Origin of the sequence: uncultured Campylobacter sp., assembly GCF_938039245.1 — a bacterium.
Classification (GTDB): Bacteria; Campylobacterota; Campylobacteria; order Campylobacterales; family Campylobacteraceae; genus Campylobacter_A.
This window is the reverse complement of the sequence record NZ_CALHVN010000056.1, coordinates 1-54,801: the sequence shown is the minus strand read 5'-3', so window position 1 is coordinate 54,801 and position 54,801 is coordinate 1. Positions and strand designations below refer to the sequence as shown.

At 40.7% G+C, this 54,801-nt stretch carries 63 protein-coding genes and 2 tRNA genes (1 of these 65 only partly in view); 50 read left to right on the top strand and 15 right to left on the bottom strand.

The genetic code is table 11. The features are described from left to right. The 16 genes from rplF to Q0218_RS09585 form a co-directional block, all read left to right on the top strand. A protein-coding gene (rplF, locus tag Q0218_RS09660) for a 50S ribosomal protein L6 (RefSeq protein WP_009494834.1) crosses the window boundary here: on the top strand, positions 1-70 show its final stretch. It extends 467 nt beyond the left edge of the window; 70 of the gene's 537 nt are visible here — the last part of the coding sequence; its start codon lies beyond the left edge, outside the window; its stop codon occupies positions 68-70. Between the two features lie 10 nt (positions 71-80). Next, positions 81-437 carry a 50S ribosomal protein L18 gene (gene rplR / locus Q0218_RS09655; protein ID WP_295141345.1) on the top strand — a complete coding sequence of 119 codons (357 nt, stop codon included), beginning with the start codon at positions 81-83 and terminating at the stop codon, positions 435-437. 11 nt (positions 438-448) lie between these two features. Further along, positions 449-892 carry a 30S ribosomal protein S5 gene (gene rpsE / locus Q0218_RS09650; RefSeq protein WP_002943402.1) on the top strand — a complete coding sequence of 148 codons (444 nt, stop codon included), beginning with the start codon at positions 449-451 and terminating at the stop codon, positions 890-892. 9 nt (positions 893-901) lie between these two features. After that, on the top strand, positions 902-1,303 hold the full coding sequence (gene rplO, locus Q0218_RS09645) for a 50S ribosomal protein L15 (RefSeq protein ID WP_297969079.1): 402 nt from the start codon (positions 902-904) through the stop codon (positions 1,301-1,303). Then, positions 1,303-2,571: a preprotein translocase subunit SecY gene (secY, locus tag Q0218_RS09640; RefSeq protein ID WP_297969077.1), complete on the top strand. Its 1,269-nt coding sequence runs from the start codon at positions 1,303-1,305 to the stop codon at positions 2,569-2,571. Before rplO ends, secY begins: the two co-directional genes overlap by 1 nt. Further along, positions 2,571-3,329: a type I methionyl aminopeptidase gene (gene map, locus Q0218_RS09635; protein ID WP_297969074.1), complete on the top strand. Its 759-nt coding sequence runs from the start codon at positions 2,571-2,573 to the stop codon at positions 3,327-3,329. Before secY ends, map begins: the two co-directional genes overlap by 1 nt. 125 nt (positions 3,330-3,454) lie before the next feature. Then, positions 3,455-3,673 (top strand): translation initiation factor IF-1, encoded by a 219-nt coding sequence (gene infA, locus Q0218_RS09630; RefSeq protein WP_002943098.1) that lies wholly within the window; start codon positions 3,455-3,457, stop codon positions 3,671-3,673. Positions 3,674-3,829: 156 nt separating this feature from the next. Beyond that, positions 3,830-3,943, top strand: coding sequence for a 50S ribosomal protein L36 (rpmJ, locus tag Q0218_RS09625; RefSeq protein WP_002947091.1), 114 nt, complete (start codon positions 3,830-3,832; stop codon positions 3,941-3,943). 3 nt (positions 3,944-3,946) lie between these two features. After that, positions 3,947-4,315, top strand: coding sequence for a 30S ribosomal protein S13 (gene rpsM / locus Q0218_RS09620; protein ID WP_002943382.1), 369 nt, complete (start codon positions 3,947-3,949; stop codon positions 4,313-4,315). A 9-nt stretch (positions 4,316-4,324) separates the two neighbouring features. After that, on the top strand, positions 4,325-4,717 hold the full coding sequence (gene rpsK, locus Q0218_RS09615) for a 30S ribosomal protein S11 (RefSeq protein WP_002943522.1): 393 nt from the start codon (positions 4,325-4,327) through the stop codon (positions 4,715-4,717). 22 nt (positions 4,718-4,739) lie between these two features. Further along, a complete protein-coding gene (gene rpsD / locus Q0218_RS09610) occupies positions 4,740-5,366 on the top strand; it encodes a 30S ribosomal protein S4 (RefSeq protein ID WP_002943554.1) in 627 nt (208 codons plus the stop codon). 14 nt (positions 5,367-5,380) lie between these two features. Continuing rightward, positions 5,381-6,394 (top strand): DNA-directed RNA polymerase subunit alpha, encoded by a 1,014-nt coding sequence (locus Q0218_RS09605; protein ID WP_297969071.1) that lies wholly within the window; start codon positions 5,381-5,383, stop codon positions 6,392-6,394. An 11-nt stretch (positions 6,395-6,405) separates the two neighbouring features. After that, positions 6,406-6,762 (top strand): 50S ribosomal protein L17, encoded by a 357-nt coding sequence (gene rplQ, locus Q0218_RS09600; protein WP_002943070.1) that lies wholly within the window; start codon positions 6,406-6,408, stop codon positions 6,760-6,762. 1,098 nt (positions 6,763-7,860) lie between these two features. Further along, positions 7,861-8,844 (top strand): phosphoribosyl-AMP cyclohydrolase, encoded by a 984-nt coding sequence (hisI, locus tag Q0218_RS09595; protein WP_297969069.1) that lies wholly within the window; start codon positions 7,861-7,863, stop codon positions 8,842-8,844. Positions 8,845-8,922: 78 nt separating this feature from the next. Then, positions 8,923-9,450 (top strand): DUF2393 family protein, encoded by a 528-nt coding sequence (locus Q0218_RS09590; RefSeq protein WP_297969067.1) that lies wholly within the window; start codon positions 8,923-8,925, stop codon positions 9,448-9,450. Continuing rightward, complete coding sequence (locus Q0218_RS09585; protein WP_297969065.1) at positions 9,450-9,980, top strand: DUF2393 family protein; 531 nt, start codon at positions 9,450-9,452, stop codon at positions 9,978-9,980. The genes Q0218_RS09590 and Q0218_RS09585 overlap by 1 nt, the downstream gene beginning before the upstream one ends. Positions 9,981-10,121: 141 nt before the next feature. Here Q0218_RS09585 and Q0218_RS09580 read toward each other — a convergent pair whose 3' ends face one another. The 5 genes from Q0218_RS09580 to Q0218_RS09560 all read right to left on the bottom strand — a co-directional run bounded on the left by Q0218_RS09580 (position 10,122) and on the right by Q0218_RS09560 (position 13,420). Further along, a complete protein-coding gene (locus Q0218_RS09580) occupies positions 10,122-10,364 on the bottom strand; it encodes a hypothetical protein (RefSeq protein WP_297969063.1) in 243 nt (80 codons plus the stop codon). Positions 10,365-10,716: 352 nt separating this feature from the next. After that, on the bottom strand, positions 10,717-10,905 hold the full coding sequence (locus Q0218_RS09575) for a hypothetical protein (RefSeq protein WP_297969061.1): 189 nt from the start codon (positions 10,903-10,905) through the stop codon (positions 10,717-10,719). Positions 10,906-10,967: 62 nt separating this feature from the next. Next, positions 10,968-11,702: an EI24 domain-containing protein gene (locus tag Q0218_RS09570; RefSeq protein WP_297969059.1), complete on the bottom strand. Its 735-nt coding sequence runs from the start codon at positions 11,700-11,702 to the stop codon at positions 10,968-10,970. 452 nt (positions 11,703-12,154) lie between these two features. Next, complete coding sequence (locus Q0218_RS09565; protein ID WP_297969057.1) at positions 12,155-12,850, bottom strand: dUTP diphosphatase; 696 nt, start codon at positions 12,848-12,850, stop codon at positions 12,155-12,157. Positions 12,851-12,904: 54 nt separating this feature from the next. Beyond that, a complete protein-coding gene (locus tag Q0218_RS09560; RefSeq protein ID WP_297969055.1) occupies positions 12,905-13,420 on the bottom strand; it encodes an ATP/GTP-binding protein in 516 nt (171 codons plus the stop codon). An 87-nt stretch (positions 13,421-13,507) separates the two neighbouring features. Between Q0218_RS09560 and Q0218_RS09555 the strand changes: the two genes are divergently transcribed. Then, positions 13,508-13,885 carry a hypothetical protein gene (locus Q0218_RS09555; RefSeq protein WP_297969053.1) on the top strand — a complete coding sequence of 126 codons (378 nt, stop codon included), beginning with the start codon at positions 13,508-13,510 and terminating at the stop codon, positions 13,883-13,885. A 10-nt stretch (positions 13,886-13,895) separates the two neighbouring features. Further along, on the top strand, positions 13,896-14,303 hold the full coding sequence (locus tag Q0218_RS09550) for a pyridoxamine 5'-phosphate oxidase family protein (protein ID WP_297969051.1): 408 nt from the start codon (positions 13,896-13,898) through the stop codon (positions 14,301-14,303). A gap of 188 nt (positions 14,304-14,491) precedes the next feature. Here Q0218_RS09550 and Q0218_RS09545 read toward each other — a convergent pair whose 3' ends face one another. The 3 genes from Q0218_RS09545 to Q0218_RS09535 form a co-directional block, all read right to left on the bottom strand. Then, the gene (locus Q0218_RS09545; RefSeq protein ID WP_297969049.1) at positions 14,492-16,024 is read right to left on the bottom strand and encodes a phosphoethanolamine--lipid A transferase; all 1,533 of its coding nucleotides are present in this window, start codon (positions 16,022-16,024) and stop codon (positions 14,492-14,494) included. A gap of 326 nt (positions 16,025-16,350) precedes the next feature. Then, positions 16,351-16,707 carry a diacylglycerol kinase gene (locus Q0218_RS09540; RefSeq protein ID WP_297969046.1) on the bottom strand — a complete coding sequence of 119 codons (357 nt, stop codon included), beginning with the start codon at positions 16,705-16,707 and terminating at the stop codon, positions 16,351-16,353. Between the two features lie 138 nt (positions 16,708-16,845). Then, entirely contained in the window at positions 16,846-18,051 is a 1,206-nt protein-coding gene (locus Q0218_RS09535; protein WP_297969043.1) for a multidrug effflux MFS transporter, read from the bottom strand. 513 nt (positions 18,052-18,564) lie between these two features. Here Q0218_RS09535 and sdhA point away from each other — a divergent pair. The 24 genes from sdhA (at position 18,565) to Q0218_RS09415 (ending at position 42,417) form a co-directional block, all read left to right on the top strand. Further along, positions 18,565-20,451 carry an 8-methylmenaquinol:fumarate reductase flavoprotein subunit gene (gene sdhA, locus Q0218_RS09530; RefSeq protein ID WP_297969040.1) on the top strand — a complete coding sequence of 629 codons (1,887 nt, stop codon included), beginning with the start codon at positions 18,565-18,567 and terminating at the stop codon, positions 20,449-20,451. Continuing rightward, positions 20,448-21,410, top strand: a complete 963-nt coding sequence (gene sdhB, locus Q0218_RS09525; RefSeq protein WP_297969038.1) for an 8-methylmenaquinol:fumarate reductase iron-sulfur subunit — start codon at positions 20,448-20,450, stop codon at positions 21,408-21,410. Before sdhA ends, sdhB begins: the two co-directional genes overlap by 4 nt. 3 nt (positions 21,411-21,413) lie before the next feature. After that, the gene (sdhE, locus tag Q0218_RS09520) at positions 21,414-22,283 is read left to right on the top strand and encodes an 8-methylmenaquinol:fumarate reductase membrane anchor subunit (protein WP_297969036.1); all 870 of its coding nucleotides are present in this window, start codon (positions 21,414-21,416) and stop codon (positions 22,281-22,283) included. Positions 22,284-22,605: 322 nt separating this feature from the next. Continuing rightward, positions 22,606-22,680: transfer RNA gene (locus Q0218_RS09515), tRNA-Glu, on the top strand. Between the two features lie 1,022 nt (positions 22,681-23,702). Next, the gene (locus tag Q0218_RS09510; protein ID WP_297969034.1) at positions 23,703-23,975 is read left to right on the top strand and encodes a type II toxin-antitoxin system RelE/ParE family toxin; all 273 of its coding nucleotides are present in this window, start codon (positions 23,703-23,705) and stop codon (positions 23,973-23,975) included. Then, on the top strand, positions 23,972-24,256 hold the full coding sequence (locus Q0218_RS09505) for a helix-turn-helix transcriptional regulator (RefSeq protein ID WP_297969032.1): 285 nt from the start codon (positions 23,972-23,974) through the stop codon (positions 24,254-24,256). The genes Q0218_RS09510 and Q0218_RS09505 overlap by 4 nt, the downstream gene beginning before the upstream one ends. 11 nt (positions 24,257-24,267) lie before the next feature. Continuing rightward, entirely contained in the window at positions 24,268-25,200 is a 933-nt protein-coding gene (locus tag Q0218_RS09500; RefSeq protein ID WP_297969030.1) for a patatin-like phospholipase family protein, read from the top strand. Positions 25,201-25,211: 11 nt separating this feature from the next. Next, positions 25,212-26,159: a cyclic GMP-AMP synthase DncV-like nucleotidyltransferase gene (locus tag Q0218_RS09495; RefSeq protein ID WP_297969028.1), complete on the top strand. Its 948-nt coding sequence runs from the start codon at positions 25,212-25,214 to the stop codon at positions 26,157-26,159. After that, entirely contained in the window at positions 26,147-26,866 is a 720-nt protein-coding gene (locus tag Q0218_RS09490) for a hypothetical protein (RefSeq protein ID WP_297969026.1), read from the top strand. Before Q0218_RS09495 ends, Q0218_RS09490 begins: the two co-directional genes overlap by 13 nt. A gap of 808 nt (positions 26,867-27,674) precedes the next feature. After that, complete coding sequence (locus Q0218_RS09485) at positions 27,675-28,856, top strand: AAA family ATPase (RefSeq protein WP_297969024.1); 1,182 nt, start codon at positions 27,675-27,677, stop codon at positions 28,854-28,856. Positions 28,857-28,864: 8 nt separating this feature from the next. Beyond that, the gene (locus tag Q0218_RS09480; RefSeq protein WP_297969022.1) at positions 28,865-29,995 is read left to right on the top strand and encodes a site-specific integrase; all 1,131 of its coding nucleotides are present in this window, start codon (positions 28,865-28,867) and stop codon (positions 29,993-29,995) included. Next, on the top strand, positions 29,988-30,713 hold the full coding sequence (locus Q0218_RS09475) for a hypothetical protein (protein WP_297969020.1): 726 nt from the start codon (positions 29,988-29,990) through the stop codon (positions 30,711-30,713). The genes Q0218_RS09480 and Q0218_RS09475 overlap by 8 nt, the downstream gene beginning before the upstream one ends. A gap of 93 nt (positions 30,714-30,806) precedes the next feature. Next, on the top strand, positions 30,807-31,010 hold the full coding sequence (locus Q0218_RS09470; protein WP_297969018.1) for a helix-turn-helix domain-containing protein: 204 nt from the start codon (positions 30,807-30,809) through the stop codon (positions 31,008-31,010). Continuing rightward, the gene (locus tag Q0218_RS09465; RefSeq protein ID WP_297969016.1) at positions 31,007-31,348 is read left to right on the top strand and encodes a MobC family plasmid mobilization relaxosome protein; all 342 of its coding nucleotides are present in this window, start codon (positions 31,007-31,009) and stop codon (positions 31,346-31,348) included. Before Q0218_RS09470 ends, Q0218_RS09465 begins: the two co-directional genes overlap by 4 nt. After that, on the top strand, positions 31,329-32,894 hold the full coding sequence (locus tag Q0218_RS09460; RefSeq protein WP_297969013.1) for a relaxase/mobilization nuclease domain-containing protein: 1,566 nt from the start codon (positions 31,329-31,331) through the stop codon (positions 32,892-32,894). The genes Q0218_RS09465 and Q0218_RS09460 overlap by 20 nt, the downstream gene beginning before the upstream one ends. 82 nt (positions 32,895-32,976) lie before the next feature. Next, a complete protein-coding gene (locus Q0218_RS09455; protein ID WP_297969011.1) occupies positions 32,977-33,687 on the top strand; it encodes a hypothetical protein in 711 nt (236 codons plus the stop codon). Next, entirely contained in the window at positions 33,680-34,291 is a 612-nt protein-coding gene (locus tag Q0218_RS09450; RefSeq protein WP_297969009.1) for a hypothetical protein, read from the top strand. The genes Q0218_RS09455 and Q0218_RS09450 overlap by 8 nt, the downstream gene beginning before the upstream one ends. 9 nt (positions 34,292-34,300) lie before the next feature. Then, a complete protein-coding gene (locus Q0218_RS09445; protein ID WP_297969007.1) occupies positions 34,301-34,438 on the top strand; it encodes a hypothetical protein in 138 nt (45 codons plus the stop codon). A 32-nt stretch (positions 34,439-34,470) separates the two neighbouring features. After that, positions 34,471-36,789 carry a dynamin family protein gene (locus tag Q0218_RS09440; RefSeq protein WP_297969005.1) on the top strand — a complete coding sequence of 773 codons (2,319 nt, stop codon included), beginning with the start codon at positions 34,471-34,473 and terminating at the stop codon, positions 36,787-36,789. Next, positions 36,776-37,201 carry a hypothetical protein gene (locus Q0218_RS09435; protein ID WP_297969003.1) on the top strand — a complete coding sequence of 142 codons (426 nt, stop codon included), beginning with the start codon at positions 36,776-36,778 and terminating at the stop codon, positions 37,199-37,201. Before Q0218_RS09440 ends, Q0218_RS09435 begins: the two co-directional genes overlap by 14 nt. Next, on the top strand, positions 37,201-40,299 hold the full coding sequence (locus tag Q0218_RS09430) for a DUF87 domain-containing protein (protein WP_297969001.1): 3,099 nt from the start codon (positions 37,201-37,203) through the stop codon (positions 40,297-40,299). Before Q0218_RS09435 ends, Q0218_RS09430 begins: the two co-directional genes overlap by 1 nt. Then, on the top strand, positions 40,300-40,920 hold the full coding sequence (locus Q0218_RS09425) for an HNH endonuclease (RefSeq protein WP_297968999.1): 621 nt from the start codon (positions 40,300-40,302) through the stop codon (positions 40,918-40,920). Continuing rightward, positions 40,913-41,320, top strand: a complete 408-nt coding sequence (locus tag Q0218_RS09420) for a hypothetical protein (RefSeq protein WP_297968997.1) — start codon at positions 40,913-40,915, stop codon at positions 41,318-41,320. Before Q0218_RS09425 ends, Q0218_RS09420 begins: the two co-directional genes overlap by 8 nt. 2 nt (positions 41,321-41,322) lie before the next feature. Further along, the gene (locus Q0218_RS09415) at positions 41,323-42,417 is read left to right on the top strand and encodes an HP0729 family protein (RefSeq protein ID WP_297968995.1); all 1,095 of its coding nucleotides are present in this window, start codon (positions 41,323-41,325) and stop codon (positions 42,415-42,417) included. Here the strand turns inward: Q0218_RS09415 and Q0218_RS09410 are convergent, their stop codons facing one another. Genes Q0218_RS09410 through Q0218_RS09400 form a run of 3 tightly spaced genes read right to left on the bottom strand, consistent with a single transcriptional unit; the run spans position 42,418 to position 43,737 of the window. Continuing rightward, entirely contained in the window at positions 42,418-42,993 is a 576-nt protein-coding gene (locus tag Q0218_RS09410) for a hypothetical protein (RefSeq protein WP_297968993.1), read from the bottom strand. It lies immediately after the preceding gene. Continuing rightward, entirely contained in the window at positions 42,980-43,105 is a 126-nt protein-coding gene (locus tag Q0218_RS09405) for a hypothetical protein (RefSeq protein WP_297968991.1), read from the bottom strand. The genes Q0218_RS09410 and Q0218_RS09405 overlap by 14 nt, the downstream gene beginning before the upstream one ends. Next, complete coding sequence (locus Q0218_RS09400; protein ID WP_297968989.1) at positions 43,102-43,737, bottom strand: hypothetical protein; 636 nt, start codon at positions 43,735-43,737, stop codon at positions 43,102-43,104. Before Q0218_RS09400 ends, Q0218_RS09405 begins: the two co-directional genes overlap by 4 nt. A 111-nt stretch (positions 43,738-43,848) precedes the next feature. Between Q0218_RS09400 and Q0218_RS09395 the strand changes: the two genes are divergently transcribed. Both Q0218_RS09395 and Q0218_RS09390 read left to right on the top strand, forming a co-directional pair. Continuing rightward, positions 43,849-44,715, top strand: a complete 867-nt coding sequence (locus Q0218_RS09395; protein WP_297968987.1) for a WYL domain-containing protein — start codon at positions 43,849-43,851, stop codon at positions 44,713-44,715. 62 nt (positions 44,716-44,777) lie between these two features. Next, on the top strand, positions 44,778-45,275 hold the full coding sequence (locus Q0218_RS09390) for a hypothetical protein (RefSeq protein WP_297968985.1): 498 nt from the start codon (positions 44,778-44,780) through the stop codon (positions 45,273-45,275). A gap of 417 nt (positions 45,276-45,692) precedes the next feature. Here Q0218_RS09390 and Q0218_RS09385 read toward each other — a convergent pair. The 4 genes from Q0218_RS09385 to mraY all read right to left on the bottom strand — a co-directional run bounded on the left by Q0218_RS09385 (position 45,693) and on the right by mraY (position 48,791). After that, a tRNA-Phe gene (locus Q0218_RS09385) sits at positions 45,693-45,768 on the bottom strand. 145 nt (positions 45,769-45,913) lie between these two features. Beyond that, positions 45,914-47,176 (bottom strand): UDP-N-acetylmuramoyl-L-alanine--D-glutamate ligase, encoded by a 1,263-nt coding sequence (murD, locus tag Q0218_RS09380; RefSeq protein ID WP_297968982.1) that lies wholly within the window; start codon positions 47,174-47,176, stop codon positions 45,914-45,916. 12 nt (positions 47,177-47,188) lie between these two features. Then, on the bottom strand, positions 47,189-47,707 hold the full coding sequence (locus tag Q0218_RS09375) for a hypothetical protein (protein ID WP_297968980.1): 519 nt from the start codon (positions 47,705-47,707) through the stop codon (positions 47,189-47,191). A gap of 19 nt (positions 47,708-47,726) precedes the next feature. Then, positions 47,727-48,791, bottom strand: a complete 1,065-nt coding sequence (mraY, locus tag Q0218_RS09370) for a phospho-N-acetylmuramoyl-pentapeptide-transferase (protein ID WP_297968978.1) — start codon at positions 48,789-48,791, stop codon at positions 47,727-47,729. Between the two features lie 79 nt (positions 48,792-48,870). Here mraY and gpmI point away from each other — a divergent pair, with 79 nt between their 5' ends. From gpmI to Q0218_RS09340, 6 genes are all read left to right on the top strand, one after another. Further along, positions 48,871-50,349: a 2,3-bisphosphoglycerate-independent phosphoglycerate mutase gene (gpmI, locus tag Q0218_RS09365; RefSeq protein ID WP_297968976.1), complete on the top strand. Its 1,479-nt coding sequence runs from the start codon at positions 48,871-48,873 to the stop codon at positions 50,347-50,349. An 80-nt stretch (positions 50,350-50,429) separates the two neighbouring features. After that, a complete protein-coding gene (fabG, locus tag Q0218_RS09360; protein WP_297968974.1) occupies positions 50,430-51,173 on the top strand; it encodes a 3-oxoacyl-ACP reductase FabG in 744 nt (247 codons plus the stop codon). Positions 51,174-51,254: 81 nt separating this feature from the next. Next, the gene (gene acpP / locus Q0218_RS09355; protein WP_297968972.1) at positions 51,255-51,488 is read left to right on the top strand and encodes an acyl carrier protein; all 234 of its coding nucleotides are present in this window, start codon (positions 51,255-51,257) and stop codon (positions 51,486-51,488) included. A 19-nt stretch (positions 51,489-51,507) separates the two neighbouring features. Beyond that, the gene (locus tag Q0218_RS09350) at positions 51,508-52,716 is read left to right on the top strand and encodes a beta-ketoacyl-ACP synthase II (RefSeq protein ID WP_297968971.1); all 1,209 of its coding nucleotides are present in this window, start codon (positions 51,508-51,510) and stop codon (positions 52,714-52,716) included. Continuing rightward, positions 52,716-53,657, top strand: coding sequence for an acetyl-CoA carboxylase carboxyl transferase subunit alpha (accA, locus tag Q0218_RS09345; protein ID WP_297968970.1), 942 nt, complete (start codon positions 52,716-52,718; stop codon positions 53,655-53,657). Before Q0218_RS09350 ends, accA begins: the two co-directional genes overlap by 1 nt. A 305-nt stretch (positions 53,658-53,962) precedes the next feature. Next, positions 53,963-54,136 carry a hypothetical protein gene (locus tag Q0218_RS09340; protein WP_297968969.1) on the top strand — a complete coding sequence of 58 codons (174 nt, stop codon included), beginning with the start codon at positions 53,963-53,965 and terminating at the stop codon, positions 54,134-54,136. Positions 54,137-54,801: the final 665 nt, after the last annotated feature.

The following is a 54,801-nucleotide window of genomic DNA, read 5'->3' as shown; positions in this document are numbered from 1 at the left end:
TAAGGGCAAAGGCGTTAAATACGTAGAAGAGCGCATCATCCGCAAAGCCGGTAAGACATCTAAGAAGTAAGGGATAGATAATGACAGCAAATGTATTAAAAAGAAAACTCGCTCTTAGAATCAAGAGAAAAAGAAGAATCAGAGCCAAAATTTCCGGCACTGCGGTATTGCCTAGAATTTCTATCTTCAAGTCAAACAGAACTCTTTACGTCCAAGCTATCGATGACGTAGCAGCCGTAACTCTAGCGGCGGCAGACGGCAGAAAACTAGGCGTAAAAGCAAACAAAGAAGGCGCCGTAACTTTGGCTAAAGAATTTGCAAAAACTCTAAAAGCTAAAAAAATTGAAACGGCATTATTCGACAGAAACGGCTATTTGTATCACGGCGTTATAGCGGCTTTTGCAGACGCATTACGTGAAAACGGTATCAAACTATAAGGAAAATCGCTATGGAAAAATATAACAGAGAAGAATTCGAAGAAGTAATGGTTGATATCGGCCGCGTTACAAAGGTCGTAAAAGGCGGTCGTAGATTTAGATTTACGGCTCTTGTCGTAGTAGGAAACAGAAATGGCCTAGTGGGCTTTGGCTTCGGTAAAGCAAAAGAGGTGCCGGACGCTATGAGAAAAGCCGTAGACGACGCGTTTAAAAATATCATCGAGGTAAAAAGAAAAGGCTCGACTATACCTCACGACGTAGAGGTTAAATTTAACGCTAGCCGCGTTTTGCTTCGCCCTGCTAGCGAAGGTACGGGCGTGATCGCGGGCGGTAGCGCTCGTCCTATTTTAGAGCTTGCGGGCATCAAGGATATCCTAACGAAATCGCTTGGCTCAAACAACTCGGCAAACGTCGTTCGCGCTACTTTAAAAGCGCTAAGCATGCTTAAAGGCTAAGGAGAAGATATGGGACTAGAAAATTTAAAACCTGCCGAGGGCTCGACTAGACAAACCAAAAGACTAGGTCGCGGCCAAGGTAGCGGTCAAGGTAAAACCGCAGGCAAAGGACACAAGGGTCAAAGAGCTAGAAAAGGCTACAACGAGAAAAGAGGCTTTGAGGGCGGTCAGCAACCGCTTCAAAGACGCCTTCCAAAAGTAGGCTTCACTTCTAAATTTGAAAAACCTTACGTAATCAACGTAGAAAAAATCGTTGCGATAAAAGAGCTAAGCGAGATCACTATCGCTACTATCGCCACCGTACACAAAATTTCAAGCAGCGTCAAGAAAATCAAATTGATCGGAGTGAGCGCGAAAGATTTGGCTTCGAAAATCAAAGACGAGAACGTAACCGTTAGCGGACGTGCGTAATGAATAAGACATTGACCAACAAGATTTTAATCACGTTGGCATTTTTATTTGCTTACAGGATACTGGCATACGTGCCGGTTCCTGGCGTAAACGCTAGCGTTATTAAAGATTTTTTTGATGCGAATTCAAACAACGCTTTGGGTATGTTTAATATGTTTAGCGGTAATGCCGCCGAACGTCTTAGCATCATCTCTCTAGGCATTATGCCATACATTACGGCATCTATCATTATGGAGCTTTTAGCGGCTACCTTCCCAAATTTGGGTAAGATGAAAAAAGATCGCGACGGCATGCAAAAATATATGCAGATCATCCGCTACGCTACTATCATTATCACGATTGTTCAAGCCATCGGTGTAAGTATGGGGCTTCAAAGCGATCACATGATTGGTAAAAACGGCGATGCTGCAGTTATTATCGATAAAAATCTCTTTATTGCCATAGCCGCCGCATCAATGCTAACCGGAACCATGCTTTTGATGTGGATAGGCGAGCAAATTACCCAGCGCGGTATCGGTAACGGTATCAGTCTTATAATTTTTGCAGGCATTGTAAGTTCAATTCCAAGGGCGATAGGTAACACAGTAACATCATTTAATACAAACGAAATTAATTTTTTTGTAGTTATAGGTTTGGTGCTTATTGTTCTAGTAACAGTTGGAGTAGTAATATACGTTGAAATGGGTGAGAGGCGCGTGCCGGTGAGCTATTCGCGTAAGGTCGTGATGGAAAATCAAAATAAACGCATCATGAACTATATCCCTATCAAGGTAAATTTAAGCGGCGTTATTCCTCCGATTTTCGCCAGCGCGATTTTGATGTTTCCAAGCACTATTTTACAAGCCAGCACCAATCCGACTATTCAAAAAATAACCGATTTTTTAAATCCTAGCGGCTACTTTTTCAACTTTTTGACGTTTTTACTGGTCGTATTTTTTGCTTATTTTTACGCTTCGATCGCGTTTAACGCAAAAGATATCAGCGAAAATTTAAAAAGACAGGGCGGCTTTATCCCGGGTATTAGACCTGGCGAAGGTACGGCCGGCTTTTTAAATGAAGTCGCATCAAGGCTAACGTTTGGCGGCGCGATCTATCTCGGACTTATCTCGACTCTGCCTTGGGTGCTCGTTAAATTTATGGGCGTTCCGTTTTATTTCGGCGGCACATCGGTACTGATCGTAGTCTCTGTCGCGCTTGATACGATGCGAAGGATAGAAGCTCAAATTTATATGAATAAATATCAAACTCTAAGTGCGGTAGGCTTGTAATGGCTATAACCATCATGCAGCCAAACGACATAGAGAAGATGCGAGCGGCGAATAAAATCGTCGCTCAAACCCTCGACTACGTAGAAAGTGTGATCAAGCCCGGCATCTCACTGCTCGAAATAGATAAAATTTGCGAGGATATGATAAGGTCCGCAGGTGCAAAGCCGGCATTTAAGGGGCTTTACGGCTTTCCAAACGCCGCTTGTATCAGCGTAAACGAAGTAGTCATCCACGGCATCCCGAACGAATACAAACTGCAAGAAGGCGACATCGTAAGCGTTGATATCGGCTCAAATTTGAACGGATATTTCGGCGACTCGGCTAGGACCTGGGGCGTAGGTCAAATTTCGCGCGAGGACGAAAAACTAATCGCTTGCGCTAAAGATGCGTTATATTTTGCGATAGATACTGTAAAAGCGGGAATGCACTTTAAAGAGCTTAGTTTTGAAATCGAGAAATTTATAAGAGCTCGCGGATTCGTTCCGCTAACGGGATTTTGCGGTCACGGCATCGGCAGGCGCCCGCACGAAGATCCGCAAATTTTAAATTATTTAGAGGGCGGCAGCCCAAAATCGGGACCGAAAATCAAAAATGGAATGGTATTTTGCGTGGAGCCGATGATCTGCCAAAAAGACGGCACTCCCGTGATCGGTCACGACAAATGGAAAGTAACTAGCAAAGACGGGCTAAGAACCAGCCACTACGAGCATTGTATGGCGGTCGTAGGCGGACGTGCGGAGATTTTAAGTCTAGCGTAAAATTTTAAAATTTACAAATCGTTCGCGCGACTTGTAAATTTTAAAATTTTAATTTGTGGTGAGTTGAAATTTTAATTTCAAACTTCCGCCGAGCGGCGAAAGTAAATTTAACAAAAAGGAGTTAAGTGGCAAAAGACGACGTCATAGAGATCGACGGCAACGTCATCGAGGCGCTGCCAAACGCGACGTTTAAGGTCGAGCTCGACAACAAACACGTGATTTTGTGTCATATTGCGGGCAAGATGAGGATGCATTATATAAAAATAATGCCTGGAGACCGCGTAAAGGTGGAACTAACGCCTTACAGTCTGGATAAGGGTAGGATAATTTACCGACATAAGTAAATTAAAAGCTAAATTTGGCTATACTCAGCCCTTTGCGACAAATTGCTGTATGAAGAATTGTTTTCAAAGCCCACCACTTGTTTTGAAAATAGTTGGTTTAAAATTTCGTTAAACCTGATGCAGCCTAAAAGTGGAATAAATTTTTAGGAGACTAGAATGAAAGTTCGTCCTTCTGTAAAGAAGATGTGTGACAAGTGCAAAATTGTCAAGCGCCAAGGCGTAGTTCGCATAATCTGCGAAAATCCAAAACATAAACAAAGACAAGGATAAAGCATGGCACGTATCGCAGGTGTGGATTTACCAAAGAAAAAGAGAATCGAATACGGCTTGACCTATATTTACGGTATCGGTCTTCATAAATCTCGTCAAATTTTGGATGCTACCAAAATTTCTTACGATAAAAGAGTAAACGATCTAACCGAAGACGAAGCTGCGGCTATCCGCAAAGAGATCCAAGAGAACCACGTGGTGGAAGGCGACCTTAGAAAAAGCGTCGCTATGGACATCAAGGCTCTTATGGACTTAGGAAGCTACCGCGGTCTAAGACACAGAAAAGGTCTTCCGGTGCGCGGTCAAAAGACTAAAACAAACGCTAGAACTAGAAAAGGCAAGCGCAAAACAGTCGGCGCTGCGACTAAATAAGGATAAGCGATGGCAAAAAGAAAAGTAGTTAAAAAGAAAATTGTAAGAAAAAGTATCGCTAAAGGTATCGTTTATATAAGCGCGACTTTTAACAACACTATGGTAACGGTTACCGATGAGATGGGAAATGCTATCGCTTGGAGCAGTGCCGGCGGACTAGGCTTTAAAGGAAGTAAAAAATCAACTCCTTACGCAGCTCAACAAGCAGTAGAAGACGCTCTAGCTAAAGCAAAAGAGCACGGCATAAAAGAAGTAGGCATAAAAGTGCAAGGTCCTGGCAGCGGTAGAGAGACCGCAGTCAAGAGCGTAGGTGCGGTAGAGGGTATAAAAGTAACGTTTTTAAAAGATATAACCCCGCTTCCGCATAACGGTTGCAGACCGCCGAAACGCCGCCGCGTATAATTAGAAATTTAGGAGAATTATTATGGCTAGATATAGAGGACCCGTTGAAAAATTAGAAAGAAGACTCGGCGTTAGTTTGGCGCTAAAGGGCGAGCGTCGCTTGGCAGGTAAAAGCGCGCTAGATAAAAGACCTTATGCTCCGGGACAACACGGACAAAGAAGAAGCAAGATAAGCGAATACGGCTTGCAGCTTCGCGAAAAACAAAAAGCCAAATTTATGTACGGCATTAGCGAGAAGCAATTCCGCCGCTTATTCCAAGAGGCCGCTCGCCGCGAGGGAAATACCGGTGCGCTTTTGGTACAGCTTTTAGAACAAAGATTAGATAACGTAGTTTACAGAATGGGCTTTGCGACGACTCGCCGCTTCGCTCGTCAGCTAGTTACTCACGGACATATTTTAGTAAACGGCAAGAGAGTAGATATTCCTTCTTATAGAGTTCAAGCGGGCGCTAAAGTAGAAGTTATCGAGAAGTCTAAAAACAATCCGCAAATCGTTCGCGCGATCGATCTTACGGCGCAAACCGGCATCGTAGCTTGGGTCGACGTCGAAAAAGATAAAAAATTCGGAATTTTCACAAGAACTCCGGAAAGGGAAGAAGTCGTCATTCCTGTCGAGGAAAGATTCATAGTAGAGCTTTATTCGAAATAATAAGGGGTATAACGATGAGAAAAATTACCACATCAGCTTATATGCCTACCGAAATTTCAGTAGAGAGTATAAGCGAGAATGTCGCCAGAATAACCGCGTATCCGTTTGAAACGGGTTATGCGGTCACTTTGGCTCATCCGCTAAGACGACTTTTATATAGCAGTACGGTTGGATTTGCGGCTACGAGCGTCAAGATAGAGGGCGTATCTCACGAATTTGATTCGATGAGAGGCATGCTAGAGGACGTAGCGCAGTTTATTATAAATTTAAAAAACATCCGCTTTAAGCTAAAAAACGAGTCTGAGCGCGAGGTGGTTGAGTATTCGTTTAAAGGTCCAAAGGAGATAAAAGCCGGCGATCTAAAAAGCGATGTCGTAGATATCGTAAATCCGGACGCCTATCTTGCAACCATAAACGAGGACGCGGAGCTTAAATTTTCCGTAATCATCCAAAAAGGTATCGGATACGTCCCGAGTGAAGAGATAAGAGACAATACCGAAGAGGGTTATATAGCCCTTGACGCGTTCTTTACGCCTGTTAAAAAAGCAGTTTACGAGCTAGAAAACGTCCTAGTAGAGGACAATCCCGACTATGAAAAGATTATTTTTACGGTTACGACGGACGGGCAAGTGGGTGCGATCGAGGCGTTCAAACACGCGATCGAGGCGATGTATCAGCAGATGTCAGTGTTTAAAGGTGTTTTAAACATCGATGTTTCGGCAGGTCTAAATGCTCAAACTTCTGGCAGCGAGCACGCAAAGTTACTTCAAAGCATAGAAGAGCTCAATTTGAGCGCTAGAAGTTCTAATTGCCTTGATAAAGCTGAAATTAGATTTATCGGCGAGCTTGCTTTGATGGACGAAAACGAGCTAAAAGAGCTTAAAAATTTAGGTAAAAAATCTCTCGAAGAGATTAAAGCCGTTATGCAAGAGATCGGATATCCGGTCGGCGGCGACCTAGGCGGCGGCAAAGAGCAACTCAAGAAAAAGATCGCCGACCTAAAATCACAAATGAGTGCAAAAGAGTAAAAGGAACATAAATGAGACACGGTCACGGATACAGAAAACTAGGTAGGACGTCGGCTCACCGCTCGGCTCTACTTAAAAACTTAGCTATCGCTATCATCAAAAGCGAAAAGATAGAGACGACCTTGCCTAAGGCAAAAGAGTTAAGAAGCTATATCGAAAAGCTAATCACAAGGGCAAGAAAAGGCGACAGCAATGCTCACAGAGCGGTTTTCGCTAGCTTGCAGGATAAAGAAACTACGAACAAGCTAGTAACTGAACTTGCTCCGAAATTCGTAGGCAAAAACGGCGGATATACGCGCATCGTTAAGACTCGCGTTCGCCGAGGCGATGCTGCCGAGATGGCTTATATCGAGCTAATCAAAGAATAACTTTTAGAGGGCTTCGGCTCTCTTTTTCTGCCTTATTCAAGATATAATTATACATGAACTACTTTTCAAAGAGATTAAATCTTTAGGTTTATTCTTTACTTCTTTGAAATCTTTTATTAATTTTTTGAAGCATTTGCCTTTATTTTTAAGCATGTGATAGTACCGTCTTATTATCGCATTAAGGTTAACTACGAATTTAATCCAAATAAAGGAAGCTCAAGCTACAATGACAACTATTGTTCCTGCAGGATGACAAAGACTATAATAAATTTAGAAATAGGCATATAAGCCCTTTCAAATTTTTGTTGAAAAATTTTAGGGAAAATTGTAAAAAATTATCCCTACAAACAAGGCAGTATTTATCTTTCGTTGTAGCCGTATCCTATGGACTCATATTTTGACAAGTTGAGATAAAATCGTATTATAGCGAGCCATTTGGCCATTTTTTAATTAAATTCAGGCTAATTAATCTTAAGTAGATTTTTAACTACAAATTTCATCTTACTACTTATAAGACCTTTTATCAATTGTAGTAGCTTTAAATATAAGTTTTCCTATGTAGTTTTAGTATTATATCTAAACTTTACTTCGCTTCGCTCGTAGCTGCAAGCAGAGCGCATTCCATTAAATGAAGCAATAAATTTTCTTTTTTTGGCTTTCCTGCGGTCGTTACGCTTTAGAAGATATATTTAAATAGATAATCTATTTTTAGACCGAATGCTGGTGCTTTATTTGCCGCTCCTCTATCTTTTTTCAAAAAGAGCGCGAGCGCAAGACTCTTGCTTGCCTAGATCCATTCTGCTCTCTTCGCTACGCTTGTGGCTTTTTAAGACGCAGCTACGAGTGAAGCGAAGTAAAAGTAGCTTTCGTTAGTCTCAAAGTAAAGCACCTAGGCGGAACCGGAAATCTCGCCGCTAAATTTACTTTTTTCACGTACTTTTTAGGATTTGAATTTTATCGGCGGGGATTTTTAAAATTTTGATTAAAAGAATAGTTTGTAGCAGGGCGTCAAAATAAGCTGCAAACAAAGTAAATTTTAAGCCGCTAAAGATAAAATTTACGCATGAGATCGTACGAAAATAAATCAAAAGCGAGCGGATGCATAAAGCGCATAAAGATCGCCGCAATCGAGGGAAAATGAAAATAGACTGGGAAAAAACGGGCGGACTTTTGCCCGTCGTCGTTCAAGAGGTCGCAAGCGGCGAGGTTTTGATGCTTGCTTATATGGACGAAGAGGCGCTAAATTTGAGCCTAGAAACGGGCTTTGCGCACTATTTTTCGCGCACGAAAAACCGCATCTGGAAAAAGGGCGAACAAAGCGGCAACATCCAAAAGATCGAGGACGCCTATCTTGACTGCGACAACGATACGCTGCTAATCAAAGTCGAGCAAAAAGGCGGCGCGGCATGCCACACAGGGGCGAAATCTTGCTTTTTTAGGAAAATCGCGGACGCGAATTTAGGCGGCGAGAGCGAGCAAAATTTGACGGGCACAGGCAGACGGATTTTGACTGGCGAGTTAAATTTAGTGAACGAAAGCGGGCCAAATTTAGAGCACGGGCAAAATTTAGCCGCCTTTACGGCGCAAGCTAAAAAGCCCGCCTACGGCATCATAGACGAGATCTATCACGTGATCTTGGAGCGCAAACTAAACGCCGATCCGCAGACTTCATATGTGGCGAGCCTGTTTAAAAAGGGCGAAAATGCCGTCTTAAAAAAAGTCGGCGAGGAGGCCGGCGAGCTAATCATGGCGTGCAAAGACGCGAGCGCGGCGAGAAGATTTGAAAATTTAACCGAAAAACATGCGAGCGAAAGCTCAAGTCTCAAAAAAGCGCAGCAAATTTTAAGCCGCGACGAGCAAGATTTAAATTCGCAAATTTTAACGCAGAGCGCAAAAGAGCAAGGCGAAAAAGACGAGCTTAAAAAAGCCCTGGACGGAGTAGTTTACGAGGCGGCGGATTTGTGCTTTCACTCACTCATAGCTCTTGCCGCGTACGGCATACACCCAGAGCGCGTTAAAGCCGAGCTTGCGCGCAGGTTTGGGCTTAGCGGTATCGAGGAGAAAAACTCGCGCAAAGATTAGCGCGGCTAAATTTGGCACGCTTTATGCAGGCGGATTTTAAATTTAGCTCGCAGTAAAGCAACGAGATGAAGAGGCAAGATGATAAACGAACTAAAACAAGGCTTAAATTTCTACATAACGCACCTTAGTTGGGCGGATTTTGCGGGCTATATCTGGATGTTTTTGACCTTTTTGGCGGTTCTTGCGCTTTGCATTTATATCGCCTCAAAGTCTTATTTCGCCGGTTTTGCGCTCACGGTCGTTAGTATCGCGGCGCTTGGGTACGGGGCGCATTTTATGCCTAAATTTTTAGATCAAAATTTGAGGGCGCGAGAGCTGGAGATAGTCTCTACCAAGCAGCTTGAGTACTCAAATACGCTTCTTGTGGATATGCGCCTTAAAAATCTTTCAAAAAAGCCCTTTAACTACTGCGAGATCGGACTTGTTTTTTATAAAAACTCGGACAATATCTTGCGCCGCTATGCCAATGAACTAAAGCCGTTTTTAAAGGAAAGTATCGTGCTAAAGGACGTGCTGGACGTAAATGCCACGCGCGAGATCACGCACGTCGTAAACGATTTTCGCGTAAATGACTACAACGTCACGGCAAGTTCGGAGTGTTTTTGATGCAAGGATATTTTAACGTCTTTCATTTTATCGCGCTAGCGGCTTTGGCGCTGCTATCGGTACTTTTTATGCTCCTTTCGCGCGGAGAAAAAGACCCAAAACTGTTTAAAATTTATCTTTTGATAAATATCGCCGCGACATTGGTAATGGGGTATTTTTTTATGTTGGTCGTGGATAAATACACAAAAAAAGCCGCTCTAACCGAGTTTGCCGCTCATAGGGTGCTTAGAAACGAGACCGTCGTGTTTAAGGGGGCGCTGAAAAATACGGGCGAATTTAGCATCGCAAACTGCGACCTCACCGTTAAGGTTGTCAATAATCCGGTCAGCAAAGATACGATCGCCGGCGCGGTTTTTAAGCCTAGCGGATGGTCGCTGTTTTCGCATGATGAGCGCACGAACGTCGCTGAGATCACGGCTAGCGTCGCTAAAAACATCGCGCCTGGACAAATGCGAAATTTTAGCCTTTCTATGCCCTATCCGCCACATTTTACAAATACCCAAACGATAACGAATTTAGAGTGTAGGTAAGCGCGAGCTGCGAGCAAGATAAATTTGCGGCTTGCCGGGTAGTCGGCGTAACCATTTGTTTTTTGCGGCTTATCTTTGTGCGTCTATACCTTGTCTAGCTTTATCCCGCTTTGTACGCTCATTTCTAATTTAACATCTTTTTCAAATTATCCTTAAAACATAGCTTAGTAGCGCTCCCTTAAAAAACAAAGACCTTTGCGCGCCGTTATCGTCGTAGTTTTCGTTTTGCTTTCTATAAGTTGCGGCATTACGATCTTTATCGCGGTGGATATAGCGCCGCTTTTTGGATTTATTTGTGCCGTTAAATTTAGGGTTGCCGTGATTAGAGAACTCGCTTTGGCTTATTAGTTTAAAGCTGCCTATGTCCGCTAGCACGCTTGACATTTTTTTGATTGAACACCACAGAGCCTATGGGCGCATTAGCCGGGGCGGGGATACGTCCTCGTATAGCTTTGTCCATGCCGCCATTTCATCAGCGCTGTCTAGCTTGTGGGAAAAGATTAGAAAGCTCTTGCCGGGCGACTTCGGGCGCGTTGCTTCCGAATGAAAGTTAAGGCCAAGGCCTTGAACTTTAGCGACCGCATTAATTTACTCATTTTCTCTTTTTATGAGTTAAATTTTGGTCTTATATTTTTTATTGCCTTGGGGTTATGCTTGGTTAAAATTTCCTTTTACGAAACTCTAAAAGGCGAATACTTAGAAAAACAGTCGAATTTAAGCCCGAGCGGGCTTAAATTTATAGGTCTTCTTTGACCTCGTCGTTGCTGCGAACGACTAGGCCTGAGCCGTGGATGACGCTAGGGATGCATGCTGTGCAGATATCGACCTCTTCGCCGTTTTTATGGGCGCGGATAAATACGGCGTTTTCGTTTTCCGTACTTTTTTGTCCGCAGACGTTGCAAACTACGATATTTTCAGTTCTCATTTGTTTTCCTTTTTTAAAAATTTGGGCTTATTTTATTTAGTTTTTCGCTGATTTGAAATGATTTACGTCAAGCGCGAAGTCTCGCGTAAAAAGAAAAAATGCGAAAAGTAAATAATGAAAAAAACCTGCAAGAAAAGCCCGAAAATAGGCACCAAACAAAGCAGATAAAAGCACAATGCGGCGGCTTTAAATTTGTATCCGCCGTAATCAAGCAAATAAAGCTCAAATTTGTACCGCGAGAGTGCGTTTGGCGCGACGTCGATGAAAAGCAGCGAATAATAAAGATAAAAAAACGCTGGGTGCAGGGCGAGGAAATTTAGTGCGGGTACGGCTAAAATCGGCACGCAAATAAGCGCGATCAGAAAAAATTTGAGCAAAACTTGACCCATAAGAGCCGCTTGGCTAGCTAGGCTGACGTTTGCTAGCTGCGCCTCGTCCACGCGGTAGTGTCTGCGGTTTATCTCGCGGGCGATCGTAGGAGTTAGAAAGCCCGCAACCGCGAGCGCACAAAAAATTGAGAGCATCACGACCAGATATGCGCCGACCGCGTAAAATATCGCGCCGATAAGCCATTTTGCGATGCCTAGGCTAAGGATTTTAGCCGCCATCGGATACTCGGCCAGAGCGCCTGACTCGCCGAGTATGGCCGCGTTTAGCGCCTCGTACAGCTCGCGGCCGCCCAGCATCGCAATCGCCGCGATAACAAGCGCGGAAAAAACGAGCGGCAGGATAGAGAGCGCGATAAATTTGGGCGTGAAAAGGTCCTTTATCGAAAGGCGTAAAATATCAGCGAACAATGAATCTCCATTTGTTTAAAATTATAGCCGTCATGCGGCGAAAGGGCGTTTGGGCGCGACGTTTTTTCTAAATTTGACGCGCATTTTTTGCCAGCAAAAGCGGCACGGCAAATGCTTTTAGCAGCGCGCAAATTTAACGCAAGCATAGATTTTGCGGCTAAATTTGACCTATTTAAATCCAGCTTCAAATTTAGCTAAATTTACTCAAATTTGACCCGCTTTTTACTCGTTTGGGCTATCGGCGCGAGAGTTTGCTAGCGGCGTAAATTTTGCCGACTAAACGGCGGCATTTTAGCTAGCACGGCTAAACCACGCTCAAATTTAACCGCCCGCCCGCAATTGCCGCTTAAACTGCTAAATTTAGCCTCGCCGAGTGACAAGCTAAATTGCAAAAACTTCGCGGCTAAGCTTTTGGCTAAATTTGCCAAATTTAGCGAGCCGTGCCGCAAATTTTATTTAACCGCCTTGTACTCAGCCTCTAGCGCGGCGTAGATCTCGTCCACGCTTTTTAGCCCGCGGGCTAAAATCTCGTTCATCACGGCGTTATCTTCCTTGCCGTTCCATACCTTTTTATACGCGCCCTCTTTGTAGCCGTGGTCTTGGCGGAAGCGATTTAGGACGTTTTTGCCGACGTAGCACTCGTAAAGCGAGCCGAGATTTACGCCGCATTTTAGGCTCATCGAGAAGTAAATTTTAAGCAGGTCAAAGAGCGAATACTCAAAGCCCGAGCACTTATTTATGAGCATTTCGACGTCGTTTATGATCTCGTAGATGTTTTCGTCAGCGACGTTAAACGGCTCGCGGCAAAACGCCTCAAAGCCGCTACTAGCGCAGATGTCGCTTGAGAGCTTTGCGATATCGCCGAGGTTATTTAGCTTATACTGCTCGAGCATCAAACTCATCAAAAAGTGCCAGATATCCACGACCTCGACGCGCAGATTGTCTTCATTCGTCGGCGCGTTTATGCTTTTCCAGTGTTTCCAGGCAAAGCTATCTATGAGCTCGGCGCACTCCATATATATGCAGCGTTTCCAGCTGATGAGTTTGCCGTTTTTGTTGACGCCGTTTTCCCAGCCGATGCCGTTAGTATCGTCGTTTAGGCTCTGCTGGAGATTTAGCATTTGGGTGATTTTTTCATTCGCATTCATAAATTTTCCTATTTTTAAAATTTATGAATTATAGCGAAAATTTTAAACCGCGAACTAAACGTAAAATTTAAAGCTATCCAGCTGAGAAATGAGCTCGTCAAAGAGTTTTTTGGAGTTTTGCAGTAGCCTATTATCGGCCTTGTTTTGCTCCATCAGTCTATCAAAAAGCTTTAGCGTGCCGTCCGCGATAAAATTTTTATGATTTGCATCTTTTACCTCGGGAAGCTCTTTGCGAAGGGAGTTTGCGAGATTCGTCACACGCGAAAATATAGGATCCTCGCCATCTTTGACGTTTTTCATAAATTTATCGATGCTAGGCGCTATCTTTTCTAGAGCGGCTGCCAGCTCCTCTTTATCGCGAGCGTCCAGACCGTCGCCTTTATACGAAAAGCTATAGCCGTACTCGTGCGTGAGAGTGAGCGCAGATGCTGATGTACCGGCTGTTTTGGCGCTAGCGTAGTCTACGGTTTTATTGTCGTACATTTTTAGATTTATCTCGTCGCCGCTGCTGGTTTTAAAGCTAAAATCAAAGCTGTTTAGGCTCGCGCTTTGGTAGTTTTGTAGTTTCATGATTTGCCGTCCTTTTGGCTTTATATCGGCTAAATTTCTTTTTTCTTAATACCCCTTGCGCTAAAATCACGCAAAAAAAGGATGAAAATGTGCTGTTTTGCCGCGCGCGTATTTTTGCTCATTAGCGCGACCGTTTTGAGCTTTGTTTTGCACGGATTTTTCCCGCAAATTCCCGTCGTCGCGTTTTACTTTTTACTGGCAAATTTGATCTCACTTACCATATTTTCGCTATTTTTTGCAGGCAAACTGCCAAGCTTCGTTAAGCCTGCGGCGGTGCACTATTTTAGCTTTATCGGCGGCTTTGCGGCGGGGCTTGGGGTGGCTTTGTTTAAACGCGAAAAAGCGGGAGCTAAATTTGTTAGAACCGAGCTTTTTATCTTTGTTTTCTGGCTGATTTTAGCTTGCTTTTTGGCGCTAAATTTTAGCCGGCTGTCGGCAAATTTGGCTCAAATTTTTAGCGCTTAAGGCGGATAAAATGGATGAGAAAATTTTAAAATTTATCCGCAAGATGCACCTGCTTAGCCTTGCGGTTTTAGACGAGGGCAAGCCATACTGCGCAAGTTGCTTTTACGCCTTTGACGAGGGAAATTTGGCTTTTATCGTAGCTGGCAGCGAGGAGAGCGCTCACGTGAAGGCGTTTTTAGCAGAGCCCTGCGTAGCCGGCACGGTAGCGCTTGATACGAAGGTGGTGGGCAAGATAGAAGGCGTGCAGTTTCGCGCTCTAGCTGCCCCCGCGACCGCACAGCAGAGGAAAATCTACTTCGCGCGCTTTCCTTACGCTTTGGCGATGAACCCGAGCCTTTATGCTTTGAGCCTAGGCTGGGTTAAATTTACGCATAATGCGCTGGGGTTTGGGAGGAAAATAGTCTGGCAAAGAGATTGATTTTATTTTAGCGGCTCGTCTTTTGAGTGCTTTTTGCGGAGCTTGATAAAATTTAGCTCGGCAGACTACATGTCTAGCCTACGCTAAATTTTATCTGCACAACCCCAAAAATCATCTCAAATACGTGACTGCAGCCCGCAGCGAGATCCAACGAAGTATATGGCAAAAAGACAAGCCGCCAAAATTGCTTAATTAAAGATGTCTAGTTTTTTATCATATTCTCTTGTCTCTACCCCAAAAAACCCCAGCAACGAGCTAAAAACATTATCGTGCGAGACGGCTTCGTCTTTTTGCGCGCGCAGACGAGCTAGCGTCGCTTCATCGTTCGTATACGCCATCATAGGGATGTGTTTTTGCGTCTCGGGAGCGATGGCGTAGGGCATGCCGTGCAGGTAGATGCCGTTTTCGCCCAGGCTCTCGCCGTGATCTGAGAAGTACCAAACCGCGCTTTTATCGCCGCCTGCGGCCTTGACCGCCTTTATCACCTCGTCAATAAAAAAATCCGTAAAAAGCAGCGTGTTGTCGTAGGTGTTTACGATGCTATCGCTATCGCAGGAGCTAAGCTCGCTCGTGTCGCAAGTCGGGGTAAATTTGCGAAATTCGCTCGGATAGCGCGCGTAGTAGGCCGGGCCGTGCGAGCCTTGCAGGTGTAGGACGATGATCTCGTTTTGCGCGAGATTTTCGAGACGTTTTTTTAGGGAGGGCAGCATATTCGTATCATATCCCGCGTCAAAATACTCGACGTCGCCGGCGTCCAAGCGGTCGCAAACGCCCTTGCACTTGCCCGAGTTGTTGCCTAGCCACACGACCTTGACGCCCACGCGTCTTAGGATATCAAGCGCGTTTTCGCTAAATTCTTTGCTACTGTATTCTTTTCTCGTGGACTTTGAGAACAGGCACGGCAGCGAGACCGCCGTAGCTGTTCCGCACGAGCGAGCGTCGCTAAAATAGACTAAATTCGGCTCATTTTTCGTGTAAAAATTCGTGTCGTTTTTGGCATATCCGCCGAGCGAGTAGTTTTTCGCGCGAGCCGTTTCGCCGACGATTAGCACCATTAGCCGTCGTTCGTCGCTTGGTTTCATCGTAGCGTCTAGACCGATTTGCTTAAATTCGGGCTTAAAAAACTCGAGTTTTATATATTTTTGCGTCGCGTAAATCGGATAAAACGGCAGGTTGTAGGCTCTGATGAAGCTATTTTCGCGAAAAAACGGGATTATGGACTTAGTTTGCGAAAAAAATAGCCCCGCCGCGAGCGCAAAAAAGCCTGCAAATGTTAAAAATTTGATCTTTATATGCCGCCTTGCACCGCCGTACTCTATCCTCGTAAACGCAACCAAAAGGCAGGGCAAAACGCCCAAAAATAGCATATAGCAAACGAGTTTTGGATTTAAAAAGCTTAATACCTCTCCCGCGTCCGTTTGCGCGACGTTTCTTATCATTTCGCTATCGATTATGATACCGTAGCTTTGCATGAAGTAGCTACTAGCGCACGTAATGGCAATCGCAGCGATGCTAACCGGCTTAGCTAGATAGGGTAAAAAAACGAGCGAAAACAGCGCGCAAAGCAGCGAAAAATATATAACCGGCAGGCTTGCGGCCGTCAGCGGATGAGCTTCAAAGCTAAGCCTTGAATAAATAAAATTAAACAGCCCGAAATTTAGCGCGGCGATAAAAACGGCGTTTAAAAGCGTAAATTTAAACCAAGAAATATGTAGCTTCATAGTTTTCCTAAACTGATAATAAGAGTGAAACTTTATCCAAAAAAAGCTTAAAGCTTTAGTCATTCAGCGCGATTTTGGCGCCAGACGGGTTAAATTTTCGCAGCTTGCTTTCTTGCTGGTTTTACAAACGGCGGCGCGTTTGTGCGGTTTTGCGGTTAAATTTAGCCGTATTTTTATAAATTTTACGCGTCCAGCTAGCCAAATGACGGATTTTTGAGATTTGGCGGCGTAGCTTGCTTTTTAGCTGCCAGTTAAATTCGGCGCAAATTTAAGACCCGACTAGCGTAAAGTCGCTACCGCTTTTGCCGTCAAATTTCGCCCAGCTCTTAAAAAAATAGCGAAAAAATAGCCCACGTCCAAGTTATCGCAGCCGTGCCGATAGAAAGACAAACGGCGGCGGAGGCGCAGTCTTTGGCGATTTTAGCTAGCGGATGAAAATCGGGCGAAACAAGATCGACTACCGCTTCGATCGCGGTATTTAGGCACTCGCAGATCAAAACAAGGCCGAAAACGGCGATCAGTAGGGCGTGCTGCGCGGCGGAAACGGGTAAAAATAGCGAAACTAGCGCGAGCGGAATGATTATGCAAAGCTCAAAGCGAAACGCCGCCTCGTTTTTTAGCATCGCGGCAAGCCCCTCGAATGCAAATTTGGAGTTTTTGAAAAAGTCGTATTTTGGTTTCATATCTTGCCTTTAAATTTGCGAAATAATAGCGCAAATTTGCTTTATAAGCCGCTTTTGCGGAAGGCTAGGTTATCTAAAATAAACAAAAAGGCGGCCGAATTTACCGCTCAAATTTGATCAAATCCGGCCTGCGTAAATTTACTCTTCAGAAATCTTTGAAGTCCTATAAAGCAGCGCAAACGCCGCCGCACCGATAACCGCAAAGCTCGCAACCATCGGTAGCAGCGTACCGTCAAACAGCTGCCCGGTCGCGACGCCGATAGGAAGCGAGATAAAGGTCGAAACCGAGCCGATTAGCGCGGCCGCCATGCCCGCGATCTTGCCCATTGGCTCCATCGCCATCGCGTTTAGGTTGCCAAAAAGTATGCTCACGCAAAAAAAGCTACTCATGCAAAATGCCATAAAAGCCCACAGCGGCGGCACTCCGTCATACGCGACGACGATCGGCAAAAACGCGACCGCTATAACGCAAAAGGTCCCCATAGCGCGCATGCTGAGGTAGCGCATGCCGTAGATCATCACGAGCTTTGCGTTTATCATCGACGCGGCACCCAGAGCTAGGGCATTTATCGCAAAATAGATAGGAAACTCGTCGCCCAGCTTGTAACTCACCTCGAAAATCTGCTGAGCGGTGCTGATATAGCTCAAAAACATCCCAAAAATCAGCCCTAAAACTATCGTATAGCCTGCTGTTCGCCTGTTTTTCACGACGTGCGCAGCTTCGGTTTTTATCAAATTTAGGCTAAATTTATTGCGATTTTGCGCGGGCAGGGTCTCGCTCTGACGCAGTCCAAACCACGCTAAGCACGCAAACCCCATAAAAGTAAGCATCAAAAATATGCTGCGCCAACTATAAATTTTAAAAATAAAGCCGCCGATGATGGGAGCTAGTGCGGGCACGATGATGAAGACGGCCGCGATAAAGCTCATCACGCGAGCCATCGCGCGTCCCTCGTAAAGATCGCGGATAAGCGCCATCGCGATGATCCTAGGGCCCGCAGCGCCTAGTCCCTGAAAAAATCTGCTCGTTAAAAGCGCGGTAAAATCGCTCGTGACGACTGAGATAAAGGAGCTCGCCGTAAATATCGCAAGCGCTATTAGCACGGCGTTTCGTCGCCCGATAAAGTCGCTAAGCGGCCCGTAAAATATCTGCCCGGCAGCAAAGCCCGCAAACATCGAGGAGATGACGAGCTGGGTTTGGTTTATCTGCGTCACGCCAAGATCCAGGCCCATTTGCATGAGTGCAGGCAGCATCGCGTCGGTGCTCATCGCTCCAAGCGAGGTTAGAAGCGCCATAAGCGCGATAAATTCTACGAAAGGTAATGTTTTGGGGATAAATTTCATATTATTTTCCGCGGTTTTAAATTTAAATGATTGTATAAAAAAACTGCTTAAATTTAAAAAACGTGGATTTTGTGATATTTACGTGATATTTTCTTTTATTTGCTTAAATGAAAGCGCGCAAAATACGAAAAGCAAATTTATCAAATGCTTTAAATTTGACTTTTTAGTCTATTTATGCCGCTAATAAGAGCAAATTTATCTGATTTAATATCGGTAAAATCGCATTTATGTAAATTTACGAATTTTAGCCGAAATTATCAAAATCGCGGCATAATCCACGATTGGGCATTTGGTATGCGATTGAAATTTGATTTCAAAATTTATACCTAGATGATAAAATATTTTTAAATTTTTAGTTTATAAACGGTGTAATATTAATATTTTTTTAAAAAAAAAGTATTATAATTCCGTCTCAGAAAGGCACAAGATTAAGGCGTCTTTATCCGCGCGATAAAGGCTTGTAATAATAAACTAGAATTTCGGCGAAATTTGAGTTTAAACAAAGGATACCAAATGAACGAAAATTTATCCAGAAGAAGGTTTTTGCAAGGAGCCTGTATCGGCGTCGGAGCTTTGACGCTTAGCGGCTGCGACGACAAAAAGCCAAGCAAAAAAGCTTCTAAAAAAGAGGCTTTTAGCGGTAAGGCTAACGGGCTTCCTTCTTGCGATATTCTCATCATCGGCTCGGGCGGCGCCGGACTGCGCGCAGCGGTTGCCGCTAGAAAAGCCGCCCCGGAACTTAGCGTCATCGTAGCTACTAAAATGATGCCCTCAAGAAACGCCACCTGTATGGCCGAGGGCGGTATAAACGGCGTGACGAATTTTTCTGACGGCGACTCGTATAAGCTGCATGCCTACGACACGGTTAAAGGCGGCGCATATCTAGTAGATCAGGATGCAGCGATCAAATTTTGCGAGCTAGCCGGCAAAGCGATAGCCGAGATGGACTATATCGGCACGCTATTTTCCAGAAATCCAAGCGGCGGCGTAGATGCTAAAAAAGGCGACGTACCGGGCGGCGTAGCGCAAAGGATGATGGGCGGCGCCTCAAAGCGCAGATGTAATTACTCGGCGGATAAAACCGGCCACATAGTTATGCATGCCTGTTTTGACGAGGCGGTTAGCAACGACGTTAAATTTCTAATGGACTACGAGCTGCTAGATATCGGCGTAGAGGACGGCAAATGCGAAGGTGTAGTGCTGCGCAATCTCCAAACCGGAGATATCACTCCCGTGCTTTGCAAGGCTCTCGTGGTGGCTACGGGCGGGTATACGAGGATATTTTACAACAGAACCTCGGTGCCCTATATCGCCACTGGCGACGGCGTAGCGGCTGCGGTGCGAGCGGGTCTTGGGTTTGAAGACCCCGAGATGATACAGTTTCACCCGACCGGCGTGGCAAACGGCGGTACTCTCATCACGGAGGCGGCTCGCGGCGAGGGCGGATATCTGCTAAACAACAAAGGCGAGAGATTTATGAAAAACTACCACGAGAAGATGGAGTTAGCTCCTCGCGACGTCGTGGCTCGCGCTATCGAGACCGAGATCCGCGAGGGGCGCGGCTACGGCGAGGGGCTGGGCTCATACGTACTCATCGACGTTAGGCATCTAGGCAAAGAAACCATAATGAAAAAACTGCCTAAAATCAGACACACCGCACTGCTTTTTGAAAATTTAGACCTAGTAGAGCAGCCGGTGCCGATCAGGCCTACCGCGCACTACTCGATGGGCGGCATAGAGGTGGATAAATTTGACGATATGAGCACGAAGATGCCAGGTCTTTACGTGGGCGGCGAGGCATCGTGCGTCTCTATCCACGGAGCTAATCGTCTCGGAGGAAATTCGCTCTCGGATGCGGTAGTAACGGGTCAGCTAGCCGGCAAGGGAGCTAGCGCGTATGCCAAAACGGCTAGTTTTGGTAGTGGCAAAAACACCGAAGAGCTAGCTAAAAAATGGCGAGAGAAATTTAAAAAAGTCGCAAACGGCAAAGGCGAAGCAAACGAAATGTATCTCCTGCGCGAGGAGCTAGGCAAACAAAACTGGGATAATATGGGTATCTTTAGAACCCAGGACAAGCTAGATGTCCTAGAAAAAGCGCTAGAGGATATACAAGCTCGCTACGATAAGCTAAGCGTACCAAACGCAAATCCGGTTATGAATACGGCCTTTACCGACTACGTGGAGCTGGGAAATTTGATCCTACTATCTCGCTGCGCCTGTTTGGCCGCGCGTAAAAGGCTGGAGAGCAGAGGCGCTCACACTAGGGAGGACTACCCTAAACGAGACGACGTAAATTTCTTAAAACATAGCATCGTGACGCTAAACGACGGCAAGCTAGAGCTTGGTTATAAAAACGTCGTAGTCACGGAATTCTCGCTTGACGGAAGGAAACCGCAATGAAAATAATCATAGACAGATACGACGGTACGCAACACTACAAACAAGCCTACGTCGTGGATAAAAAAGATATAGAGGGCAAGACTTTGCTATCGCTTTTGCTATTTATCAAGCAAAATTTGGACGCAACGTTAAATTTTACCGCATCTTGCCGATCGGCTATCTGTGGAGCTTGCGGCGTGAGGGTAAACGGACACTCGGTGCTAGCTTGCGACGAAAAGATGGAAGAGCTACTAGCGACATACGACAATCCAGAGGTCATAACGATCTCCCCGCTAGCAAATTTTAGAGTGATCTCCGATCTGGTCGTAGACTGGGAGCCCTCTATCGAAAATTTAAGAAAGATCCGCCCGACCTTTATCCCTAAGGATGAGTTTTCTGCCGAAAAAGGCTGTAAACAAACGCAGGCCGAGTACGACAGAATCCAAAAGCAGTGGGACTGCATCCTATGCGGATGCTGCGCATCTGAGTGTAGCAAACTAACGGCTGATAGCAGCGACTATATGGAGCCTTTTGTTTTCACTCACGCGCACAGAGCGACGTTTGACTCTAGGGGTAAAGACCCGATGCTGCACGCCAAGGCTGCGGTTTTAGGCGGTCTGTGGAACTGCGTACACTGCCAAGAGTGCGCCGACCGCTGCCCTAAAGGCATAAGCGCAGCCGACGATATAGCAGCGCTTAGAGTCTTTACGCAAAAACAAGGCATAAATACCGGCGAAGGCCCGGATCACGCTAACGCCTTCCTTACCGACCTGGTCGAGGGCTCGGGCAGGCTAAATGAAATTTTACTCGCCCTTAGAAGCGAAGGCGCCATGGCCGTAAGTAAAACCGATATCGCGCTAAAACTAATGGGTGCGGGCAAGATGAATCCTTTGCACGTATTCGGCGAAGAGGACATCGAGGGTCATAAAGAGTTGGTAGAAATGATAAAAGCCGCGCGCGCCGCCGCGGATAAGGAGTAAAAGATGAGCGCACAAAATGAATTTGCTTTTTTTCCGGGATGCGTCCTAAGTCAAGCGGCAAAAGAGTCTAAAATATCGCTGGAAGCTATCGCGCCGATACTGGGCATCAAACTACACGAGATCAAAGGCTGGAGCTGCTGCGGCGCCACGCAAGCTCAAGACGTCGATCCTATCGCTACGCTGGTAGCTAACGCTAGAAATTTAGCTCTGGCTGAAGGCATGAATATGCCCGTGCTAACTACGTGCAGCACTTGCTTCCTTACGCTAACGAGAGCCAAAACGGCGCTTGACCGCGGTCAAAAAGATAGGATAAATACCTTCCTAGCCAAGGGCAACATGCAGTATCAAGGCACTACGGACGTAACCAGCCTGCTTTGGGTGCTTTATCAAAACGTAGAAACGCTAAGGGCTAAAGTCGTTAAGCCGCTTTCAAATTTAAAGGTCGCGCTATTTTACGGTTGTCATAGCCTGCGTCCCGAAAAAGCCACCCAAAACCGCGAAAGCTCGGTAAATCCAAAAAGCTTTGAAACCGTCGTAGAGGCTCTTGGCGCTAAAATAGTACCGTTTGAAAAAAGACTTGACTGCTGCGGTTTTCACGCGAGCTATCCGGCCGTAAAATCGGTGCAAAAAATGTCCAGTCAAATAGTAAATAATGCCGACGAAAACGGCGCGGACTGCATCGTTACGCCGTGCCCGCTCTGCCAAATGCAGCTTGATATCTATCAGGAGCGTTATCAAGACGTACAAAACTCTGATGCCAGAGTGCCTATCATCCACCTCTCGCAGCTAGTGGGCCTTGCGCTAGGACTTAGCAAAGAACAGCTTGGCTTTGAGCATAATATCGTAAACACCAATAGCGTCAAAGTAGGCTAAATTTGATGATTTTTGCGGACGAAGCGGGCTATGTTTAGCCTTTACTTCGTCCGTTTTTAGGCTTTTTGAGTAAGTAGCGGCGAGAGATATGCAAATTTAAGACGTATCTACTAGCGTAGCTAACTGGGGTTTGGATAAAATAACAATGAAGAAACGAACAGTACAATTTAGAATATTTTGTCATAGTTTCTATTAGAATGTTTGAGAGATCGTGGTATGCCAAAAAACATATCATGCTTTTACGGTAACTGTAAACGCCTCAAACAATCTTAGTTTAAGTTTATTTGGTTATAATCCCAACTTACGTTTTGTATCCTTTGTTGGCCCATTCGTCTAGCGGTTAGGACACCAGCCTCTCACGTTGGTAACACGAGTTCGAGTCTCGTATGGGTCACCATTTACCTACTATATATAACATAAGACTCATGTAAGCTAAAAACTTCTAAATGATCTTTCCTCAAAGAGAGTACGTCCTATTAGTATCAAACAAAGTGAAGCTAAGCATAAGAAGTTGTGGTTTGCTTTATTATTATAAACAGATGGCGTTATACTAAATATAGATCAAAGTATAGCGTAATGATGACCGTGTAAAATCCTCATTTAAAGAGTGCGTTTTTGCTATGATTTAGTTGTATTCGTAGTTTTTAATGCATAGCTACGGACGTAGAGAGGTAGAGTTTAGCTATATAATAGCAGCAGAGATACGAAATAATCAAAGCACTTACGAAGCGATGTTTTTATCAAAGAGCTGTATCCCATCCTTTTGAAATTCATATAATACGTTACGTGTATAGAAAGGCAAAACAGCGGCTAAGAATTAGCTTGGGTTTAATTGAGACTAAGATATTCTAGGCTTATCATCTATTTTTATAATATAGTTCTAGCTCTAAAAATAGAAGTATTGCCAATACATAACGCTCAACAAAACCTTAAAGCTTCAAAATATCGATAAAATTGGGATCTAAAAAGAAATGGTGGTTAGAGGCAGAATCGAACTACTAAGCATTTTTTAAGATTTATTTTGATTTACAAAGCCCTAAAATACGCTTTTTTAAGTTTTATATAAGTTTATTATAATTGCTAAAAATATCTAAATAGATGGCACCCAATATGGTACCCATTTAAAAATTAAAGATCTGCGTATTTTATTTCGACATGCAGATTTTAAATCTGTATGTTTATGTTTTTAGATTAATATATTTTAAATTTATGTATTGTTTAGTTAAACGGAAGAGCTGTCGAGTCAGATGATTGACGAGATATTGCGACAGTTAAAAAAAGAGACAACATAATTAGATATCTACAATGTAGTACTAACATGAAATTTGACAATAAGTTATCAAATATGATAATATAGCCAACACAAGGGAGCAATTATGGAAAATTACACTTTATGGCAAGAGTGTTGAGGAAAAGACAATGTCTTTACCAAATACCGTTTTGGCTATTTTACTTCGTATATTTGAAGTGGCAAAAGAGGTTGGACCAAATTTGGGCAGACCACATAGTGCTCCTCTTGGAAATGGGCTATTTGAGTTTAGGACAAAAGGCAAAGGAAGTATTGCAAGAAGTGTCTTTGTAAACGTCATAAATAGAGAAATAGTGATTTTGCATACGTTGATTAAAAAATCAGACGCTATCCCTAAAAAAGATATGAAGATCATTATGCAAAGAGCAAAGGAGATAAAATGAAACCAACATTTGAGGACTTTAAAGAAAAAGCTCTAAAAAGAAGTGAGGTAAAAAAAGAATACGATAGGCTGGAGATTGAGTTTGAGTTAAAACTAAAGCTTATAAAGATTAGAAAAGCCGCAAATTTGACGCAAGAGGAGATGGCTAGTAGAATGAATACTAATAAAAGCAACATCTCAAGATTAGAGAGCCTAAACTCTAAAATTTCACCAACAATCTCTACTTTAAATGCCTATGCAAATGCTGCAGGATATAGGCTCGATGTAAATTTTGTTCGTTAGGGAAAGCTGCCATGAAAATATTAACATTAGATGGTGGTGGAGTTAGGGGTTTTCTAACGGCTTGCATATTAGAAAATATAGAAAAAATTTTAAATACCAAAGATGAATCAAAAAAATCACTAAGTGAATACTTTGACTTAATTGCCGGAACGTCAACCGGTGCAATAATTGCTGGCTTATTGGCAATCGGCAAAAGAGCAGACGACATAAAAGCTTTATACCAAAAGGATATTCCTGAAATTTTTTCAAAAAAAACAAAAAGATTTTTCTTCACACCTGGAACTAAATATAAAAAAGATATCCTTAAGCAAAAAGCCAAGGAATACTTCGGTGAACTTACATTTGAAGATGTAAAAACGCATTTACTTGTAACTGCTGTAGATATTGTAAGAATGGAACCGAGACTATATAAATCAAAATATAATGATTCAAATATTTCTAGATCAGACGAGAAGCTATATAGTGCGATTTTGGCTTCAGTCTCTGCTCCAACCTATTTTGAGGTAGAGATGGATTTAAAGCACTCTACAAATTTAATAGATGGTGGCATAGTTGCCAATAATCCATCCTTGATAGCACTCTCTGATGCACTTTCGTTTTGTGAGAATGATATAGGCACTAGCGGAATAACATTGCTTTCGGTAGGAACCGGTAAGTTTTCAATGCTTCCATATAACCCTAATAGTTTAAAAAATACTAGAATAAAATGGCTACTACCAAATGCTCCACTGATAGAAATTTTACTCAATACTCAATCTGAGTTAGCAGAATTTCAAACCAAAACTTTTATGAAGCGGCTAGGTTATGAAAACGGCTATAAAAGGATTAATCCTCAACTAAAAATGAAGATGGGGTTGGATGACGCTAAAGATATAAATAACTTATTAAATTTTTCTAGTTTAGATGGTAGTGATACTAATTGGATAATTAAAAAATTATTGTAAAAGGATGTAAAATGGTCGATTGCAACAGCGAGTTAAATAAATTCTACAACGAAAAAGTAAGACTTGGTAACTTGTGGAATACTCTTGGAAAGTATAGAGATATAAATTTAGATAGGCTAAAGAATGGTTTGCGGAACAATAATAGTCCTGCTTATAGCGATACGATAAGTCAGGGGTCGTATTCCATGAAGACAATAGTTCAACATATTAATAATGATTACGACATAGATGTAGGCGTTGTCTTTGATAACTCAAAAATAGGAAATATGACTTCGAAAGATATCAAAGATATGGTTTATAGGGCGATACAAGATGATAGATTTCAAAAAGCACCAGAGGTACTAAAAAATTGTGTTCGTGTATATTATAGCGAAGGACATCATGTTGATATGGCTATATATAGAAAAAAGGATGATAGGCAAGAATTGGCAAGTTCTGATTGGGAAGAATCAAATCCTGAAGAAATTGTTGAGTGGTTTAATAATGCCGTCATAAGCAAAAGCCCAGACGATAGCAATGGAAGACAACTTAGAAGAATAGTTAGGTTTTTAAAATTTTGGTCTATTAGTAGGAATGCCTGGGATATGCCTAGTGGGCTAATTTTGACAATATTGGCAGTAGAATGTTATGTGCCCATAAAAGCTCGTGACGATCAATCACTTTATGAGACTCTTAAAAAAATAAAAAATAGGCTGCAATATAATAAATCTATTTTAAATCCTCTAAATTTAAAAGAAATAGCAAATAGCGATAAGCATAAAAGAAGAGTAGAAAATTTATACGATAAGTTGCAAGCTTTGTTTGATGAGTATTTATCGGAATTGGAATTAACAAAGGATAAAAAGAGGGCATTGATGATATGGGGAAAATTTTTTAATAGTGATTTTTTTGATGAATGTATTAAGAATTTATCTTGCTCAACAATTATATCAACTCCAAGTAAGCCATGGCGGATATAGTTTTACAATCTTGTGGCCTAGAAAAAGAATTGGTGCTTTGCGATACCGAAAAAGAGTGGTTGTATAAAAATTATCCTGACCTTGAAATTTTAAAAGATAGGATAGCTGGTAAAATTTGTTTTTATAGATCATATAATGACATAAAAATAGTTGATAATTTTTCTATTACCATTTTTTTAAAAATATACAGCCCATCAATACTTCCAAAAGTGATTAATTCAGATAATAAGATAATAAATATTGCAAAAGTCATAAGCAAAAACCTAGATGAACTTCATATAAATAGCGACGGTTCATTTTGTTTAACAGTATATCCAAAAGAAAAATCGTTTTTTACAAATGGTGTTTTTAATATACAAGAATTTTTTACAAATTTACTGGAACCATATTTGTATTGGGTTAGTTTCTATAATAAATACGGTAGGGCACCTTGGGGAGAGTATTCTCATGGTGTGCTTGGATTGTTGGAATTTATAGCTGAGGAAAATTTAGACTTTAGGAGCATGTACAAAATAATAAAATATAATAGAGAAGTAAATTTTAGAGATATTATTGCCATATGTAGACAGAGTGGTTGCTTTTGTTGCAAAAATGAATTTAAAAAGAATAAAATGAGAAAGTGCCATTATCAAGCATGGCGTGGTGTTAAAAAGATCAAACAATCTCTATTGAATGATTTTAGGTTAATGTTTGCTTGTAATCATTAGTTTTTTATAAAAATAAAAAATACCATTTTAGTATGTAGTGCAGTGTAAATGCATATAGCTATTTACAATAAAGAAATAGTTCATGTTTTTAAACCAATCATGCTCGTGTTTTATTCCGTATCTTTTTATAATATAACTGTATTGCATTACATGATTATATGGATAAGCTTATACTCTAGACCAACTGTTTTTAAGAAGCAATGATCTTTTATGGTTAAATAACCATAAATTTAAAATATATTTTTATAGATTCTAAAGGTTTATCTCATAGACTTATCGTAATCTTAGGATGAAGAGGCCCACTGCATTGGCTCAACTTACCAGAAAAATAAAAGTGGCCTTATTGCAGAAGATAAAGATCAAATAAGATTCTACTTTTTATTAGGACTAATCAACATAGTAATTAAACTCACAAGTATAATATTATTGTATTGTAATCCTAAATATTTCAGGATTACAATACAAGTAAATATATGATACTGTAGATAATGATAGGCAAAGGAGTATGTTCAATGCTTTATAGCTACTTTTCTGCCAAGAATTACTCACGAAATTTTATAGAATATAAAAGCCTGGTTTTACAGAAGAAATATATATTTTAAGGTAACTTGGCTGACTGCAAAGACCATTGAAATAAGCACGAGATATACCACAGGCGACTTTGATAAAATGAAAATTACGAGGATAAAATTTAAATAAAATACTATATGATAGTATAATCGTTCATAGACATTGACAATTTAAAAATTTCATGCTAATATGTCTCAATATTGTCTATGCTTACAGACAATTACACAAAGGGATAAAAATGTTAAATTTAATAGAGCAGTATCAAGAAAGATTTCTTAAAAATTTTAATACGACATACAAGCGTTATTTATACAATGAAATAAATTTTAACGAGAAGCTTATCGGCATAGTAGGAGCCCGCGGCACAGGTAAGACTACAATGCTATTTCAAAAGCTGATTGAATTAAAAGCTCGAAATAAAAAGGCTCTATACATAAGTCTTGATTACCCGTTTTTAGGCTCTGCTAGCCTTAGCGAGCTCGCCTTTGAATTTGTAGATAACGGCGGCGAATATCTGTTGCTAGACGAAGTGCATAAATACGAAGATTTTGCCGCACACTTAAAAACTATATACGATATGAGTCCTTTAAATGTAATTTTTACCGGTTCGTCGGCGGTAAGTATACTAAATGCAAAGAGCGATTTATCTCGTAGAGTTAGCGTATTTAGCCTAGAGGGGCTTAGTTTTAGAGAGTTTTTAGAGCTTGAAAACGGTATGACGATAGATAAATTTAGCCTAGAGGCGATACTAAAAGACCATCAGGCAATAGCAAACGACTTAAAAATAAAGCAAAATCAATTTAAAAAATATCTCAAATTTGGCTACTATCCATTTTACTTTAATAAGCAAAACTCATACTACGAAAGCTTACTAAATACGATTAATCTAAGCATAGACGTAGATCTAACGTCTCTGGGGCTAGTTGAGCAAAAATACACATATAAGCTCAAAAAACTGCTTGAAGTGGTTTGCCAAAGCGAGCCGTTTGAGGTGAATTATACTAAAATCGCAGCTCTTGCCGAGATAAGCAGAGCCAAACTATATGATTATATTGCCTATTTAAACGATGCAAGGCTAGTAAATATGATAGATGAGCAAAGTAGGGGACTTAGTAAGCTAGTAAAGCCGGCAAAAATATATATGAATAATACAAATTTAATTTACGCTTACGGCGATGATTGTAAGGCGGGCACCATAAGAGAGACTTTTTTTGCTAATCAACTAAGGGTAAAATATAGGCTAAATATCCCAAAGCAAGGCGACTTTATTGTAGATGATAAATTTATATTTGAAGTGGGCGGTAAAAATAAGGGCTTTGAGCAGATAAAGGATATCTCAAGCTCATATATAGCTGCCGATGAGATAGAGGTAGGAAGTGGCAATAAGATACCGCTTTGGCTATTTGGATTGTTGTATTAGGCGCTAAAATGGCTATTAATAAACTTGATTATAGAAAGGTTGAAACTTGCTTGTTCATGCATAAAGAAAAACCAAACGTTTTTTTACTAAGAAAGGTTATAGGAAGCAAGTACTTTACAAAAGTACTTACGCTTGAAATTCGTAGTGGTTGGAGCAAGAGAGAATACAAAAATGAAGCTAAAAAAGAGCTTGTAAGGTGGCTAGAGGGCGTAAGCAAGCAGGTAAAGGGGCTCAAATTTAAAGATACTACTAAGGTTAATGATCTGTTTGAGCTGTGGAAATGCAAAAAAGATACCAGCAAAAAGTCGGTAGCTAGCGATATAGCATTCTATGAGACCTATTTGCAAGATAGTATCGGCAAAGAGATCGTAGTAGACGTTATAGCTGCCCAAATAGACGATATTATCCATAATCTAATGCACGATGGAAAATTTAATAAAACAATAGGAAAAGTGCAGGTATTGTCAAAGCGTACGGCATATGATAATACAAGACGAATTTTAGGCGAGATGTTTGACATAGCGCTTCGCAATCAGCTGATAGCGGTAAATCCTTGCACTCTGCTAACTAAAATAGCTAAAACGACTAGAAAAACGATAGTAAAAGATGCAATCGGTAAATTTTATAAGTTAAAAACGGGTATCTTGGAGCTTTATAAAAATGATCCGTTTTGGAGGGGATTTTTCTTGTTTTGTTTGTATGGTAGACGAAAAGGAGAAGTTGTCGGCTTAAAATGGGAAAATGTCGATTTGGAAAACAACGTATATTACCTAATAGATACAAAAAACGGAAACGACTATAAAAAGCCACTTCCTTTGCTCGTAAAAGAAGCCATAACGCAAATACCGGCCGATAGATACGGCCTAGTATTTGCAAGTCCAAAAACGGGCGAAACTATTAAAAATACTGATAGGCAAAAGATGAGACTAGATAAATTTGTAGGTTTTGATGATTTTAAGTTACATGGTACTAGACATATAAGCGGTTCGGCGCTTGAAGAGCTTGGTGCAAATAGCGATATTATTAAAGATCATTTAACTCACAAAAGAGATGGTGTTACATATAAAAATTACGTAACTTACGATACCTATATAAATAGCTGTAAGGCTCTTGAGATGTTGGAGGGTATAGATGAATAAAAAGATTATAATAGATGGAGCTGTTTTTACCAGCGATTCGGATAGGGCTATTGACCTTATAAGAATTAACATGACCATGGAAATTTGTGAAGCAAGTTTTGATGGGATCAAATTCTTAAATGCTGCTTTTTATACAAGAGAGGTAATAGAATGTTCTAGGCCTATGCTTATTGATTTCTTTGAAAATTATTACTTTATAGACGACAGTAGCTATGTTGAAAATAAAGCATTGGTTGGGATGATGGAGTTTTTTAAAGATTTTGATGGCGATATAATAGAATATAGTAAGGAACTAAAAAGAGAAAAGGAGCTTATGGGCAAAAAGGGATTCTTTGCCGACACGGTACGCAATACTATTGCAATGAAAAATTATTATGAAGATGATTTGGAAGAACTATCTAAAAATCTATTCTTTTATATTTTAACAAAAACCAATGATATTTTATATGATACCAATAAAGACTACAAAAAATTTGTAGATTCTATATTAAATTTGCAAGAATACGGAATTTGTACAGAAATAGACAAAATGTATTTGAGTAGGACATATAATAAATACAAGAAACTCGTAAATAAAAATTTATCACAAATAAATAGCTTTCGAAACATGAAGCTGGACACAAAAATTTCTAGAAATACTTTTCTCGTAAGCATAGATGAGAGCATAAAGCATACATTGGATAATTATGAAAATTTTAATCCTATAATAGCTTTTTAAAAAATTACAAATTTTCTATTTTTATTAATCGTTTTTGTAACTTTTCTGCCGATATTTTTTATATTATCATCCCAAAAATATAAGGAGTATTTTATGAATGATAATATTATAAAACGTTGGTTAAGCCCAAAAGATGTTGCGGAAGAATATGGAATAGCTGTAAATACCCAGGCGCAATATCGCATGAGAGGGATAATCCCGCATGTGAAGATAAATAGAATAATAAGATATGATAGATACAAGCTGGATCAGTGGTTTGAAAAACATACCGTTGAAAGCAAGGAGGTGCTATCGTGAATCATAAAAAGTTTCCCCATAAAGTATCCGTTCGCCTTAGTGACAGCGAAAAAGAAAAGCTCGAGCTTAATGCTTCAATGTCTGGGTTAAATAAATCATCTTATATAAGATACGTTTTAATAAATGCTAAGCCCCCTATCCATAAATTTGATAAAACAATGATAATTCAAGTAGCAAAAATAGGCAATAACCTAAATCAAATCGCAAAGCACGCCAATACGCATAAAACTATAGACGGTATCGTTTTAAAACAGATGCTTGACGTTAATAAAAAATTAGACGACCTAATATCGCAAAAGCTAACCCGAGAAGATAAATATGTTAGTAAAATTCTTTAAAAATAAAAACGGCGGTAGTGTTGCGGGTATCAACTATCTTTTGAATCATAGAGTGAAAGACAAAACAGCATTCGTTTTAAAAGGTAGCGAAGCGGTTACCAGGCAGATAGTATCCAATATGACTAAAAAACAAAAACTTTGTATGGGATGCTTGAGCTTTGAAGAAACTGACATTGATTTAGATACCAAACGAAAGATTATAGACGAATTTGAAACGCTATTGCTTGGAGGATACAAAGAGAGATTCAATGTCCTTTGGGTGCAGCATGTCGACAAGGGTCGGCTTGAGTTAAATTTCGCTATCCCTAAAATCGATATAGAAAGTAGCATGGCCTTCAATCCATATTACGACAAGGTAGATAGGCCGCTAATCGATACCTGGCAAAACTACGTAAATTTAAAATTCGGCTTTACCGATCCAAAAGACCCAGCTAAAGCTCATATGCTTCAAGGATCTAAAAAAGAATTAAAGCTAATTAAAGACTACATCGAGCTGGAAAAAATACTTACCGAGAAATTTATAAATCAAGAATTTACTTGCAGAGACGACATCTTGAATGCTTTAAAAAGTAGCGACATAGATATAACTAGAATCGGCAAAGACTATATATCGGTCAAATTACCAAATACCAAAAAAGCAAAAAGATTCAAGGGGGATATGTTTAGTGAGGAATTTGGAAATATTAAAAGCATGGAGCAACTCCGAGGTAAAACTGAAACAAGAGCAACGGAATTTAGAAATAGAGCAGACGAACAAACGAATATCGACGCTTCAGAACGAAGTTTTATATTTGCAGACTATCTTAAATCAAAAGAATCAAGAGATTTTAGAATTATCAAATTCAAACAAAATCTCTCAAAACGAGATCAAGAGCTTGCAAGACTCAAAAGAGAGCTTGATAAACAAATACAAAAACGCACTAAATGGCTTGAAACACAGGTTGGCAGAGTTCCGAAGCGAAGCAGATACATTCAAAATACTATCGGTGATCTTGACGATAGCAGCGATCTTGGTATCGATATATGCATGGATGCTATATCTACAAAAGAACGATTTAATCCAAGAAAATCAGACTATGAAGATGTATATAAAGCAGAATATGGATGGCGAGCAATAAACCATAAATATACTATTTTTAACGAAAGGATATTTGACAATGACTTTACTAGAGCAAACATTATTGGTTCAATTAGAAGAAAAAGAGAAGCAAGAGCAAGATCGGATGGCATTATTAAAGCAGCTATCGACGGAATACGACTCGTTAAACAACGAATTAGTCAAGTTGCAAATGCAATTAACAAACAATACAAACTCTTTATCTCAAGAATTAGAGAATGTACAAATACAATTAACAAGCTTACAGAAGGAATCCGAAAATCGGACATTTTTGCAAGAGAAATACCTGACGCAGCTAGAGAATTTGAAGAAGTCGCTAGAAGATATGTACTAAGCCGTATTCCTGAAGATACGAAGATAGACGTAAGTAAGATAAAAAGGAAGGAGATTAGAGGCGTCGGAGTTGGTGGAGATATGGAAATAGGTTAATTGCCTCAATACTGCCTGTACGACACAACCTGTCACTCCTCTATGCTAAATTTTCATCATAATTTAAATCAAAGGAGCAAAAATGCTAAAGTACATCATAGGAGGAGTGGCGTTGGCGGCTACTGGATACGGACTCAAAAAATATCTTGACAAATTTGAAATGCGCACATCGCCAAGTAGCAAAACGCAAAACAATATCAAAATGGATAACCTTGATACAAATGAAACAGACATAGCCAACTCAGTGTGCCTTGAGAGCGATGATTTTTTAGAAGCTAGTGTAATGGAAAAAAGTCGTAAATTTAACGAAATAATTCACCGTCTTTTTGCGTCATTGAAAAGTTTGCAAGTAAAACTATCAAACTTAGAAAATTTGCCGGAACTAAAATCAGCTTACTCGTCTATCAGTGGCGAAAAGATCTTGAGATTTAAAGACTCCGATGCCAAAAATTTTAGCAAATTTTTCTATATATTTATAGAGTCCAAAGAGGATCTGCAGATTTTGTGCGATCTAAATTTGATGATGGATTATGCATTGGAGCGCATGATAGAAAATAACATTTCTAAGATTGATGATGCAGAACAAAAGGCAAGAGATTACTGTAAATTTGATACGGAACAACAAGAGATAATCATCAAGCTAGTTGAACTAAACAATGTTTTGGTTAAGGCGTTAAGAGAGCTAAGGTCTGCCACGCGAATGAAAGAAATAGCAACGATTTTTAAAGACGCGGCGGGAGTATATAAAAGATATTACGATAAAAAATTTTTTAAGGAGAAAATTTATGAATAAAATTATATTTGTAGCTGCTCTAGGGGCAGGAGTTTATGGAGTTAAAAAGTATTTGCAAAGCTATACGAATAGGCAAAGATTTTTTAATATATTAGACGATACGGTAAGTTTTGTCAAAAAAAGCGTAAAAAGAGGCTTTGAGCAAGATATCGGGGCTGATTTTTCGTGTGAGATTAGAGAGGTATTTTATGCGTTTGAATCCATGAAAAGCAAAAGTTTTGAGATATTTTTTGAGCTTCAAACAGCGCTTGCCGAGATAAGAAACATAAAGCCAAATATATTTCTGCTTAGAATGATGCCAATAAAGGATGATTACTTAAATTTTAATACAACCGATGAAAATTTGCAGCTTTTGAGAGAGTTTACTTATCTTTTATCACAAGCAAACAAGCTTGTAAATTTTACCGTTATTAACGAGATAGCGACGTTAAACGACGATTTTAGCTCGTTAAACGATACTCAAATGCAGTTTTTATCGGAGCTTATAAATTTAAATAATCTAGTAGTAAACGCTATTTCTTGTACAACTTTAACAAGTAACGGTGAAGAGATAAACGAACAAGCCAAAAGAGCCTTTCAAAGGCTAAAAATTAAACTAGGATAAGGAGCTAAAATGTGGAGAACGGTTTTAGATTTATCGTTTGGTTACGCTATGTATAAAGTTATTAATTTTTTAGCGTTAAATCTTTATTTGCCGGCTATAAAAGAGGGCTTGAAGCAAATAAAAGCTAAGATAAGATATAATTCTTAAAAGACACGCCAATCATAAAGGGGAAAATAAATATGGCAAATATTTACTTGGAGCACAATCCGTTCCTGGAAACTACTAATTGCATGATAAACGGTGAAGATGTAACGCAAAAGGATTCGCTTAAAAAATGCTGGGGAGATCCAAACAAGTCGCTATTGCAAGACTGGGTAGATAAATTTTTTGATGCTCTGAGTAATTTTATAAATGAACGTTCTTATGATATTGATTTTTTTGGTTTACCGTCTGACTACGAAGATTTGGAAGATGCAAAAAATGAATTTTGTAAAAATAATCCAGAGTACAGTATAAAAATAAAGTCAGTAGATAATGACATAAAATCATACAAGCGTAGAATAAAAGAGCTAAGAGAACTTTTTGAGCATGCACAGCAAAATTCCCTTTATAATGAGTTTAAAATGGATGAAACAAAAGATGTTTTTGATATTGCCTTAAGTAATGAGGAGGAAATTGGAGTGGTAGCTACTGTAAGCTCTGGAAAATCAACTCTTGCAAATGCTATACTCCATAAGCGTATATTGCCGGCAAAAAATAAAGCCACTACGGCAGTAGTAACTAAAATTTTTGATGAAAAAAGCAAAAAAGAATTTACGGTAAGTGCAAATGATAAAGACGGTATATGTATCTGCGATAATGAGATAGCCACTTATGATATTATAGATAAACTCAATAATGCAGAGAACATAAAAGATTTAAAGCTTTATGGAAGCATACCAAACATTAAAGGATATGGGCTAAAAGTGGTTTTAAACGATACTCCAGGACCAAATAATAGTGAGAACGAAAAGCATAGGGCTCTTACATATGAATTAATAAATAAGACTTATAAACCCATGATACTATATATTTTAGATGCCACAAATCCTAAAGTTGATGATGATAAGAAATTATTACAGTATATATCCGAAAAAATGAAAGATTCTGGCGTACAATCAAAAGATAGGTTTATTTTTGTTTTAAATAAAGCTGACGCTCTAGATCCAGAGTCTCAGGATAGCGAAAGTGCTGAAGAAGCAATAAAAGATTTGCGGAAGTATTTAAAAGATTTCAAAATTCATAATCCTAAAATTTTTCCCGTTTCGGCTAAGCTCTCAAGTTTTATTAGATCCAAGGAAAACCTTTCCAAAAAAGAGGAGGGTTTTTTAAATACCAACATAGACGATTTTATTAGCTCAGAAAAAAGGCATCTTCATAAATTTGCATCATTATCGAATGAAGGCAAAAGAAAAGTAGAAGAGCTTATACAAAAAGCAAAAGATAGTGACGATAGATTTGCACTTGCCGATATATACAGCGGTGTTCCGGCTTTAGAAATAGCTATAAACGAGTATTTAGAAAAATATGCCATAAGACAAAAAATAAAAGAACTAGTAAGATTATTAAAGAAAACTATAGATTTTCAAAAAATCAAAACAGGTAGTTTGGAAAGCATAAATAAACATGAAGAGCATATTAAAGATATAGAGAAAGCATTGGAGAATATAAGAGAAACCATAGAAAAAGGCGATAAGGCCAAAGAGCTAAAAAATAAGATAAATGAGTATAATTTCAATGACGATATAGAGAAATTTTTTACAGAACAAAAAAGTAATCTTGCTAAAAAAATTTTGGAAATCGATTTGCCAAAAAAAAAAGTAAGCGTAGATGAAAGTAAGCCTTATTTAAAAAAAGTAAGAAAAGTACTAAAAGACTATAGAGATCAATATTTGGGCTGCATAGAAAATGAAATAAATAAGAGTTTTTTAGAGAGTATAAAAAATATATTTAGTAAATATAGAGATTACGTAAAAGATCTTATGCTAGACGAATATGACTTTAATAAAAAATTTGGAGAAAATTTCTCCATTAACTCTGTTATAAATATTAATTTTGACGAAGAAAGCATTATTTCAAATTTTAAGACTGTAGTTGAAAAAAAAATGCAATATTCAACTGGTAACAAAGATAAGGCTTGGTATAAACCTTGGACGTGGGGTGATGACGAGTATAAAACTTTTATTAAAATCGAAAAGGAGGAAAAATTCGATTTTGAGAAATTTAAAGTAGACTATCTTTTAAAATTATATAGGAATATAGATGAAGAATGCGGTGGAGTAAAAAAGGAAATAAGTGATAAATTGGAATACTTTAAGGAATTTTTTAATGAAAAAATTGATGAGTTAAATAAAATAATTTCGGAAAGAGCTAATGAACAATTAAAGGTACTTAAGGATAAAAAGCAGTTAAATAAAATGATAGAAATTGAACGAGAGAAGATTGTATGGCTAGATGATTTTAATGAGAAACTGGATAGCATATTGGCTATACAAGGAGCTAAAAGTGATTTCAGATAGTCTAAAGGAATATGTCAAAAAGCAAGATTTGAAAGCATTAAGAAGTGTTTTTTTTATTATTTTATCGACTCGTCCTACTCTAGAAATAATAAACGAAAATTTAAGCTACTGCCTTGAAAACGGTATAGATGAAAACTTACTTTTTATGGAACATGATGGAGAAAAATTTTTAGAAGATGTTAAAGATTGGAGCATTGACTATTATAGTAGACAGGTCGGAAAAATAGAAAATAATTTTTCTAAAGAACGTATAGGCCATATCATGAAAATGTCAGATTACTTATTTTCAAAAAATAGTCAAACGAAAATAGAAAATAATGTCTATTATAGACAAAATAATACAGTACTTTATATTGTTATTAGCGCAATAACCACGCTAATAATATTTTTTATTATTAGAGGGAATATCTAATGCTAAACTTAACCGTATATCAGCCAGACGATTTATTGCATTCTCTTAATGTCGCAGATGAGATAGTGAATAAAAAATATCTTGCAAACTTGAGTAATTACAAAATAATTCCACAAGCCAAGTATATTATGGAGGCAAAGCTAAATAAAATTTCTCGCCTTTATAAGTTAAAGCAGTTTGTATTTGACAAAAGCGAAGATACAAGAGATAAATTAGTTAGCGTATTTCAAGCCGTTGCTTCCACCGAAGCGTCTTTGGTTGTTATCATAGATAGTAATAAAAATAACATAAACTACTATATTGGCGTAAAGGATTTTAAAAAAGAAGATCCAGGCGTATCGATGGATTTGCTTTATAAAAGTTTAGTTGGAAACTTTCCTGGTGTAGTGTTTGATGAATATAAAAAAATGAAAGAGGTAGCTATACCTTTAGATAATACAGCTTTAGAAGAGCTTCAAAAAGACATATTTGATAGAGGTGATTACAGCAATCAAGATAAAGCCATATCTGTTGTGACTGGAGTGGCTGGCCTTAGAGCCGAGAAATCGTCCGAGCAAAAATTTATACAGGGACTTGAGCGAGTGGTAGACGCCATGCAAGGCGAAAGATATACTTTAATGATAATAGCCGATCCTCTCTCAAGCGGTAGGCTTTTAAATTTACAGAGAAATTATGAGAATTTATATTCAGCTATAAAGCCTTTTGAGACTACGGATTTAACTTTTGGAGAAAATGAGAGTAGAAGCGTAACACAAAGCTACTCCCAAAGTATATCAGAAGCTATAAGCACTAGCATAACGAATACCTTAGGCACTACAGATACCACATCAATGAGTAGCTCGGAAACTTCCGGCTATAATATAGGCGTCACAAGATCCGCTTTTAAACTAAACTTTAGTTTTGGCATAAACAAATCAACTACCGCGAATACCAGCGAGAGTCATAGCCTAACTCAAAGCGAAGCCGAAACCAAAAGCGAAACGCATACTATTTCGGATACTAGAGGCGTTTCATTGACTAATTCCGAAGGTACTTCGGCTTCATTTCAACTTAAATTTGAAGATAAAGCCATAAGTGAAATCCTAAAAAAGATAGACTTGCAGTTAGAACGCCTGCAATCCGCAAACGACATAGGCATGTGGAACGTAGCTGCATACGCTATAGCCGATAACGAGATAGGCTCAAAGACCTTAGCGGCTTCTTATCAGTCGATAATAAGAGGCGAAAACTCCGGCATCGAGAGCTCATCCATAACGACATGGAAAGATGAAAATTTGGCGAATGCCAAAGAATACTTGAGAAAATTTTGTCATCCTTTAATAAACTTTGAAGGTAAAGAAGTACAAAGCTCGTCTTTGGTGACTAGCAAAGAATTGGCCATACATGCTGGTTTTCCTGAAAGAAGCATAGCTGGATTTGGTGTGAAAAATTTAGCAAGCTTCGGTAGAGAAGTCATAAGTGAAGCCAAGGGCGGCAAGAGCATAAAGCTTGGTCAAATTTATCATATGGGCAAAAGCTATGAAAGTCCAGTAAATTTGGATTTAAATAGCCTTAGTGGGCATGCTTTTATAACTGGATCAACAGGAAGTGGCAAATCAAACACAATATATAAAATACTAAATGAAGCAAGAGAAAAAAACGTTAAATTTTTAGTTATAGAGCCTGCAAAAGGTGAGTATAAACATGTATTTGGAAATGATAAAAGCGTAAGCGTATATGGGACAAATCCAAATTTAACTCCGCTCTTGCGCATAAATCCTTTTAAATTTACTTCAGAAATACATATATTAGAGCATCTTGATAGGCTTGTGGAGATATTTAACGTATGCTGGCCTATGTATGCGGCAATGCCTGCCGTGCTTAAAAAAGCAGTTGAAAAGTCATATGAAGATGCTGGCTGGGATTTATCACTATCCGAAAATAAGATAGACAAAAAGCTTTTTCCAAATTTTATGGATGTGATGCAAAATGTCATTGAAATTATCAATAGCTCAGAATACTCGGATGAAAATAAAGGTAATTATAAGGGTGCACTGGTAACCAGACTCGAAAGCCTCACAAATGGGCTTAATGGGCTCATTTTTTCAAGTGATGATATAAGCGACGATAAGCTTTTTGACGAAAATGTCATAGTTGATCTAAGCAGAGTTGGCTCAATGGAAACTAAAGCTCTGATAATGGGTATCTTGGTAATGAAGCTAAGCGAATATAGAATAGCCAAGGGGGATATAAACTCTGAATTAAAACATATCTGCGTTTTAGAAGAGGCACATAACTTACTCAAACGAACGTCTACAGAGCAATCGTCCGAGAGTTCTAATCTACTTGGTAAATCGGTTGAAATGCTTGCAAACTCAATAGCTGAAATGAGAACATACGGTGAGGGATTTATCATAGCCGATCAATCGCCAGGACTACTTGATATGTCAGTAATTCGCAATACAAACACCAAAATCATTATGCGAACACCTGATTTTAACGATAGAGAACTAATAGGCAAAGCAGCCGGCTTAACCGATGAGCAAATAGCCGATATAGTAAAATTTCCAAAAGGCGTAGCTGCCGTATATCAAAACGACTGGATAGAAGCTGTACTATGCAAGGTAGATAAATTTGAAGCCAATGAAACAAAATTTCAACAATCAGAAAGCTTAAAATGCTCAAGCGCAATTGACAACGAGTTAAAAAACGAACTCATTAAGGCTCTTTTGTCTAATTTTATAGATAATAATGCCAAATTTGATTTAACTTATCTATGGAATGAGGTGCTTACTTCTCCTCTTAGATCAAATATTAAAGCTAAGATTTTAACTTTGGCAAAAGAGAACAAGCCGCCAAAAGATCTTAAAGGAATAAGTGTTATAATAGCTGAACTTTTTATAGATTTGGAGAAATATATAAAAATGCTGGTATATAAAGCAAAAGATATTAATGAATTACTTTATACGATTGAATCAAATTTGCAACTTGATGAGCAACTTAAAGAGTATCATAGGTTGATAATTAATTGCGTAATAGTGGAAGTAAGTTTAAAAAATAAGAATTTGGATAGCTTGGCTTATGCTTGCAATGAAACCATAAAAGAAAGGAGAATATAAATGTCTATAGAGTATTCTTTAGCAAAAGAGATGAGTGGAGAGACGGTCAAACCAGATATTTTAAAAAATACCAATGTAGATCAGAATTTTGATATCTATAAGCCGTTTAACTGGTCGCATGCTGATACAAATCATCCAAATGATATGATGATTGAATACGCTTTTCCAAATAAAAACGGAACATGGGTCGGCGAGAAAGGTAATAGCACTTGGATACCCGATGGTGACTTTGTGCCTAAAAAACCCAGCAATAATGAAAAAACTTGGAAAGAAATTTTAGCAACGTACGGGGAAGGCGGCGTTGAATTTAAAGATGGCGAGCCTGATTTCACTCCTTTTTCTGAAGCAAGCGTGGAAATAGAAGATTTTGGGCTAGAGAGAGATGACAATTTTGCTCAAGCAGATGAGGCATTGGCTAAAAAATGGAGCGAAGAGCAAAAAGATGGTAAAAATTGGACCGCAGAAGATATCGAAAAATACAGAAAGGAAAATAAGCTTAGTTGGCACGAAAGAAGCGATCAAAAAACGATGGATTTGGTTCCTCAAGAAATTCACGGTAATATACCGCATTCGGGCGGTATATCTGAAGCAAAAAAATCAAAAGGAGTAGACAATGCTTAAAACCAAAAATGATAGCGTATTTGGATGGATTACCTATAAGCACTCTTGGTTTAAAGAAGATGAAGTCATATTTTTTGGAAAGCTTCAAAAAGTAAAAATCAAAATAAAAGCCTTTAAAGATGAAGAAATTTTACAAAGCCAAAGAGATAACTATAAAATTTTTAAATGGTTTATTGAACAGAATTTGAGTGAAATATATAAAAATTTACAAGAATATTGTGAAAAATTTTACGAAACAAATAAAAAAATAGAGCAAATTTTGGAGTTAACGTCAATATATTTCGCCAGAGATGGCTCATGGGGAATGCTTTTTGAATCAAAATACGATGTTGAAAATGGACTTGCGATATTCTTTAATAGTGATAGTATGATCGTAAATTCTCAGGATATGTTATTATAAATATGCACAATATCCTCATCCTCTACAACCCCTACTACCAAAATGACGTCATAGAGCAACACCTTAAGGTTTTGATATCTAAAGGCAAGGTGGCCTTCGGCAAGATAAAAAGCAAGCGGCGAGATATGATAAACTCCCACGAAGCCGAACTTGAGCAAATTTACGAAAGCATAAATTCGAGCGACAGCGACGGCAAGTATCTGCAGCTATTTTTAACCGATTATTCAAATTTGTTCGTAGCAAAGGTCGTCGCCGTAACTAGCGACGATATGGGCGAGATAGCGCCTGAGTATTATAAAGAAAAAAGGCTCGATGTAGAAAAGTGGTTTATCATAAGCGATATCAGAGAGCTAGTTAGAAATGATTTTGAGTGCGTTAGAGACGATTACCTGGCAAATTTTACCGTAAGCGGCCATACCTACGCAGTATACGGCAACGCTTATGTTTATCCTCTCATCATAAAGACAAAGCAAGAGACGCGCTATTTTGAGGATGAAGGCAAATTTTATCCCGACGTCTATAAAAGCGCCGAGTTTTTAGAGATAAAGCGAAATTTGATCCGTTACTGCTTCGGACGAAGCTTAATAAATCTAATGCACCCAGATAGCATAGAAAATATCATCTCCGCCGAGATAGAATACCTTGATAATATAGCTAACCCGCTCTATGACTTTAGCTCCGTCGTGGTCAAATACTCAAAAACAATGGAGCAAGAGATTTACGCCTTCGTTAAAGTTCTCATGGAACAACTCGCAAAGACAAAGCCGTCTATATTAAAAATCCCATACGAAGTGCAGGGCACGAGCTTTACCGTAAGCGATATATTTGAAAACAAGCCAAATTTAGGTACTTATAAATTTCTTTTCAAAAACCGAATTATCCAAGATGCACTTGAGGGAAATTTACTGCAAAACTACGTAACTAGGACTCTACCCAAGGTCATAACCGAGCTTCAAGATTTGCGAAACGAAACCGTGCATGCTAAAGCTCCTAGCCATGCCGACGTAACAAAGCTAAGGGCAAAGATAATAGGCGTGGCTTGTGAGAGCGTGCTGGCTAAGGTGATCAAGGCTAGGGCAGAGGCAGAGAAGGGATAACTACACATCTTGAGATGTCGCTATGATAACGACCTTGGCTCCGCCCATAGTTTCATCGTATACGTATTCTATGCTTACGGCTGTTTCGTAGCCAAAAGCCCTTGTTGTAACGCCTAAGATTTCTTGCATATCTTCTAAAGATATGCCTGGCGCAGCATCTGTTTTAACATACACCGACGCCTCTTGGGCGTTAAAATAGCCGTAAAGCTCTGTCGATTTTACGGCTTTTTTGGCAGCATTTAGCGCGGCTTTTTTACCTTTTGCTTGTGCTTGCGCTACTGCTATGGTACCTCGGCAGGCAATAAACTGCTGGATCTCGCGCGTCAAATTTTCGCTTTGATTATTTCCTTTGAGCGACGCCGCTACCAACTCGCAAACTATCTTGCCTAGAGCGCGATCGAGCGTTTTTAAAACACGACGCAAGGAACTAAAATCAAATGATTTTTTGGATTTTAGCCCTTCTATTCTTTTTTGCCTTTTTGCCAGCCATTCGTTTATTTTGCCGTATTTGTTAAATTTAATATCATCATCCGCGCCTAGCTCGGGATTATTTATCACGTTTTCAAAAACTCTCAAACCTGTCTTTATAGTACCGCAGTACTTCATTGGTGTCCTTGCATGAAGCTGTATTATCGGCGATTTGTTTTAGAGTATCGCTTATTTTCGCAAAAGACCTACTCGTGTTCATTTTTCCTCCTTGACTTTATCGCAAAATTCCACTCCGCCTACCTCCCAATCATACTCCGCGGCAATAGTTGTCAGGTTTTGCGCCATAGCCTGTAGTTGCCTTAGTGCATCTTTCATCTTGCTTACCTTACTGCTTCCATTCATGCCGGCTTCTAGGTTTTGAATACTTACTGACAATTGCAGCTGAGTTAGCGTCCAGTAAAATTTGATCAAAGCCATATCTAGCCCTATCTGAGCTAACGGGTTTGTGGCCGATTTTATAGCTTCATTTTCCTGCTCGCCGTAGTCTTTGCCGATTTCTAAAAGTAGCTCAGGCAAATAGTTTTCGTGAAATTTACTCTCCATCTTAGATAGCTTTTTTAGGATATTCTCGTCTATTTCATTATACTCATCTAAACCCATATCCGTTTTAGCAGCATATCCGATAGTTTTTGCTACGCCCCCAAAGGGACCAAAGGTATCTTTATAGTACATATTGTCTATTTCTTGCTCATCTTTGTCGATCGGTTTTTTAGTTAGCTTTATGCTTTGGGTTAAATTTAGCATTTGACCCGCTAGTTCGCTCATCTTAAAGCTCTTTGCTTTAGCTACCGCCTCGTTAGCCTTTTGGATAAAATCTATGTTTAAACTCATTTGATCTCCTTTGATTTAAATTACAACGTAAATTTAGCATTGCATAGCGATAGGTTGCGTCGCAAGGAAAAAATTAGCTAAAATACGTCAAATTTAAATAGGAAGGTTAAAATGCGTTCTCACGATAAAATCGCCGTCAGGCTTGCCCAAATCATAGTAAAACTAAACAGCGGTGAAAGGCTAAGTATAGACGAGCTTGTAGAGGAGTTTAGCGTAAATAAAAGAACTATTTTAAGAGACTTTGAGCGGCTTAGTATCCTACCTATCCAAAAAGAAAACGGTAAATATTTTTTAGAGGAGTACGCTCTTGGCAAACTAGGCTTTAAAGACATAAAAGCTTTTGCCGCGCTAATCGGTGCAAGGTCGCTATTTCCAGAGCTAGACGATAGATTTATCAGCGACGTTTTAAACGAGAAGCTAAACAAAGCCTATCTAATCAAAAACCAAGGGTTTGAAAGTATACAAATTTCAAGAGACGACTTTGAAGCCGTAAGCGCCGCAGTCATCAAAAACCGTATCGTAGACTGCGAATATAACGACAAAGAACGCAAACTAAAGCCGTATAAACTAATAAATAATAGCGGCATATGGTATTTACTAGCAGACGACGAAGGCAAACTAAAAAATTTCGCTCTCTCTAAAATAAAACATATAAAGATAAAGGGCGATACGTTTACTGCAAACGCCGAGTTTTTAAAACGTATCGAGAAAAACGACACAAACTGGTTTTCGGACGCCAAATTTAAGGTTACGCTTGAAATCAAAAACGAAGCTATGGAGTATTTTAAGAGAAAAGAGTTTTTACCAAACTACGAAGTAGTGCAAGAAGAAGAGGATAAAATCATCATAAGTACAGAAGTAGCCTACGATGACGAGATACTACGGGTTGTAAAATATTGGCTACCTTTTATAAAGATAGTAGAGCCTCTAAATTTAAGGGATAAATTTGAAAATTTGCTTAGGGATTATTTGAAATGACATAAACTGTCGCAGATATTTTATAAAATCTCCTAAAATAGTCTTAATTTAGGGGATGAGCTATGAAAGAAAATCTGACGAGTAAAAATTCGAAAAACGCTAGCGAACTCAAAAGTACCAACGAAGATCTAAATTTAAATCTATCTATCACTAAATACGAGATGGCTAGAAGCGATCTTTTTAATTTAGTTTATTCCTTGGGACGTAAATTGAACGAAGCCGACGTTTCGGTAGTATCTCTGGATGCAAACGCCAAACAATACATGCAAGATGTTTTTCTTTTGTTGGATAAGCAAGCGGAGGATTGGAGAAAGGTTTATTATGCCCAATGGATAGAAGACTTTACGGGCGTAATCAAAGACGTCAATAAAATTTTACGTATATACGTTAAATATTTTAACGAACGCGACCTTAAAGAGGTTGCTGCGGCGCACGACGTATGCAAAAGATTAGTATCGATAAATATGTTAAGCGATAATAAATTTGATAGAAATGCTAAACTAGATTTGATGATCTTTTTTAGGCGACTAAGCCATATTTTAAATTTGGATATCGTTTAGCGACTATATTTATAAGATTTTCACATTCTGCAATGGGCTTTAAAAGGGTTTTAGGGATAATCCCTAACGAGGTCTTTTGTCTGACTTGTCGGACAAAAAGTATCCTCGCCCAGATAAGAAAATTTGTAATTGCTACCATTTTACTAGCCATATCCCTGGAATAAAAACTTAAGATTTATATAAGAATTATCCATTTGTCTAATTTGGATTAAGTGGCTGCCGTTAAAAATATTAAGGGTTTCAGGTTGTTCGATTTTTGTAAAAATATTTTTTATATATTCTAGACCATATCATTTACTTTGACTGTATGCCCATGGTTTTAAAAAAAGAAAAATTACTAACACATGGCACCCAAGATGGTACCTAGATAAACCTTAAAGCTTTAGAGCATCGATAAAATCGGGGATTATAAAGAAATGGTGGTTAGAGGCAGAATCGAACTGCCGACACGCAGATTTTCAGTCTGCTGCTCTACCGACTGAGCTATCCAACCACGCCGTAAATAAAGAAATGTGATTTTAGCTATTTGATACTTAAATTTCGGTTAAAGACGCAAAATTCGGCGCATTTTTAAAATACAAAATCTATTTTTAAAGGCAGTCGCTCAAATTTGGCGGCTCTGCGGCGCAAATATTGCGTCAAATTTGCAAATTTAAGATCGCTTTTTTAAATTCATCCCCGCGCTCCGCGTAGCTGCTAAACTGATCGAGGCTAGCCGCCGCAGGACTTAAAAGCGCTATCTCGTCCAAATTTTCGCTATTTGCGCCAGTTTTAGCGGCTCCGTCAAATTTAAAACGTTTATCTATCTCGCCGACTGCGACGTTTAAAAATTCGCATTTTACGGCCGGGATTTTAAACTCGCCCGCAAGCGTCATCAGTTTGTCCGTATTTGAGCCGATAGCGTAAATTTGCGCTTTAGCACCGAGCAAGACTTCAAAAAGCGGCCGCATATCTACGCCCTTATCATCGCCGCCTAAAATCAAATGCAAAAATTTGCCCTCGTATCGCTTTACGGCTTGTATGCTCGCGTCGATATTAGTCGCCTTCGTGTCGTTGACCCACGTGCGTCCGCGCGCGTCGCGAAACTCCTCTAGCTTGTTGCCTTCGATAACAAAGCCGTTTAAAAGCTCTACATCGCACCTATCAAGCAAAATTTTCTGGATAGCAAGCGCCAAAAGAGCGTCCGTTAAAAACGGCGTTTTAAAGGCGATATCGCTTAAATTTACGCCGCAAAACCGGGCCAAATCCGCCTCGTTTTCGTAGCTTATCACCTTTGCCTTAGTCGGCGCCTCAGCGTAAATTTTAGGCAGGATCGCGACTGCGTTTTCGCCCATCGTCGCTAGCGGTTTTAGCTTGGCGCGCTCATACTCGGCAAAGTCGCCGTGCCAGCTGAGGTGATCGGGCGTGATAGGCAAAAGCGCGTAGATGCCGGGTGCCGCGGCGTTTGTGTAGTGCATCGTAAAGGAGCTGGTCTCTAGCACCCAAATTTTGGCGTTTACGTCAAGGTCTGCGAGCGGAACTCCGACGTTGCCGCCCATTACCGAGCCGTAGCGCGCCAGCAGGTGCTGCGTCATCTTCGTCGTCGTGGTTTTGCCGTTCGTGCCGCTGATCCAGACGGTAAACGGCATCTTGCCGCCGTAAATTTTATAAAAATAGTCGTATTCGCTGATTAGATTTTGCGCTTTTTTAACTAGTTCGTGGCCGGGCGGGAAGCCGGGGCTAGGTATCTCTAAGCCGCTTTTTTCGGGTACGAAAAGGTTTGGCGGTAGTAGGGCGTTGCCCCATTCGTCGCTTGAGATCTCGCTAAATTTATCGTCGTAGACGTCCCAGCCACCCTCTTTGCTGAAGTTTTTCGCGATCGCGCGCGTCGTACCGCCATAGCCAAATAGCGATTTTCTCATTTTTGCTCCTTTTTACGCCCTTTTGCCCCATAAAAATTGCGTTATTTCCTCCGCGTCAAGCTCGGTTATTACGCCGTTTCGTTTGTGTCTGGTAAAAAGTTTAAAATCATAAGTATCTTTAAAATTTAGCTTTAAAAACTCGGTAAAATATCCGCCCTCACAAGCGAAATTCGGACGATCGTAAAACTCGTCCAAAAACTCGTCTTCGCTCTCTTGCGGCTCAAAACTCGTCATGCGCTCTATGATCTCGCGCAGTTCGTCCTTTGTGATGTCAGGCACGAGGCGAGGCTCTGGAAGCGCGATATCAAAGGCTAAATTTTCAGCCCCGTCGGCCTCCCACCACTCCCACAGGTCAAATTTACTCATATCTTTGCCCGTGATCGCGTGCAGCTCGTTTTCCAGCTCGCGGTATTTCTCGCCGCTCTCGTCGCCGTGTTCGTCGCAGTAGTCCGTATAGGCTAAAATTTTCTCCAAAATCCCGTTGTATCTTTTTCTAGCCGTCTCGTAATCTGGCTCTATCTGTGCTCTCATTAAATTATCCTTATTAAATTTACCTGATTTTTAGCGCAGTCAGCGCGATTAAATTCGCCAAAACGGCGATGAGCCAAAATCTCACGATGATCTTGTTTTCCACCCAGCCTTTTATCTCGAAATGATGGTGTATCGGCGCCATGAGAAAAATTCTCTTTTTAAAAATTTTAAAGCTTCCCACCTGCAAAATCACGCTCAAAGTCTCCATAACAAAGACGAAGCCGATGATGATGAGCAAGATCTCGTTTTTCGTCATCACGCCCATGAGGCCGATATACGCGCCTACGCTTAGGCTCCCGCTGTCGCCCATGAAAACCTCGGCCGGATGGCAGTTAAACCACAAAAATCCCATCAACGAGCCGATCAGAGCGGCGGCCACTACGACAGTCTCGCCCACGCCCGCGATCTTGGGCAAAAGTAAATACGAGCTAAAGATCGCGTGTCCACAGATGTAGGCAAATACGCCCAAAGTCAGCAGCGAGAATACCGCAGGCACCGTAGCTAGCCCGTCTAGGCCGTCGGTTAAATTTACCGCGTTTGATGCCGCGACGATGACGAGCGTCCAAAACGCGACCGCAAAAATGCCCAGATCAAGCACCGCAAATTTGTAAAACGGTAGGTAAAATTTGCTCCCCAGCTCGCCGTTAAAATACAGCATCGTCGAAACGGCCAGAGCGATTAAAATTTGCGCGGCAAGCTTGGCTCTAGGGCTTAGTCCGTCGTGGTTTTTGCCGCCTGAGATTTTGCGAAAATCGTCTTTAAACCCAAGCGCCGTAAAGCCCGCTAGACAGATCAGCGAAGCAAGGACGAAGACGTTATCAAGGCGCGCGCAGATCACGCTCGCCCCAAGCGCCGCTCCGATAAAGACAAGCCCGCCCATCGTCGGAGTTTTGGCTTTTTTTTGGTGCGTTTGCGGAGCTAGCTCGTAGATGGGCTGGGCGGCGTTTTTGGCCTTCGCCCACGCGATAAATTTAGGCAGCGCCCAAACGGTCAAACAAAATGCGATGAAAAACGAAAAGCCCGCGCGAACGGTGATGTATTGAAAGATATTAAAATTTAACAATTCATAAATATAGTAAAACATAAAAGCCTTTATTTTAAAAAAGGCTAATTTTAGTATAATGCCGTTAAAAAATATCTAAATTTAAGGCAAAAATTTAAAAATGGCGCAAAAAACGATTTTGGTGATAACCGACGGCATCGGATATAACGAAAGTAGCGAATTTAACGCATTTGCAGCGGCAAAAAAGCCAACATACGACTGGCTATTTAAAAACGTCCCAAACGCGCTCATAAAAACCTCGGGCCTAGCAGTGGGCCTACCCGACGGACAGATGGGAAACAGCGAGGTCGGGCACATGTGTATCGGCAGCGGGCGGGTTTTGTATCAAAATTTGGTAAAAATTTCGCTCGGTTTTGAAAACGGCTCGCTGGCTAAAAGCGAAAAGCTTTTAAATTTGTTCAAAACCTGCAAGCGCGTCCACGTCGTCGGGCTTTATAGCGACGGCGGCGTACACTCGCACATTAGCCACTTTGACGCGATGTGCTCTCTTGCGGTCGCAAACGGCTGCGAGGTGTGTGCTCACGCGATAACCGACGGTCGCGACGTAGGTCCAAAAAGCGGGCTAGCGTTCATAAAATCGCTGCAAGAAAAGGCGCAAAGCGGAGGCTTTAGGCTAGCTAGCGTTAGCGGTAGATTTTACGCGATGGACCGCGACAAGCGCTGGGAGCGCGTAAAAACGGCCTACGACGCGATGACGCGCGGAGAAAACGCGCAAACCGTATCGCCGCTAGAATACGTCATGCAAAGCTATGAGGCGGGCGTGACGGACGAGTTTATCGTGCCGGCTAGTTTTGGCGGGTTTGAGGGGATAGGCGAAAACGACGGCGTGATATTTATAAATTTTAGAAACGACCGCGTGCGCGAGATCGCGGCGGCTTTGGGCGATGAAAATTTTAGCGAATTCGCGCGCCCGTTCATCGTCAAAAATCTACTCACGATGACCGAATACGACGCAAATTTCGCCTTTCCCGTATTATTTGAAAACGAAAAGCTAAAAAATACCCTTGCCGAAGTCGTCGCAAACGCGGGCTTAACGCAGCTGCATACCGCCGAGACCGAGAAATACGCTCACGTGACGTTTTTCTTTAACGGCGGCGTCGAGGAGCTCGCTCAAAACGAAACGAGGGTGCTCGTGCCAAGCCCTAAGGTCAAAACCTACGACGAAAAACCAGAAATGAGCGCGCAGGCCGTGTGCGAGGCGGTGCTAAAAGGCATGGAAGACGGGCAAGACTTTATCGTGGTAAATTTCGCAAACGGCGATATGGTCGGACACACTGGCGAATTTGACGCGGCGGTAAAGGCGGTCGAGGCCGTGGATGCGGCGCTGGGACGCATCGTGACAAAAGCAAAAGAGAAAAACTACGCGCTAATCATCACGAGCGACCACGGCAACTGCGAGCAGATGAAGGACGCGCAGGGCAATCTGCTAACCAACCACACGACTTTTGACGTATTTTGCTTCGTGATAGGCGAGGGCGTAAAGGTGGTAAAAGCGGGTGGTCTAAACAATATCGCCGCGAGCGTTTTAGCGCTGATGGGTATCGAAAAACCCGCCGAAATGGACGAGGCGCTGTTTTAAAACTATATAAATTTTCAGTAAAAGGCTTTTTAGCTTTCGTCTGATAAAATGCGGGCCAAATTTAAAATTAAGGAGAAAAAATGAAATTTAGCGGAAAAAACGTGCTAATCACGGGAGCTAGTCGCGGTATCGGCGCGCAGATAGCCAAAACCCTGGCGCAAATGGGACTAAAAGTCTGGATAAACTACCGCTCAAAGCCAGAAATCGCCGATGCATTGCAAGCTGAAATCGTAGCAAACGGCGGGCAGGCTGCGGTGGTTAAATTTGATGCGACGGACGAGGACGAGTTTGTAAAAGCGATAAATTTGATCGCGGACGCCGACGGCGAGCTAAGCTACCTCGTAAATAACGCCGGTATCACAAACGACAAGCTCGCGCTTCGCATGAAGACGGAGGATTTTACCGGCGTGATAAACGCAAATTTAACCTCGGCCTTTATCGGATGCCGCGAGGCGCTAAAAGTAATGAGCAAAAAACGCTTCGGTGCTGTCGTAAACGTAGCCTCGATCGTGGGCGAGATGGGCAACGCAGGGCAAGCAAACTACGCTGCTAGCAAGGGCGGAATGATCGCGATGAACAAAAGTTTCGCCAAAGAGGGTGCGGCGAGAAATATCCGCTTTAACTGCGTAACTCCGGGCTTTATCGAGACGGATATGACGAGCGAGCTGGGCGACGAGATCAAAAAAACTTACAGCGACAACATCCCGCTAAAAAGATTTGGAAGCGCCAGCGAAGTGGCCGAAGCTGTGGCGTTTTTGCTAAGCGATCACGCTAGCTACGTGACCGGCGAGACGCTAAAAATCAACGGCGGACTATATATGTAAACGCGTAAATTTTGCGTTTTTGCGAAATTTTAAGCTAAAATATACTAAAATCACGAAATTTTTAATTTTTAGGAGAAGAAAATGGCAGTATTTGATGACGTAAGAGACGTAGTGGTTGAGCAATTAAGTGTGGCTCCGGATGCGGTAAAGCTTGAGTCTAAGATTATCGAAGATTTAGGCGCGGACTCGCTTGACGTGGTTGAGCTCGTTATGGCGCTTGAGGAGAAATTTGAAGTAGAGATACCTGATAGCGACGCCGAGAAACTAATCACTATAAACGACGTCGTAACCTACATCGAGAACCTAAATAAATAAGTTTTTGCAAGGAGTAGCCTTGAAAAGAGTCGTAGTAACCGGCATTGGGATGATTAACGCTTTGGGACTTGATAAAGATAGCTCGTTTAAGGCTATCTGCGAAGGTAAAACCGGCGTAAAAAAGATAACCTCTTTTGACGCGAGCGATTTTCCCGTTCAGATCGCTGCCGAGATTACGGACTTTGACCCGCTTACGGTACTGGATGCAAAGGAAGTCAAAAAGGTCGATAGATTTATCCAGCTTGGACTAAAGGCAGCTAAAGAAGCCATGGCTGATGCTAATTTCGGCGAATTTGACGCTGAGAATTTCGGCGTTAGTTCGGCTGCGGGCATAGGCGGTTTGCCTAATATCGAAAAAAATTCCAACACCTTGCTCGAAAAAGGTTCAAGACGAATTTCTCCGTTTTTTATACCTTCTGCTCTAGTAAATATGCTAGGCGGTATAGTTTCGATAGAACACGGCTTAAAAGGACCCAATATCTCTAGCGTAACGGCATGTGCGGCGTCTACTCACGCCATAATCGAAGCGGCTAAGACTATAATGATCGGCGAGGCGCAAAAAATGCTAGTCGTAGGCTCCGAGTCTACGGTTTGCGGAGTAGGAATAGGCGGATTTGCCGCTATGAAAGCGCTCTCTACTAGAAACGATGATCCTCAGCATGCCTCTCGTCCGTTCGATAAGGACAGGGACGGCTTTGTCATGGGAGAAGGAGCCGGCGCGCTCGTGCTTGAAGAATATGATAGCGCAAAGGCAAGAGGGGCTAAAATTTACGCCGAGATAGTAGGATTTGGCGAGAGCGGTGATGCGTATCATATTACCTCGCCTTCGCTTGAAGGGCCGTTATCCGCTATGAAAAAAGCTCTTAAAATGGCCGGAAATTTAAAAATCGACTATATAAATGCGCACGGCACATCGACTCCGACGAACGACAGAAATGAAACGGCCGCCCTTAAGACCCTTTTCGGAGATGGCGTACCGCCGGTTAGTTCGACCAAGGGTCAAACCGGGCACTGTTTAGGCGCGGCCGGCGCGATAGAAGCGGTTATCTCTATAATGGCTATGCAAGAAGGCCTTATACCTCCTACTATAAACTACGAGATCAGAGATGAAGAATGCGACTTGGACTACGTGCCAAATCTAGCTAGAAAAGCCGAGCTAAACGCCGTTATGAGTAACTCTTTCGGTTTTGGCGGCACAAACGGCTCTATCGTATTTAAGAAGATATAATGGCAAGTTATCTAGACTTTGAGCAAAGTATCAAACAAATAGACGACGACATCGCAAACGCGAGGATTCGCGGCGATGAGCATGCGGTAGAAATTCTAAATAAAAATTTAGAAAAAGAGACTGCTAAAATTTACAAAAACCTTAACGAGTTTCAGCGCCTTGCTTTGGCAAGACACCCCGATCGTCCTTACGCTATTGATTACATAAAAGGCATGATGAGGGATTACTACGAGTTGCACGGTGATAGGGCATATCGCGACGATGCGGCGATAGTTTGTTTTATCGGCTATATAGGCTCTAGAAAAGTCGTCGTAATAGGCGAGCAAAAGGGGCGAGGAACCAAAAATAAACTAAAAAGAAATTTCGGTATGCCTCATCCCGAGGGTTACCGCAAAGCTTTACGAATAGCTAAAATGGCTGAGAAATTCGGACTCCCGATACTGTTTTTGATAGATACTCCGGGCGCATATCCGGGCGTTGCAGCTGAAGAGCGCGGTCAAAGCGAGGCGATAGCTAGAAATTTATTTGAATTTGCAAATTTAAAAACGCCGATGATAGCCGTCGTTATAGGCGAAGGCGGAAGCGGCGGTGCTCTAGCCATAGGCGTTGCCGACAAACTTGCTATGATGAGAAATTCGGTTTTTTCGGTCATCTCTCCAGAGGGCTGTGCAGCGATACTTTGGAATGATCCTTTAAAACAAGAACAGGCTACAAAAGCCTTAAAAATAACCGCCGACGACTTAAAAAATTTAAATTTGATAGACGATGTTATAGAAGAACCGGTGAACGGCGCACATCGAGATAAAGAAGCCGCCGTTAAAGCTCTCGCAAGCTATTTTATAACCGAGCTTGAAAAGCTCGAAAAGCTAAAAGTAGATCAGCTTTTAAATGCTAGAATTGGTAAAATTTTAGCCGTCGGTGCGTTTGAAGAAGGAAAATAATTAACTATTCCAAGGGATTTTGGAATATGGGGATGTTGTTTAAAATCCTAGCTGGAATAGCTCTTACCGATGTCTATTGTTTTATGGAAGGACTATCTTAATTCCATATTGATTTGGTAGTTGCCGCTAGTGAGCCATTGCGTCGATAATACCGTCTTAGTTAAATCATTTTTTCGCTATAATAAAAAACGATATCAAAATAACTAAACAAGAAAATCAATGAACGAATTCGTATTATTCATGCTTGTATGCGCATCTATGCTGTTTGCTGCTATAAATTTAAATACCGCTATTAAAGAGAGCTTATGAGCCTAAAAGACATCGGCTCAACGAAAGTATACGCCATTATTGAATTCGAACCAACGAAGGTAGACGCCGTCATAGAGTATAGAAAAACGAATAAATTTAAAAGTACCAAAGATTCCAAGAATATAAACGGTACCTACTATAAGACCTACGAAAGTCTAAAAGGTATATAGGCTACGGAGAAAACGACCCTGTCGTAAAGCAAAAGGCGTCTAAAAAAATTAACGAGGCTAAAGACAAAATAAACAATAAAACCTCTAAAGCCAAAAATTTACCTAAAAAAACCGAGCAAATCAAAGATGAGACTGCTTGCTTCTGCGGTAAGCCAAACAACTCAAGATAACGCAAAGCAAAAACTAAAAAGCTAAAGTACGGTAAAATCAACCAAAGAAAAACCAAAGAAGGCACGCGATATAAAACCAACCCTAAATCCTCAAAAACAAGGACTATAAATAGGCTGCATTTAAAAATCCGTAAATAAAGGCCTGATATACTCTAATCCTAGCGACCTTAGTTAGCTAGGCCATCTTATCAAATCTCTTTTACTGTAGTCTTACGTCTGCTTAAAATATTAGATTTATCTTTCAGCTGGCAAGGTTTGGATACTCTTTTGGCTAGAGCGTGGGCCTAGATACGTAGGTGCGGAAGGTACAAGCCGCCGATTTAAATTTGCTTTTGCAAGATTATTGTCGTTGCCGTCGCAAGACGTTTGGCTAAATACGTTAAATACGTTTAACGGCTTTTGGAGGGATTGGGGCATTTACGCGCTTTAAGTTCTAAGCTGCCTATTAAAAATACGCGGTATTTGGCAAATTTGCTTTAAGACCAAACGGCGCAA

What these genes read in the sequence shown, in the direction of transcription:
- rplR (WP_295141345.1), top strand. Translation starts at nt 81, where the DNA reads ATGACAGCAAATGTATTAAAAAGAAAACTCGCTCTTAGAATCAAGAGA.
- rpsE (WP_002943402.1), top strand. Translation starts at nt 449, where the DNA reads ATGGAAAAATATAACAGAGAAGAATTCGAAGAAGTAATGGTTGATATC.
- rplO (WP_297969079.1), top strand. Translation starts at nt 902, where the DNA reads ATGGGACTAGAAAATTTAAAACCTGCCGAGGGCTCGACTAGACAAACC.
- secY (WP_297969077.1), top strand. Translation starts at nt 1,303, where the DNA reads ATGAATAAGACATTGACCAACAAGATTTTAATCACGTTGGCATTTTTA.
- map (WP_297969074.1), top strand. Translation starts at nt 2,571, where the DNA reads ATGGCTATAACCATCATGCAGCCAAACGACATAGAGAAGATGCGAGCG.
- rpmJ (WP_002947091.1), top strand. Translation starts at nt 3,830, where the DNA reads ATGAAAGTTCGTCCTTCTGTAAAGAAGATGTGTGACAAGTGCAAAATT.
- rpsM (WP_002943382.1), top strand. Translation starts at nt 3,947, where the DNA reads ATGGCACGTATCGCAGGTGTGGATTTACCAAAGAAAAAGAGAATCGAA.
- rpsK (WP_002943522.1), top strand. Translation starts at nt 4,325, where the DNA reads ATGGCAAAAAGAAAAGTAGTTAAAAAGAAAATTGTAAGAAAAAGTATC.
- rpsD (WP_002943554.1), top strand. Translation starts at nt 4,740, where the DNA reads ATGGCTAGATATAGAGGACCCGTTGAAAAATTAGAAAGAAGACTCGGC.
- Q0218_RS09605 (WP_297969071.1), top strand. Translation starts at nt 5,381, where the DNA reads ATGAGAAAAATTACCACATCAGCTTATATGCCTACCGAAATTTCAGTA.
- rplQ (WP_002943070.1), top strand. Translation starts at nt 6,406, where the DNA reads ATGAGACACGGTCACGGATACAGAAAACTAGGTAGGACGTCGGCTCAC.
- hisI (WP_297969069.1), top strand. Translation starts at nt 7,861, where the DNA reads ATGCATAAAGCGCATAAAGATCGCCGCAATCGAGGGAAAATGAAAATA.
- Q0218_RS09590 (WP_297969067.1), top strand. Translation starts at nt 8,923, where the DNA reads ATGATAAACGAACTAAAACAAGGCTTAAATTTCTACATAACGCACCTT.
- Q0218_RS09585 (WP_297969065.1), top strand. Translation starts at nt 9,450, where the DNA reads ATGCAAGGATATTTTAACGTCTTTCATTTTATCGCGCTAGCGGCTTTG.
- Q0218_RS09580 (WP_297969063.1), bottom strand. Translation starts at nt 10,364, where the DNA reads ATGTCAAGCGTGCTAGCGGACATAGGCAGCTTTAAACTAATAAGCCAA.
- Q0218_RS09575 (WP_297969061.1), bottom strand. Translation starts at nt 10,905, where the DNA reads ATGAGAACTGAAAATATCGTAGTTTGCAACGTCTGCGGACAAAAAAGT.
- Q0218_RS09565 (WP_297969057.1), bottom strand. Translation starts at nt 12,850, where the DNA reads ATGAATGCGAATGAAAAAATCACCCAAATGCTAAATCTCCAGCAGAGC.
- Q0218_RS09560 (WP_297969055.1), bottom strand. Translation starts at nt 13,420, where the DNA reads ATGAAACTACAAAACTACCAAAGCGCGAGCCTAAACAGCTTTGATTTT.
- Q0218_RS09555 (WP_297969053.1), top strand. Translation starts at nt 13,508, where the DNA reads ATGTGCTGTTTTGCCGCGCGCGTATTTTTGCTCATTAGCGCGACCGTT.
- Q0218_RS09550 (WP_297969051.1), top strand. Translation starts at nt 13,896, where the DNA reads ATGGATGAGAAAATTTTAAAATTTATCCGCAAGATGCACCTGCTTAGC.
- Q0218_RS09545 (WP_297969049.1), bottom strand. Translation starts at nt 16,024, where the DNA reads ATGAAGCTACATATTTCTTGGTTTAAATTTACGCTTTTAAACGCCGTT.
- Q0218_RS09540 (WP_297969046.1), bottom strand. Translation starts at nt 16,707, where the DNA reads ATGAAACCAAAATACGACTTTTTCAAAAACTCCAAATTTGCATTCGAG.
- Q0218_RS09535 (WP_297969043.1), bottom strand. Translation starts at nt 18,051, where the DNA reads ATGAAATTTATCCCCAAAACATTACCTTTCGTAGAATTTATCGCGCTT.
- sdhA (WP_297969040.1), top strand. Translation starts at nt 18,565, where the DNA reads ATGAACGAAAATTTATCCAGAAGAAGGTTTTTGCAAGGAGCCTGTATC.
- sdhB (WP_297969038.1), top strand. Translation starts at nt 20,448, where the DNA reads ATGAAAATAATCATAGACAGATACGACGGTACGCAACACTACAAACAA.
- sdhE (WP_297969036.1), top strand. Translation starts at nt 21,414, where the DNA reads ATGAGCGCACAAAATGAATTTGCTTTTTTTCCGGGATGCGTCCTAAGT.
- Q0218_RS09510 (WP_297969034.1), top strand. Translation starts at nt 23,703, where the DNA reads ATGTCTTTACCAAATACCGTTTTGGCTATTTTACTTCGTATATTTGAA.
- Q0218_RS09505 (WP_297969032.1), top strand. Translation starts at nt 23,972, where the DNA reads ATGAAACCAACATTTGAGGACTTTAAAGAAAAAGCTCTAAAAAGAAGT.
- Q0218_RS09500 (WP_297969030.1), top strand. Translation starts at nt 24,268, where the DNA reads ATGAAAATATTAACATTAGATGGTGGTGGAGTTAGGGGTTTTCTAACG.
- Q0218_RS09495 (WP_297969028.1), top strand. Translation starts at nt 25,212, where the DNA reads ATGGTCGATTGCAACAGCGAGTTAAATAAATTCTACAACGAAAAAGTA.
- Q0218_RS09490 (WP_297969026.1), top strand. Translation starts at nt 26,147, where the DNA reads ATGGCGGATATAGTTTTACAATCTTGTGGCCTAGAAAAAGAATTGGTG.
- Q0218_RS09485 (WP_297969024.1), top strand. Translation starts at nt 27,675, where the DNA reads ATGTTAAATTTAATAGAGCAGTATCAAGAAAGATTTCTTAAAAATTTT.
- Q0218_RS09480 (WP_297969022.1), top strand. Translation starts at nt 28,865, where the DNA reads ATGGCTATTAATAAACTTGATTATAGAAAGGTTGAAACTTGCTTGTTC.
- Q0218_RS09475 (WP_297969020.1), top strand. Translation starts at nt 29,988, where the DNA reads ATGAATAAAAAGATTATAATAGATGGAGCTGTTTTTACCAGCGATTCG.
- Q0218_RS09470 (WP_297969018.1), top strand. Translation starts at nt 30,807, where the DNA reads ATGAATGATAATATTATAAAACGTTGGTTAAGCCCAAAAGATGTTGCG.
- Q0218_RS09460 (WP_297969013.1), top strand. Translation starts at nt 31,329, where the DNA reads ATGTTAGTAAAATTCTTTAAAAATAAAAACGGCGGTAGTGTTGCGGGT.
- Q0218_RS09455 (WP_297969011.1), top strand. Translation starts at nt 32,977, where the DNA reads ATGCTAAAGTACATCATAGGAGGAGTGGCGTTGGCGGCTACTGGATAC.
- Q0218_RS09450 (WP_297969009.1), top strand. Translation starts at nt 33,680, where the DNA reads ATGAATAAAATTATATTTGTAGCTGCTCTAGGGGCAGGAGTTTATGGA.
- Q0218_RS09445 (WP_297969007.1), top strand. Translation starts at nt 34,301, where the DNA reads ATGTGGAGAACGGTTTTAGATTTATCGTTTGGTTACGCTATGTATAAA.
- Q0218_RS09440 (WP_297969005.1), top strand. Translation starts at nt 34,471, where the DNA reads ATGGCAAATATTTACTTGGAGCACAATCCGTTCCTGGAAACTACTAAT.
- Q0218_RS09430 (WP_297969001.1), top strand. Translation starts at nt 37,201, where the DNA reads ATGCTAAACTTAACCGTATATCAGCCAGACGATTTATTGCATTCTCTT.
- Q0218_RS09425 (WP_297968999.1), top strand. Translation starts at nt 40,300, where the DNA reads ATGTCTATAGAGTATTCTTTAGCAAAAGAGATGAGTGGAGAGACGGTC.
- Q0218_RS09420 (WP_297968997.1), top strand. Translation starts at nt 40,913, where the DNA reads ATGCTTAAAACCAAAAATGATAGCGTATTTGGATGGATTACCTATAAG.
- Q0218_RS09415 (WP_297968995.1), top strand. Translation starts at nt 41,323, where the DNA reads ATGCACAATATCCTCATCCTCTACAACCCCTACTACCAAAATGACGTC.
- Q0218_RS09405 (WP_297968991.1), bottom strand. Translation starts at nt 43,105, where the DNA reads ATGAACACGAGTAGGTCTTTTGCGAAAATAAGCGATACTCTAAAACAA.
- Q0218_RS09400 (WP_297968989.1), bottom strand. Translation starts at nt 43,737, where the DNA reads ATGAGTTTAAACATAGATTTTATCCAAAAGGCTAACGAGGCGGTAGCT.
- Q0218_RS09395 (WP_297968987.1), top strand. Translation starts at nt 43,849, where the DNA reads ATGCGTTCTCACGATAAAATCGCCGTCAGGCTTGCCCAAATCATAGTA.
- Q0218_RS09390 (WP_297968985.1), top strand. Translation starts at nt 44,778, where the DNA reads ATGAAAGAAAATCTGACGAGTAAAAATTCGAAAAACGCTAGCGAACTC.
- murD (WP_297968982.1), bottom strand. Translation starts at nt 47,176, where the DNA reads ATGAGAAAATCGCTATTTGGCTATGGCGGTACGACGCGCGCGATCGCG.
- Q0218_RS09375 (WP_297968980.1), bottom strand. Translation starts at nt 47,707, where the DNA reads ATGAGAGCACAGATAGAGCCAGATTACGAGACGGCTAGAAAAAGATAC.
- mraY (WP_297968978.1), bottom strand. Translation starts at nt 48,791, where the DNA reads ATGTTTTACTATATTTATGAATTGTTAAATTTTAATATCTTTCAATAC.
- gpmI (WP_297968976.1), top strand. Translation starts at nt 48,871, where the DNA reads ATGGCGCAAAAAACGATTTTGGTGATAACCGACGGCATCGGATATAAC.
- fabG (WP_297968974.1), top strand. Translation starts at nt 50,430, where the DNA reads ATGAAATTTAGCGGAAAAAACGTGCTAATCACGGGAGCTAGTCGCGGT.
- acpP (WP_297968972.1), top strand. Translation starts at nt 51,255, where the DNA reads ATGGCAGTATTTGATGACGTAAGAGACGTAGTGGTTGAGCAATTAAGT.
- accA (WP_297968970.1), top strand. Translation starts at nt 52,716, where the DNA reads ATGGCAAGTTATCTAGACTTTGAGCAAAGTATCAAACAAATAGACGAC.
- Q0218_RS09340 (WP_297968969.1), top strand. Translation starts at nt 53,963, where the DNA reads ATGAGCCTAAAAGACATCGGCTCAACGAAAGTATACGCCATTATTGAA.